Below are 42,120 nucleotides of genomic sequence, written 5' to 3'. Positions count from 1 at the left end.
GGCTACCTCATCCTCGTCGCCTTCGCCGTCATGGCCGCGAAGGCCAAAGTCGCCGACGCCGACGCGGTGGCCGCGCCCGCGGGGCACTGACGGCGCCCTTTTCCCGCCGCGGGGATCGGGGCAGGGTGGAGGCCATGACCGCCCCGCGCCTGAAGACCCTGCTCGCCGTCGTCCTGCTGTGGCTGGTCGCGGGCCCCGCCGCGGCGGCCGTGACCGTCACCTTCTTCGGCCACGAGGGCGCGCAGGTCCGCGGCGGCTGGCTGTACTTCCCCCACGCCTACGTCCGCCTGCACGGCACGCTCGAAACCGGCGAGACGGTCGAGCGCTCCGTCGGCTTCACCGCCCGCAGCCCCGGCCCGCAGCTGCTTCTGTTCTCGGGCCCCGGCATTCTGAAGGAGCCGGACGCCGTCTACGTGGCCGAGGGCGTGCCCTACGTCAGCGTCGAAATCTCCGACGAGGTGTTCCACCAGCTCAGCGCCCGCATCGACTGGTGGGGCACGCCCGAGGGTTCGCGCTACAATCTGAACAAGCGCAACTGCATCGCCTTCGTCGCCGACGTGGCCCAGCGTCTGGGCCTGCGCACGCCCTCGCACGAGACCCTCAGTCCCAACGGCTTCCTCAAGGACATGGTGGCGATGAACCCGCAGGGCAGCGTCCCGGGTCTGCTGGAGGCGCCCGTCCCGGCACCCGCCGTTTCGGTCTAGAGCCGGCCGCGCGCCCGCGCAGCTTCCTCCACGGCGCCGACGATGTGGTACAGGCTGCTGGCCGGCGCCGCCTCCTCGACGATCGTCCGGTCCGACCCCATCCGGTCGCGCCAGGCCCCCGGCGGCGGCCCCTGCAGGAACAGCTCCAGCGCCGCCGCGGCCGCCTCCATCCGTTCGAGCGCCAAGGCCCGTCGCGCCGGCTCCGGCGCGCGCATGGCCGCCTGCGCCCAGGCCTTGATCCGCTCGCCCTGCGCCCACAGCCGGGCGTGGAACGGGCGCGGCCGCAGAGCCCCGTCCAGCTCCCCCACGGTCACGCCGGTCTTCGCGTCCAGCCCCTGCGCCTCGCCCAGCGCGATCAGCCGCTCACCGACATCCACCGCGTCCGCGCGCCCGCGCGCCATGCCCCATCGCGTCAGCAACCAGCCCCATTCGAACTGATGCCCCGGCTCGACGATCTCGCGCTCTCCCGTCATCCGGGTCCAGTCGCCGTCGTAGAATTCGTGCACCGCCCCTGTGGCCGGATCGACGAACCGCTTGAGCGCCAGCTCCGCCAACCCGTCCGCGAACGCGTCCCACGCCGCGCCGTCCGGCAGGCCCTCGACCTCGCTCCAGGCCAGCCCGGCCTCGAACAGGTGCATGTGCGGATTGGCCTTCAGCGGCAGGGTGCGCGGCACCGCCTCCTCGAACCCGCCGCCGGGATGCGAGTGGACCTTCAGCGCCTCGCGCATCCGCCGCGCCGTCGCCGCCACCTCCGCCGCGTCGTCCGCGAAGGGCAGGGCGTGGGCCAGGCCGAACAGGACGAAGGCCTGATCGTAAAGATCGATCGGTTCCTGAATCGGGGTTCCGTCGTCGTCGACGCGCGCATGGGCCAGACCGTCCGGCCGGAGGAACCGGGGCAGGGCGGCCAGACCGTGGCGGACCACGGCGGCCGCGTCGCCTGTCCAGCCCAGAGCGGGGGCCCGGGCGAAGCTGTACATCTGGCGTCCCAGGACCCGCGCCCGTCGCGGGCCGCGAACCGGGCACCCGGAGCCGTCGATGCGCTCGAAGAAGCCGCCGTCGGCGTCGACCCCGGCGGTCGCCCACAGGGGATAGGCCGAACGGGTCAGCCACTCCTCCAGACGGCGCGAGGCAGGCGGAAATTCGGAGCTCAAACGGGCCTCCCGCCGGACGCGGACTGGAGCCGCATGTAACCGGGCGCTGCACGACCGCGCAACGCGCACGGTCACGGGACTTCTTCGTCGCTCTAACCATTGGAGGGCACTGCCTAGCGACACCCCCTCGCGGACGAGTCACCCCGCCTATCGACATGCCCGAGCTTCTGCTGGCGCTGATCGAATCGGGGTGCGGCGTCAGGTTGCACCGGGGCGAGGGCTATTGGGTCGATGTCGGCCGCATGGCCGATTTCGCCCGCGCCAACGAGGACTACGGTGCCGTCTTCCAAGGCGGATGACCTCGCGATCTCAACGACGAAAAGCCGGCGAGCACAAGGCTCGCCGGCTTGAAGCTCGTCATCCGCGGCCGGAGCCGCGACCGCTCCGGACTTAGTTGCTGTCCGGGTCGTCGTCCGTGGCGACCACGATGGCGGTGGCCAGAACGGCGCCGCCGATCAGCAGGACGGCGATCGGGATGCCGGCGAACTCGTTCGAGGCGTCGGCCGACGCGCCGACGCGGTCACCCACGCGAGCGGCGGCGGTGTTGGAGCCGGCGGCGGCGGCTTGGCCCGCGACCAGCAGCAGACCGACCGAAACGGCGGCGATCGTCTTACGCATCTGATTCCCCTTCAAAAATTTAGGCAAGCGCAGTGTGTCCGCGCATTTCCAAGAATGTATCTACAGCTCTCGGGTTGCGCACTGCAAGTGTTTTTCGGACGTCGCGACGTCTAGTGGGCGGCACCTGTGACCTTGAAGCCCCGGTTGTGGGGAACCGCGATCGATCCTTCACCGTCCCGTCTCCACACCTGAAGCTTGGATCTCGGCCACAACCGCGTCCAGTTGCGCGGCGCGCACGGCCGCCGACGGATGGCCCCACTGAGCCCAGCGCACGCGCCAGTTCGCCTCGCCGAAGCGCCGCCAGAAACCCGGCGCCACCTCATAGGCAAATCCCGCCCGCGCCATCAGTTGCAGCCCGGTCCGGTCGGCGTCGCGCTCCGCCCGCTCCAGCTTGCCCGGCGCCACCGCCAGATTGCCGAAGACCCGCCGCGCCGGCGCCTCACGGTCCAGAATTTCCCGGTGCTCCAGCAAGTTGTGCGCCAGTTCGTGACCCAGGATCACCGCCAGTTCGTCGTCGGTCGTCGCGAATCGGACGAGGGCGCTGGACACGTGCACCGACGATCCGTCGGCGCGGGCGTTCAGCTCGTCCGACACGTCCAGATGCACGTCATAGTCGCACGCCGCCTCCGGCGTCAGCCGGACTTCGCGCTCGGCGCCCTCCCGCCGCACCCTCAGCACCACCGGCGCCGCGTCTTCCAGAGCCTCGTCGATCCGGCCGAGATTCGCCTCCACGCCCTCGTAGCGGGCACGGCCGGCCGTCTCGCCGGCCTGCAGGACCACCCGGTCGATTCCCAGGATCACGTCGCCGCGTGACAGCCCGGCCTTGGCCGCGGGCCCGTCCGGCGCGACCGCCGACACCGCCGGCAGGTCGCCCTGGAGGCCCTCGACGACCAGAACGTCGCGCAGGGGTCCGTCGTACTGGTTGGCGGCGTGCAGGCTCCATCCGGCGGTCCAGCCCCGGTCGGGACAGACCTCGACGTTCGCGGTGATCAGCCGGTGGAAGACGCTCAACACGCGACGGTCCATGTCGGCGATCGCGGCCAGCCGGTCGCCCGGCGCGTCGCTCGACGAGACGCTGGCCGCGCTTCCTCCGTCGGCCGCGCAAGCGGTCAGGACGGCGAGCGAGGCGACCGACGCGAACGCTCCGGGCCTCATCGATCAGAAGTAGGCGAACGCGGCGATGGCCGGCACGGCCTGGATCGCGTCGCGCAGCAGGGCGCTGAGCCGCGAGGTGTCCACCACGACGATGTCGTCGCCGAGAATGACCGGATCCTCGGCCTGGCCGTTGCGGATCGCGGCGAGGTCGAACACCGCGACCATGCGCTGGCCGCCGACCTCGCGGAACACGGCCACGCTCCGCACGTCCGCCTCCCGCAGGGGGCCTCTGGCCATGGCCACCGCCTGCATCAGGGTCGTCCGGCCGCGCATCTCGTAAACGCCCGGCTGCGTCACGGCGCCGTCGATGGTGACCTTCTGGCTGGCCGCCTCCTTCACCGTGACCGTCACCTGCGGGTTGCGCAGGTAGCGTTCGGACAGACGCCGGGCGATGTCGTTGGACAGTTCGTTCGGCGTCAGACCCGCCGCCGGGACCGAGCCGATCATGGGCATCTGAAGGTTGCCCGAGGCGTCGACGCGGATTTCCTCGAAGGACAAGTCCGGCACCTGGAACACCGAGACCGTCAGGAGATCGGTCGCGCCGATGCGGTAGTCGCCGGCCGCCTCGTCCCGGGCGGACTCCATCAGCACGACGGGGTCGGTCGGAGCTGCGGCGGTCACGAGACCGGCGTCACGCGTGCCACCGCCGCCGCCGCAGGCGGCGACGAGAAGAGCGGCGCAGACGATGAAAAAGGCGCGCATGTCCAGAATACCTTCCACGTTGGGGCGCCCGCCGCCGCACGCGCGCCGACGATGCCGGTGAGGCCTAACAGGGCGGCCCACGGCCGTCCAGAGCGGCCTCAGACGCCATAGAATTCGCGATACCAGTCGACGAAACGACCGACGCCCTCGTCGATCGAGGTTTTCGGCTCATAACCCAGCAGCGCCCGGGTTCGCGCCACGTCCGCCTCGGTGCGGACCATCTCGCCGGGCTGAACGGGCAGTCGGTTCACGGTCGCCCGCCGGCCGAGCTTGCGTTCGAGCACCTCGAGGTACTTCGCCAGCGGTTCGCGGCGACCTGCCCCCAGATTCAGGATCCGCCAAGGCGCCACGCCGCTGGTCGCCGGGTCCGGGGCGGCGGAGTCCCAGTCGGGATCCGGCGCGGGCGGCAGGTCCAGCGCGGCCAGCACCCCGTCGACGACGTCGTCGACATATGTGAAATCCCGCTCCATGACGCCGTCGCCGTAGAGGTCGATGGGCGTCCCCCCCAGGATCGCCCGCGTGAACTTGAACAGCGCCATGTCCGGTCGACCCCATGGGCCGTAGACCGTGAAGAACCGCAGGCCTGTGCATGGGAGTCCGTGCACATAGGCGAAGGCGTGCGCCATCGCCTCGTTCGCCAGCTTGGTGGCCGAGTAGAGGTTCAGGGGATGAGACACGGGCTGTTCTACGGAATAGGGCAGGGCCCCGTTCGCGCCGAACACCGAACTGGTGGAGGCGTAGACCAGATGCTCGACCTCCACGTCCCGGCAGCCCTGAAGGACGCTCAGAAATCCCACGACGTTGGAGTCGACGTAGGTCTCCGGGTTCTCCACGCTGTACCGGATCCCCGCCTGCGCGCCGACATGCACGACTCGGCTTGGCCGGTGGCGCCGAAACAGGTCAGCCACGGCCGGACGATCCGCGAGATCCATGACGTGGTCGACGTAGCCGGGGTCTGCCGCGAGCAGGGCGCGACGGGCCTCCTTCAGTCTGGGGTCGTAATAAGGATTGAGGTTGTCCAGTCCGATCACGCGCTGGCCCTGCGCCAGCAGACGCCGCGCCGTATGGAATCCGATGAAGCCGGCTGAGCCTGTGACGAGAACGGGACGGTCGTCGGTCAAGCGATCCGCCTCGCACGGCGTCGACCGACCTCGGGCGCGTCGCGCGCACCCAGTTCCAGGACCGCGGCCAGAACGGCGAAAACGGCCATGAGCGCCACCGTCCGGAACGGATACTCCGCGACGCTGTGCACCAGCATCAGGAGCATGCCCGCAGACGCGGCTCTCGCCAAGTCTGCCGCCGTGCCCGGGGGCGCGCGCCACGCGGCCCAGGAGCGCCGACCGAACCAGATCAGAAATGCGATCAGGACCCCGACGCTTATCCAGCCGCCTTCCAGCCAGATTTCCAGATACTCGTTGTGCGCCCGGTTGAACGAGGTCGCGTCCAGCTCTTCCAGCGTCTCGACCGATCGGTAGACGCGCTCGAAAGAACCGAACCCTGCGCCGGTCGGCAGGTAGGCCTGGGCCGCCTCCGCCACCGTCGGCCAGCGCTCGAACCGGGCTTCGGGCGGCGCGGAAGCGTCGAACCGGTCAAGGATGGGGCCGAGGCCGACGGCGGCGACGAGAGCCAAGGCCGCGCCCGCGGCGCCCGTGAGGCCGAGCGCGGCCGGACCGGGACGGGCGCGACCGGCCGCGGCCCAGATGATGAGCCCGGAGAACACCAGCGCGGGGCCGAGCAGCGCCACCCCAGCGCGCGAACGGGTGGCCGCGATCGTCACGACGGCGATCGCGATGACGGCCACGCCCGTCCAGAAGGCCGTTCGCTTCTCCGGCCGCCGGCGGGAGGCCGTGCCGATGACGGCCGCGGCCAGCGGCATGGCGACGACGCACAGCGTGGCGAGGTGATTTCGGTTGGCGAACAAGCCGGTGATGGTGCCCCGCGTCGTGCTGGGCCAGAGGTAGGCGGGGTCGCCCGCCAAGGCCTGAGCCAAACTAAGCAGAAAGCTGAGCAACAGGCCGAGGAAAATGACCCGGACGTAAACCTGATGCGCCGTCGATCCAGTCAGCAGAACGCCCAAAAACACCGCCGCCGCGGGCGCGAATGCGAGGAACGATCTCCAAGTCATGTCAGGAGCCACGGACATGGGCGCCCATCCTGGCGACAAACCCGCAATCTCAAGCGCCAAGATTCCCCCCTCCCTGCCCGGCAAGGCACCCCAAAAGGCTGGGGGAAGGGGGACCAGCTGCACGAGGGGGATCGAGGCCGCCGCCAGGAGGATGCTCATCGCGAACCGGTGACGGGTCCACGCGGACAAGTCCCAAGCTCGCAGCGCACCCAATCCGATCAGGGGCAGCGCCGCAAGTTCGACGGCAGTGAGTCGGAGCGCATGCCTCTGGCTGGCGCCGCCGATCAAGAGGCAGACGACAATGAGGGACGCCGTGGCCACCGCCACCTTGTCCCAACGACGGAACTGCCTGATCCAGGAGTGCGACAAACTTGCGGCTTTCTGGCTCATTGAATCCGTACGTGTCAGAGCGCTGGATCGGTTGCGGCGCTCAATCGGCCCTCACCCGAGTGCCCGCGCTCGGCCAGACCGTGGTTGCAGCCCATATTGATCAATTCGTCATACCGGCCCTCGGCCGCATTGCAAGATTGCCAACATCGAGGCGGCCCAGAGCCTGGATTCAGGGGGCGACGTCAGTACGGACGGGGGCAATCGCAAACGTGTCGAACCATGCGACGATTGTGGTCCGACGGGGCCCGCGAACAGTCCTCAGTTCAAGCCACTGGGCGCTGCAGTCGCCGGGAACGTCGAACGTCACTTCGTGCGGCGCCCAGACCTCAGCGTCCCGAATCGCCGGCGGGGCCCAGGCGGCGATGACCGAATTCGTCTCAAGGCAGCGGATCGTCCACGCCAGACGGGGATCTTCGTCGCCCGCCTCGAACCGGTAACGGCCGGAGAACTTGTGGCGGCCGCGCTCAAGCAGCAGAAGTTGGCTTGCGACCGTCCGGGCGGAAAACCCGTCTGTCTGAACAAAAAGGGCCTTCCCTTGCGCGTCCGGGGTCGTTGACAGCTCAGCTTGGACACCCGGTCCGGCGTTGATCTGCCACCCGAATGGCTTGGGGCCGCCGGTTCCTTCAAAGTCGCCGTCCTGTAGAGGCGCGGGGAGGGGGCGGCCCAATCGTCGCTTCAATTCGCGGAGCCCCGGCACGCGTCCATCTTCGACCCACTCGCCGTAGATCGCCTCAAGCTCCGGATCCGTGAGGCGGCCACGGGTCCGTTGCAGGCCGAGGGCGACCAGTGCCTGAACTTGCGGTCCCCTCTCGGAAGCATGCAGCGCGTTCAGATAGTCGGACCGCCAGTTTGGATGCGGCGCAAGACGGGCGATCAGGAACGGCGCCGCGCGAGGATCCTCTGTGGCCGCGATCGTGAACATCCGAAAAATTCTTGGCCTTACGTCTTCCCGCCGCCTGGCCAAGGCGTCGGCGTGGCCGAAGGCGCCGGCGTAATCGCCTTGTTCAAGCCTCCGTTGAATGAGCCAAGCGTGGGAAGGGTCGTCTCTCAAACTCCAGTTGCCCGCCAGAGTGAGCAACTCGTCTGCCGTTTCCCGGTCCGTCGGTGCGACCGCCAGGCCCAAGACGCGCAAGGCCCTGACGTCAAACGGCGCTGCAGTGAGCGCCATCTCGGCCAGGTCGCGCGCGCTTTCGAGACGGCCCGCCACCAGTTCCGCTTCAGCGGCACGGCTCAGCACTTGTCCGGAGGAGGGCGCAACTCTGACGGCGGCTTCCACCGGTGCTCGCTGCACCAGAAGTCCGACGACCATCTGCCAGCCCAGCCAAATGAGCAGGATCGTCAGAACATGCGGAGCCAAGGCCCGCGCCTCCTTACCTCTGCCCATAGCTTCGCCTACGCCCCCTCCTCCTGCCCGTGGTCGCCGCATCAGGCCGCCTCATTGTCCGACCTTTGTTTCGCGGCTTCCCCGTAAGAGTAGTCATAGGCGTAATCGTAGCTGCCGTATTGTGTGACTTTGGTGTCAAACTTGGTCAGTACACCTCCCAAAAGGTGCCCATTGCCGATCAGCAGGCGACGCAGCGCGCCTCTGGCCTGAGCGCGGCGTGTTCGTCGCGATTCCAGGACGAAAATGGTGCCCCCAACCGCGGACGAGAGCAGGGGGGCGTCCGCGAAGCCGAGCACCGGCGGTCCGTCGATCACGACGTGGTCCACCTCATGGCGCATGTCAGCAAGTATCACGCGCAGGCGATCACTCCCCCAGAGTTCTGCCGGGTTCGGGGGCAGAGGGCCGGAAGGCACGATTCCCAAGTTCGGCTCGGAAGTCGCCTGCACCACTTGTGAGAGGCTTGATGCGCCCGCAAGCAGATTGCTCATGCCTGCTGTGTTCTCGACGCCAACGATGCGATGCATCGAGGGGTTTCGCAAATCCCCGTCGATCAGCACTACGCGCTTGCCGATCCGAGCCAAGTTCAGGGCGGTGGCGTAGGCCGTCGTGGATTTGCCCTCAGCCGGGCGCGAGCTGGTCACAAGGATGCTGGCCGGCACGCCGTCTGGGGTCGAGAACTGCAGGGCCGTGCGGAGAGAGTAGTACGCCTCAGAGAACGGTGACCGGATATCGTCAAGGGCTTCACGAGGCGTCTGCTCGCGGGACAGCAGGGGAATCACGCCCACGATGGGCAGCCCAAGCTTGCTTTCCGCGTCTTCCGGCGTCGCCAATGTCTCGTCGAGCGCCTCCAAGACGAAGGCCGCGAGCGCGCCCAAACCGAGGCCCAACAACGAGGCAAGGATCAGGTTTACCAGCAGGTTCGGCTTCGATGGGGCGGTAGGCACCTGAGCCTGATCGACGATAGAAATGTTATTCGAGGCGACGGTACCAGTGACGCCGACCTCTTTGTAGCGTTCCAGAAGCGCATCGTAGAGAGTTCTGGTCGTGTCCACCTCACGCTGGAGAATGTTGTACTCAACACTTCGATTGCGCAGATCCTGAACCTCGTCCGTGAGGCCGTCGACCTGAGCCTGGAGCGCTCGCTCATTGTTCGCCGCGACGACATATTGACCTTGGATGGAGGACAGGATTCCGCGGGCTATGTCGCTGATCTGGGCGTCAAGTTCCTCAATCTGGCTGCGCAACTGGACCTGGCTCGGCCAGTCTTCGCGGTAGACGCGGGATTGCTGCTGGTACTGGGCGTCCAGCAGCGCGCGCTGTTCGGTCAGGCGTTGAATGGCCTGGTTCTGAAGAACTTCAGGCTGGCTCAAAAGCGGCGCCGCGCGTGCTTGGCGCCATCGCTGCTCCGCCGCGATACGGGCCGCCCGCGCGCTCGCCAAAGAAGCGTTCAGCGCAGAGAGGTTCGTCCCGGCCAATGACTGCGTCTGGCCAGATCCATCAGGCCCCGGCTCGGACAGGTTAACGATGCCTTGCGCGGTGGCGTAGTCGACCAGGGCGCGTTCGGTTTCCTCAAGCTTCGCTTTGGTTTGCCCAATCTGCTCCTCAAGGAACTCTCGCGCGAACGAGGAGGACTCAAAGCGTCGGTCAAGGTTTGCTTGGATGAAGTTCTCAGCGTAGGCATTGACGACCCGGGCAGACAGGGCCGGGACCGGACTGTCAAAGGTTATCTGGACCAAGCGGGACCCCCTCACGGGCGAGACCGAGAAGTTCGTCATCACTACGCTGACCACCGCTTCCCGGCGGATCCGGGCGTACTCAGCAGCCGTTCGATCCCCCCGCACCGGCGGCGTCGCGCCCATCTGCTCCAGAAACGAGTTCGATGCGGCGAGTCCGAGGCTGTCGACGACGCGCTCGGCTAGGGAGCGGCTTCGCAGCAGACCATATTGAGTTTGGAAAAATTCCTCGCCGTAGCCTTGGGACTCACGCGGCTGCACATCGTCGACGTTCAGGACGCGCGCGGTCTCACGGTCGATTTGAAGCGTCGCGCTGGCACTGTATATCGGTGTCATCAGCAGCGTAATGGCCACTCCCGCAAGCAGCGCGAGCAAGAAAGAACCTGCGATTATCCACCGATACTTGACTGCGAGGCGCCAATAGTGAGCAATCTCAAATAGGTTGCCCTCTTGAGATCTGTCCGTTACCGGTGCGCCCCAAAAATCATCCTGATGCCTGTCGGGGGCATTGCGTTTCAACGGAATTTCGCCGTTCACGGACATCTCTCAACTCGCCTTGACCATCTGCTCCGGCGCTCGGACTAGCGGCGCAGACCTGCGCCTTAGCCCATCATAAGGGGAAGAGCGAGACCGCTTCGCTGGGGGTTGGCCTTTTGCATTCTGGTGGCCATCATCAAACTGTCGGGAAGAGCCGGCATATCGCGCGCCGAGCGCACACGAGCGACGGAACCCTTTATCCGTCCGCGTGATCGTAATCGTGGAGAACATGATGCTACTGCATGGGGCCGCGCCTTCCGGGGCTTTCGCTTGAGCGAGGCGGCGAACGCGCGCCTGCCTGTGACGCGTGCAGGCGGGAAAATCCCCTTGCTTGTCGCCTTTGGGCGTATCGGTCTTCTGACGGGTTTCGCCTTGGTCGCACTGCCTATCGGGTATGCTGCCACCTTCCATGGCGGGCCCTTGGGCGTGATGCTTGGCGTCGCTTGGCATCCCACTATCATGTTGCCAGCGTCTGCAAATGCGCTCGTGGTGATCAGCGCATTCAGATTACAGGGCCGCCTAGACCGAAAAATCGCAATCGGCCTTACAAGGGTCCTGCTCGTGCATGGTGCTCTGTCATTCCTGATCCTTGCATTGCGACTGCCTTATTCGAACCAGGTGATGCTAACGGCGGCGCTCGTCTCCTGCGTGTTGGCGCCGCTTGTCGTGTGGCTGGCGAACGACGGGGTCAAGGCGCGCATTGCCGCCGTCGGTCCATGGCATCCGCTGATGGACCGGTTGGAAGGCCGCTTCGATTGGATAGAAGAGCCCCGCTCGAACCTGCTGGACTACGATCTCATCCTGACGCCCGATATGGGATTGTTGCCCGTCGGCTGGTCGAAAGTTCTTTCGAACACCATGCTGATGGGGCGTCCCGTGCGCCATCTGGCCGAATTCATCGAGGAGGTTGAGGGCCGGACGTGCTTGGAGCATTTTGACCCCCAGCATGTGCAGAACCGTGGGCTGACGTCATATCGGACCCGGAAGCGCATCATGGACGTCGCCCTGGTGGTGATCGCCCTTCCTGTCGCGGTTCCTCTCCTGGCTGCGGCATGCGTCGTCATTGCAGTGACCATGGGGCGCCCGGTGCTGTTCGTTCAGGAACGGGTTGGCTTGGGCGGTCGAGTATTCCGTATGTACAAGCTCCGGACGATGAGGCCGGCGCTTCCCAACGAGACGGCCGCTGCCACGAACTCGTCTAATGCGGATCGTGTTACTCCCGCTGGCCGCCTTTTTCGGAAATATCGAATTGACGAACTGCCGCAGCTCTGGAACGTGCTGGCCGGCGACATGAGTATCATAGGCCCCAGGCCCGAATGGCGATTGCTGAGCGAGGCGTATAGCGCGGAGCTGCCGACCTATTCATACCGGTACCTCGTTCGCCCCGGGATTACAGGCTGGGCACAGGTGCGCGGTGGGTACGCGTCGGACTTGGCCGAAACGAGAGCGAAGGTTGAGCTTGATCTGTTTTACATTAAGAATTTCTCGTTCGCCTTGGATGTCCAGATACTGATACGAACCATCTGGACGCTAGCGTCGGGTTTTGGCGCGAGGTAGCGCGCCAGCATCCTGATCAAAATACAACAGTAGCCTCCAGTCATTTCGACTGGTGGCCTCAGAACATTCCGACCGGATGCCCGTTTCCCGAGTTCTCAACAGACAATGACTTCATGAGCACCTTCGCCGCCCAACTCCTTGGTCGTCTTCGCGACCGCACCGCCGTCATAGGCATCGTCGGACTGGGCTACGTGGGCCTGCCTCTTGCCATCCGCTTCTCACAGATGGGGTACCGCGTCCTCGGTCTTGATATTGCGCCGGAAAAGGTCGACTCGCTCAATCGAGGAGAGAGCTATATTGAGCATATAGCCGCGTCAGATGTCGCCGCGATGCGCGAGGTCGGTTTCCAGGCCACGACCGACTTCTCGCGGACGCCGGAGGCCGACGCCCTCATTCTCTCCGTCCCCACGCCGCTGAACAAGTACCGGGAGCCGGACCTCAGCTTCGTGCTGGACACAGTGGACAGCCTGACGCCGTACATGCGTGAGGGGCAGGTGATGTCCCTAGAGAGCACCACCTACCCCGGCACGACCGACGAGGAACTTCTGCCTCGCCTCGAGGCCGTCGGCCTGAGGGTCGGAGAGACGACCTTTTTGGTCTACTCGCCGGAGCGCGAGGATCCGGGCAATCCGAATTTCACCACCAACACCATTCCCAAGGTCTGCGGCGGCGTCACGCCCGTCTGCCTCGAGGTCGGCCTTGCCCTGTACGGCCAGGTGATCGATCGCGTCGTGCCGGTCAGTTCCACCCGCGCGGCGGAGCTGACCAAGCTGCTGGAGAACATCCACAGAGCGGTCAACATCGGCCTCGTCAATGAGATGAAGATCGTCGCCGACCGGATGGGCATCGACATCCACGAGGTTATCGGCGCGGCGGCCACCAAACCTTTCGGCTTCGTGCCCTACTGGCCGGGACCGGGTCTGGGCGGCCACTGCATCCCCATCGACCCCTTCTACCTGACCTGGAAGGCGCGCGAGTACGGGCTGCACACCCGCTTCATTGAGCTGGCGGGCGAGGTCAACTCGGCCATGCCCGACTACGTCGTGGCCAAACTCACCCATGCGCTGAACGAGCGGCTCAAGTCCGTGCGCGGCAGCAGGGTGCTGGTCCTGGGCATCGCGTACAAGAAGAACGTCGACGACATGCGCGAGAGCCCGTCGGTCATCCTGATGGAAAAGCTGCGCGACCTCGGCGCCCACGTCGACTACAGCGACCCCCATATTGCCAGCTTCCCCAAGATGCGTGAGCACAAGTTCGAGCTCGACAGCAAGACGCTGACGCCGGATGTGCTCGCCGCATACGACTGCGTGCTGCTGGCGACAGACCATGACCGGTTCGACTACGATTTGATCGGTCGTCACGCTGCCTTGATCGTCGACGCGCGCGGGCGCTTTCGCCGCGGCGAAGACAACATCATTAAGGCCTGACGGGCCGGGGCGGGGAGGACGCATGGCGATCAAGGTTCATCCGACCGCATTCGTCGATGAAGGCGCGAGCGTCGGCGACTTCACGGCGATCTGGCATTTCTGTCACGTCGAGTCCGGCGCCGTGATTGGCGAGAACAACAACCTTGGACAGAACTGCTACGTCGGCCGCACGGGTGTGGTCGGGAACGGCTGCCGGCTTGGCAACTCGGTTTCGGTGTGGTCGCACGTCGAGCTTGAGGATTTCGTCTTCTGCGCCCCGTTTATGGTGTTCACCCACATCGCTTTCCCCCGCGCCGCGGTCAGCCGTCGCCAGGTGTTCGTCAAGACGCGGGTCGGCACGGGCGCGACGCTGGGCGCGAATTGCACGGTCGTCCCGGGCGTCGCCGTCGGTCGCGGCGCCTTCGTGGGTGCCGGCGCCACGCTGACGCGGGATTGCCCGGACTGGGCGCTGCTGATCGGGTCGCCAGCGCGCCAGGTGGGCTGGGTCTCGGCCTATGGGGACAAGATTCCGCTCCCGCTGTCCGGGTCCGGCGAGTGGGTCTGTCCGGTCACAGAGGATCGTTACGTGCTGGCGGACGATCAGCTGACGCGCATCCCCGGCCCAGAAGACATCCTGGCCTATGTGCCGGGCCGCGAACTGCAACGCGTCACCGCGCGCGCGTGAGGAACCAACGAGACGACATGAACATCAAGGGCAAGAAAATCCTGCTCACGGGGGCCGACGGCTTCATCGGGTCACACCTGGCCGAGCACTTGGTCGCCCAAGGCTGCGACGTGCGGGCCTTCGTCTACTACAACAGCTTCAACAGCTGGGGCTGGCTGGATCAAGTCTCGCCGGACGTGAAGGGCGCGCTTGACGTCTTCGCAGGCGACGTCCGCGATCCGCACGGCGTGCGCGCGGCCATGCGCGGATGCGACGTCGTCCTGCACCTGGCCGCCCTGATCGCCATTCCGTACAGCTATCACTCGCCCGACACCTATGTGGACACCAACGTCAAGGGGACGCTGAACGTCGTCCAGGCGGCGCGGGATCTGGGCGTCGAACGGGTGGTCCACACATCCACCAGCGAGGTCTACGGCACCGCACGCTTCGTGCCGATCACCGAGGGCCATCCGCTTCAGGGCCAATCGCCCTATTCGGCATCCAAGATCGGTGCCGACCAGATGGCGCTCAGCTATCATGCCTCGTTCGAAACGCCGGTATCGGTAATCCGCCCGTTCAACACCTATGGCCCGCGCCAATCGGCCCGCGCGGTGATCCCGACCATCATCACCCAGATCGCTGCGGGCGCGACCTCCATCAAGCTCGGCGCCATCCATCCGACGCGCGACTTCAACTATGTGCACGACACAGTGCGCGGATTCGTCGCCGTCGCAGAATGCGACGCCGCCCTAGGCCAGGTAGTCAATGTCGCCAGCGACTACGAGATCTCGATCGGCGACACCGCACGCCTGATCGCCGAGCTGATGGGCCGCGAGGTCGAGTTCGTCACCGACGAGCAGCGTATGCGGCCCGCCGGCAGCGAGGTCGAGCGTCTGTGGGGCTCCAACGCCCGGGTCACCGAACTGACCGGCTGGCGGCCCGAGTTCCCGGGCGTAGAGGGCTTGCGCCGAGGTCTGAGCCAGACGATCGACTGGTTCAGCGACCCCCGCAACCTCGCCCGCTTCAAGGCGGACGTCTACAACATCTGACCATGACCCAGTCCAGCGCCGCCGCCGTCCAGACCTCCGCTCTCGCCGACCGCATCCTGGCGGCGGTCCGCGAGGTGCTGGGCCCGACTGACGGCGTCATGCCCCTGCATGAGCCGGAGTTCCGCGGGCGCGAGTGGGACTATGTCAAGGACTGTCTGGACACCGGTTGGGTGTCCTCGGTGGGGGGCTACGTCGATCGCATCGAGGCCGATCTGGCGCGCATCGCCGGGGTCGAGCGGGCGGTCGCGGTGGCCAATGGCACCGCGGCTCTGCACATCTGCCTGGATCTGGTCGGGGTCAAACCGGGCGACGAGGTGCTGATACCCGACCTCACATTCATCGCCACCGCCAACGCCGTGTCATATGCCGGCGCCCGGCCCCATTTCGTGGACTCCGAGCCAGTTTCCCTGGGCGTCGACGCCGGGCGGCTTGAGGCGCACCTGCAGGCGGTCGCCGAGCTGCGCGAAGGGGTCTGCCACAATCGCGCGACCGGCGCGCCGATCCGAGCCCTGGTGGTGATGCACGCCTTCGGCCACCCCTGCGACCTGGACGCGATCGAGGCGGTGACCGTGCGCTGGAACCTGGCGCTAGTGGAGGACGCCGCGGAATCGCTGGGTTCGTTGTACAAGGGCGCGCACACCGGCGGGCGGGGGCGGGTGGCGGCGCTCAGCTTCAACGGCAACAAGGTGGTCACCACCGGCGGCGGCGGGGCGATCCTGACCAACGACGCCGAACTGGGCCGGCGGGCCAAGCACCTGACCACCACCGCGCGCGTGCCCCACCGCTGGAGCTTCATCCACGACCAAATCGGTTACAACTACCGCATGCCCAATCTGAACGCGGCTTTGGGCTGCGCCCAGCTGGAGCGGCTGGACGACATGATCCGGCGCAAGCGCGACCTGGCCGCGCGCTACGCCGCCGCCTTCAAGGAGGTCCAGGGCGTGCGCTTCCTGGCCGAGCCCGAGGGCACGCACAGCAACTATTGGCTCAACGCCATCGTGCTGGACGACGCCGATTTGGAGAGTCGCGACCGCGTGTTGGAACGGCTGAACGACGCCGGCTACATGTCGCGACCAATCTGGACCCTGATGCACCGACTGCCGATGTACGCCGACTGCCCTCGCGCCGACCTTGTGGTGGCCGAGCGGCTGGAAGCCACCGTCATCAACCTGCCATCCAGCCCCAAGCTGGTCGACGCGTGACCTCGCCCCTGACAGTCTGCGTGGTGACGGGCAGCCGCGCCGAATACGGCTTGCTGCAATGGGTCATGCATGACCTGCGCGCCGATCCGGACGTGACGCTTCAGGTGATCGCCACGGGCATGCATCTGGAACCTCGATTCGGCATGACCGTCGATCGGATCGAGGCGGATGGATTCACCGTCGACGCCCGCGTGCCCTTGGGGCTGGACGGCGACGCGCCCGTCGACGTGGCGCGCGCCATGGGTCGCGGCGTGGAAGGCGTTTCGCGAGCGCTGGTCGACCTGCGCCCTGACGTCATGCTGATGCTGGGCGACAGGTTCGAAATCTTGGCGGCGGCCCAAGCGGCCTTGGTCCACAATGTGCCGATCGCCCACATCGCCGGCGGCGACGTGACCGAAGGCGCCTTCGACGAGGCCATCCGTCACGCCCTGACCAAGATGGCGCACCTGCACCTGACCACCAACGCCCAGTCGGCCGCCCGCGTGCGTCAGATGGGCGAGGATCCGGCACGGATTCTCGTCGTCGGCAGCCCCGGCCTGGACCACCTTTTGCGCTCCGAGCTGCTAACTGGAGAGGAGCTGGAGGCCGCGTTGGGTGCGCCGCTGGGACCGCGCAACATCCTGGTCACCTTCCATCCGGTGACGCTGGAGGCCGACCGCGGCGGGGGCGAACTGACCCAGCTCCTGGACGCCTTGAGCCGGCTGGCGGACGACGTGATGATCTGGATCACCCGGCCCAACGCCGACCCCGGCAACCACGCCGTAAACACCGCCTTGGACGCTTGGGCGGTCGGCCGGCCGCAGGTGCGCCTGCACACCTCCCTCGGCCAGGTGCGCTACCTATCCCTGATGGCCCAAGTCGACGCGGTGGTCGGCAATTCTTCCAGCGGCCTCTATGAGGCCCCGTCCCTGGGCGTGCCGACGGTCGACGTCGGCGACCGCCAGGCCGGCCGGCTGGTCGCGACCTCGGTCATCCGCACCCCCGCCCGAGCCGACTCCATCGCCGCCGCGATCGACCGGGCGCTGAGGACGGACGCGACCGGGACGGTCAACCCCTATGGCGACGGCCGCTCCGCCGGGCGGATCGTGGCGGCACTTAAGGCCGCGCCGCGCGGGTCCGCCCTTCTGCGCAAGACGTTCCACGAGGCGTCCCATGTCTGAGCCGGTGTTCGTCATCGCCGAAGCGGGGGTGAACCACAACGGCTCGCTGGACCTGGCGCGCCGGCTGGTCGGCGCGGCCGCCGACGCCGGCGCCGACGTGGTCAAGTTCCAGAGCTTCAAGGCCGAGCTTTTGGTCACCCGCCGCGCCGAGAAGGCCGCCTATCAGGTGACGAACACCGGCGAGGCCGGCGATCAGCTGGCCATGCTCAAGGGGCTGGAACTGTCGCTGGACGACACGCGGGCCCTGGTCGATCACTGCCGTGACTGCGGCATCCGCTTCATGTCCACCGCCTTCGACATGCCCAGCCTGCGGTTCTTGGCCGGGCTGGACATGCCGGCGGTCAAGATTCCGTCGGGCGACCTGACCTATGGCCCCATGCTGCTGGCGGCCGCGCGTCTGGGCCGGCCCCTGATCGTCTCGACCGGCATGGCCACCCTGGCCGAGGTGGACGAGGCCCTGTCGGTGATCGCCTTCGGACTGACGCGGGACGGCGATCCGCCCGACCGGACGGCGCTGGAAGCCGCCCGGTTCAGCGCCGAGGGTCAGGCCGCATTGGAGCGGGCGGTCACCCTTCTGCATTGCACGACCCAATATCCGGCCCCTCCAAAGGCGGTGAACCTGCGCGCCATGGACGCCATGGCCCAAGCTTTCGGCCTTCGCGTCGGATACTCCGACCACACCTCGGGCACGGCCGTGTCGGTCGCCGCCGTCGCTCGCGGGGCCACGGTGATCGAGAAGCATTTCACCTTGGACCGCACCCTGCCCGGGCCTGACCACGCCGCCTCGCTGGAGCCCGCCGAACTGGCCACCATGATCGCCGACGTCCGCACGGTCGAGGCCGCCTTGGGCTCGCCGCGCAAGGGGCCCGACCCGGTCGAGGTTCCCAACCGCCGCATCGCCCGCCGCAGTCTCGTCGCGGCCCGTCCCATCGCGGCGGGTGTGACGATCTCGGCCGACGACCTGACCGCCAAGCGCCCGGCCGACGGCCTGTCACCCATGCGCGCTTGGGAGGTGATCGGCCGGGTCGCGGCCCGCGACTATGGCCCCGACGACCCGGTGTTGCCGTGACGGGCCCGGTAGTGATCGTGGGCGCCGGGGGCCACGCCCGCGTCGTGGCCGATGCCCTGATGTGCCAGGGAGTCGAGGTGCGCGGCTTCGTGGATCCCGACGTGTCCCTGCACGGATCGCCCGTCTACGGCCGTCCTGTCCTGGGCGGCGACGCGGTGCTGGACGAGCCCGATCTGTTGGACTGCGACCTGGTCAACGGTCTGGGCGGGGTCGGGCTGGAAGGTGGCCCGCCGCTGCGTCGTCGGGTGCAGGAACGGCTTCAGGCCCGAGGCCGTCGCTTCGTCGGCGTGCGCCACCCGACCGCCCACGTCTCGCCCCGCGCCGACCTGGCCGCCGACGTCCAGGTGCTGGCCGGCGCGGTGATCCAACCGGGCGCGCGCATCGGCGCCGGCTCGGTGATCAACACGCGCGCGGTGATCGAGCACGACTGCCGCCTGGGCGGCTTCGTGCACTGCGCGCCGGGATCGGTGGTCTGCGGCGACGTCGATCTCGGCGACGACGTCCACGTCGGGGCCGGGTCGGTGATCCGACAGGGGCTGATCCTGGGGCGGGGCGTGGTCGTGGCCGCCGGCGCCGCCGTGGTGGCCGATCAGAACCTCGCCGCCGTCCTGATGGGCGTGCCGGCCAAGGTGCGGGGATAGAATGGACGACTGGCGCAAGGCTCTGATTCCCCCCGACGCCGATCTGCGCGAGACCCTCCGGGCGATCGACGGCACCGGCACGGGAATCTCCCTCGTCGTCGACGGCGACGGACGCCTGCTGGGCACGGTCAGCGACGGCGACGTGCGCCGAGCCCTGATCGCGGGCGCGGACCTGCACGCCCAGGCCCACACCGTGCTGAACCGCAACCCGAGGGTTGCGCGCCAGGGTCAGAGCCGCACCGCCATGCTGGAGATGCTGCGCGACCAAGGCCTGCACCAGCTGCCGATCGTCGACGAGGCGGGCCGGGCGGTGGGCCTGGTCACGCTGGACGGCCTGCTGCGCGCCCCGGAGCGGCCCCATGAGGTCGTGATCATGGCCGGGGGCCTGGGCCAGCGCCTGTCCGAGCTGACCCGCGACACTCCCAAGCCCATGCTGAAGGTCGGCTCGCGCCCGATCCTGGAGACCATCATCCTGAACTACGCCGGTCAGGGGTTCCGGCGCTTCTGGCTGTCGGTCAACTACAAGGCCGAGCAGATCGAGGATCATTTCGGCGACGGCTCGCACATGGGGCTGGACATCCGCTATCTGCGCGAGACGACCCGGTTGGGCACCGGCGGCGCTCTCAGCCTGCTGCCGCAGATGCCGACCGGGCCGATCGTGGTCTCCAACGGCGACGTTCTGTCCAAGGAGGACTACGGCGCGGTGCTCGACGCCCATCTGGCCGCCGACGCCCAAGCCACGGTCCTGGTCCGCGATTATGAAATCCAGGTGCCTTTCGGCGTCGTCAGCGCCGGAGCCGACGGGGTCACCGCCTTGCAGGAAAAGCCGACCCAGCGGTTCCTGATCAACGCCGGCGTCTACATCATCGCGCCGGAAGCCCTGTCGCTGGTACCGCGCGACACTTTCTTCGACCTGCCGACCCTTCTGGAGCGCATGCTGGAAGCGGGGATGAAGGTCCGCACCCATCGGGCCGAGGCCTATTGGATGGACATCGGCCGCCTGCCAGACTTCGAACGCGCCAACGCCGAGTTCAAGGCGGTGTTCGGGTGATCGGTGGGCTCTCGGTTCTGGCGGTGATCCCTGCGCGCGGCGGCTCCAAGGGCGTTCCGGGCAAGAACGTCCGTCCCGTCGGCGGTCGCCCCCTGATCGAATGGACCATCCGGGCCGCCCAAGGCTCGCGCTACGTCGACCGCACAGTGCTGTCGTCCGACGACGCCGGCATCATCGCCGTGGCGCAGGAGGCGGGGTGCGAGGTGCCGTTCGTCCGTGCCGCCGAACTGGCGACGGACGAGGCGGGATCGGTCGAGGTGGTGGTGGACGCGGTCGAACGCGTCGGGGCCCACGACCTGGTCGTCCTTCTGCAGCCCACGTCCCCCCTGCGGCGCGCCGAGGACGTCGACGCGGCCCTGCAGACCCTGATCGCCACCGGCGCCCCGTCCTGCGTCTCGGTTACCGAGGCGACCGATCATCCTTGGCTGATCTTCGGCGAGGACGCCGGGCGGCTGATCGCCTATTGCGCGCCACCGCCGGGCGCCAGCCTGCGGCGCCAAGACCTGCCCGCCGCCTGGGTGCTGAACGGCGCGGTCTATGCCGTGCGCACGGACGCCCTGATGGCCGATCGCGCGCTGTTTCATCCCGGCCGCTCGGCGCTGCATGTCATGCCCGCCGACCGGTCGGTGGACATCGACACCTTGGCGGACCTAGACCGCGCGGAGGCGCTGCTGGCCGAAATCCGGCCCGTCCCATGAGCTTCGCGCGCGCGGGAGCGGTCTATGCCGTGGCCAACGTCGCCTCGGCTTTCCTGCCCTTCCTTCTTCTGCCGCTGCTGACGCGAGTGCTGGATCCCGCCGAGTTCGCCCGGGTCGTCGCCTTCGCCCTCCTGGTCACGCTGTCCGGCACCGCGGCCGGGCTGAACGTCCACGGCGCCATGGGCATGATCTGGTTCCGCAAGCCGGCGGAGGAGGTGCCGTCCTATCTGGGCGCCGCCCTGGTCGTGATCACCCTGACCACGGCCGCCGTCGCCGGGCTGGTGGCCCTGATCCTAGCTTGGGCTCCGGCCTTGGGGGCCGGTCTGTCGCCCCATTGGGGGGCGGCCGCTGCGCTGACCGCCGGCGCCAACATCCTGGTCCAGACCCGGCTGGTGCTGTGGCAGAGCCAGAACCGGCCCCTGATCAGCGCCGCCGTCCAGTTCGGCGGCAGCGCTGTCAATTTCGCGCTGTCCCTGGTCGGGGTGCTCCTGCTAAGTCTGGAGGCAGCCGGCCGGAACGGCGGCATCGTCCTGGCCGGGGTTCTGACCGCGCTTTTGTGCGTGGCCACGTTCGTCGCCGGCCGCGGGCTGAACTTGGGCTTTCGGCGCGATCATGTGACGATCCTGATTGGCTTCGGCGCGCCCCTGGTCGTCCACACGATGGGCGCGGTCCTGTTGTCCACGGCCGACCGCTGGGCCGTGTCGATCCGGCTCGACGCGGCAGCCTTGGGCGTTTATGGAGCGGCGGCCCAGCTGGGCCTTCTGATGTCTCTGGTCGGTGACGCCTTCGTGAAGGCCTTCAGTCCGTGGCTCTATGGCAAGCTCAAGGGCGCGACGGACCAGGACCGGCTGTTCGCCGTCGGCGCTGTCTACGGCTCGATCCCCGCCTTTTTGATCATCGCCGTGATCGTCGGCCTCGGCCTTGTCGTGGCCAGCGGCTTCGTCTTGGGGCCCCAGTATCGCCAGGCCACCGGCATCCTGCCCTGGTTCACCGCCGGCGGGGCCATGACAGGCGTCTATCTCTGCACCTCGGGCCTTTATTTCTACCACGCGCGGACAGGCCTCCTGGCCTCGGTCAGCCTGAGCGCCGGCGTGCTGGGTGCGGCTTGCACATGGTGGCTGGTATCGCGCTTCGGCCTGGTCGGCGCGGCGGCGGGCTATGCCCTGACCCAGGCCTTTCTGGCCTGCGCCAGCACGGTCGTGGCCATGCGCACCTTCGACCTGCCTTGGTCGCGTCCCGCGGCCGCGCTTTCGACCTGGACCACCAGCCTCATCGCCCCCTTGCGGACCCACCTCTCCAAACAGCGGAACCCAATCCAATGACTGACAAACACCCCGCCTCGCCCGTCGGCGCGACCGTCGCGGTGATCGGACTTGGGCGCATGGGCGTGCGTCATGCCGAGGCCGCCGAGCGGGTCGGCATGAAGATCGTCGGCCTGATGGACGTGGCCGAGGCCGCGCTGCCGCCCGTGGCCGAGCGCTTCTCGGTTCCCGCCTCCGGCTGTTTCACCGATGCGGCGGCCATGCTGGAGGCGGTCAAGCCGGACGCGGTCGTGATCGCCACTACCGCGCCTAGCCATTGCAATCTGGTGCTGACGGCGGCCAAGGCGGGCATCCCCTATATCCTCTGCGAAAAGCCGATGGGCGCCTCCCTCGCCGAGGGCGACGCCATGATAGCGGCGACCCAGGCCAGCGGCAGCGTCTTGGGCATCAATCACCAGATGCGGTTCATGGAGCAGTACACCAAGGTCAAGGCCTTGCTGGACGGCGAGGCCATGGGTCCATTGGTGACCATCATCGTGGCCGCCTCGAATTTCGGCTTGGCCATGAACGCCAGCCACTATTTCGAGATGTTCCGCTACATCGTCGGCCAGCCGGTCGACACCGTCCAGGCTTGGCTGGAGCCGGACCGCCTGGCCAATCCGCGCGGGCCCCAGTTCGACGATCGGTCCGGCCGCATCCTGGCCCGCAGCGCCGCCGGCACGACCATGTTCATGGACCTGTCGGCGCGGGCCGGCTGGGGCATGCAGGTCATCTACACCTGCCGCAACGGCCAGATCGTGGTGGACGAGCTGAATGGCGTCATGCGCGTCGGCGTCCGCAAGGCCGAGCATCGCGACCTGCCGACCACGCGGTATGGGATGCCGGCCGACATCACGACCGAGGCGATCACCCCGGCGGATTCTGTCGGACCCACGGTCGACGTCTGGAACGCCATGTTCCGCGGCCAAGACTTCCCCGACGCCCAAGTGGGGATGCACGCCCTGTCGTGCTTGGTGGCCGCGCATGTCTCGGATCGGGCGGGCGGCCAGGCCGTGTCGCTGACCGCCGGCGACCTGCCGCGCGATGAAATCTTCAAATGGGCCTGAGGGGACACGGACCGATGTCAAAGTGGAAAATCGCCATCGTCGGCGCCGGATATATGGCCGCCGAACACGCCAAGGCTTTCGCGGCCCTGCCGGACGCGGAGATCGTTGGCGTCTGCGGCCGCAATCCCGACCGCGCTCGGGCGTTGGCCGAGGCGCACGGGGTCGCCGCCTATGACACGGTGGGTGCCCTGTTCGAGGCGACCCGTGCGGACGCCGTCATCGTCACCGTCAACGAGCTGTCGATGGGCGACGTCTGCCGTCAGGTCTTCAAACATCCTTGGGCCGCCCTGTTGGAAAAGCCAGTCGGCCTGAACTTGGCCGAGGCCCGGCGGATCCTGTCGGAAAGCCGTGACGCCCAAGGCCCTGCCTGGGTTGCGCTGAACCGCAGGTCCCACGGCTCGACTCTGGCGTCGCTGCACGAACTGACCCAGGACCAAGGCCCGCGCCTGGTCAGCGTGCTGGACCAGCAGGACATGAACGTCGCCCGCTCGATCGGCCAGCCCGAGCCGGTCGTGCTGAACTGGATGTACGCCAACTCCATCCATCTGGTGGACTATTTCGCCATCTTCTGTCGCGGCGAGCTGGTCGGCGTCGACGTGACCCTGCCGTGGGACGCCGCGCGGCCGGGCATGGTGTGCGCCACCTTGCGCTATGATTCCGGCGACGCGGGCCTCTATCAGGCGGTGTGGGACGGCCCGGGACCCTGGGCGGTGGCGGTGACCAACGCCTCGGTCCGCCTGGAGATGCGTCCGTTGGAATCGCTGACGGTCCAGCGCCGCGGCGAGCGCCGCGCCGCGCCGGTCGAGCTCGGTACGAACGACGCGGACTTCAAGCCCGGCCTGCGCGTCCAGGCCCAAGAGTTGATCCGGTCCCTGAACGGCGAGACGCCGCGCCTGGCGACTCTGGAAGACGCCACGAAGTCGATGGAGGTCGTGGCCAAGATCTACGGCCTGGCCTGAGTCCGGCGATGTCGCGTTTCGATCGAAACCAGCGTCTGGCCGCCTTCAAGACGCTGGAGACGCGATGCCGCCTCTTCGCCGTCCGCGTCGACGGCTGGTCGGCGTGGCGGGTCATGCGCAACTTCGCCTACTATTCGGCCGCCGCCCTGCCTCTGGTCTCGCCCGCCCGGTCCCAAGCGTCGCGGGTTCGGGCAGCCCTGGTCGGCAGCCTGCGCCTGGCGGGCCATCTGCTGCGGGGCCGCCGCGTCGACGTCCTGGTCAAGACCGCCCGATCCGCGCTGAGGATGGAGACCCCGGCGGGCGCGCGCGACGTCTATTTCGACGGCTTCTTGGGCGAGTACCGGCATTTCAAGCTGGAGGAGGTCAACAGCGCCCAGTACGACGACCAGGCCCGACGCGCCAGGCATCCGGCCCATCTGGACGCGGTGGTCTTCACCTTCTGGGGCAAGGTGCTGAGCAAGCTGAAGCCAGCTCCCGCGCCCGCCGCCGTTTTCGCCCGCACGGTCTCGGCAGAGCTGGCGCGCGAAGTGGACGTGCACATTCCTGTCGCCGCTCTGCTGGAGCGCATCTCGACGGCCTATTGGCAGGGACGTCTTTATGGCCTGCTGCTTGCGCGCCTGCGGCCGCGGGTCGTTCTGGGCTCCGACACCGGCGACTATGGGCTGATGATCGCCTGCGCCAAGGCCGGGATCCCCTTCATCGAACTGCAACACGGCATCTTCGACGCCAAGCACCCCGACGCGGTGCCGACCGACGCCGAAGGGACCGACCGTGAACTGCTGATCCCCGACGCCTTGGCCTCTCGCGGGGCTCACTGGGTCAATGCGCTCGCCGGAACCCGGCACGCGGCGGCGGCGCGGCTGATGGGCAATGAACTGATCGACCAAGCGCTGGACGCCAGGGCCGCCGACGCCGGCGGGGCCGATCGGCCCCACACCCTAGTGGTGACCAGCCAAGGCCTGGACGTCGAGAGCTTGGCTCAATGGCTGTCGGACATGGTCGCCGCCGCCCCGCAGGGCCTGGATTGGCGGCTGCGGATAAAGCTGCATCCCGTCTACGACCTCGGCGCGACGGCCTTCGACGCCTTGGAGGCCGACGATCGCGTGGAGGTCGTCCCGGGCGCCGCCGCCCCGAACGTGTTCCAGCTGCTCTCCCAGGCGGACCTGCATCTCAGCATCGCCTCAGCCTGTCATTTCGACGCGCTGGCGATCGGCGTGCCGTCCGTGGTCGTGCCCCTGAGCGGACACGAGATCATGCTGGACGCGATCGACGGCCGCAGCCTGGTGCTGGCGACCGACCCGGCCCAGGTCTGGACTTCGCCGCCCGCGCCGCCGTCGCAGTCGGACCGGACGGCCTATTCCCAGCCGGGCTTCCTGGACAACATGCGTGCCCTGATCGCGGCGTTCGGCGGGCGGTGAGGCCCGCCGACCGTCCGTCCTTGGTCAGGCCCGGACCAGGTTGCGCATGATGGTCAGGCCCACCGGACCGCTCTTTTCCGGATGGAACTGGAAGCCCGACACATTGCCGCGTCGCACCGCGGCGCTGACCCTGAACCCCAGATAGTCGACGTCGCACAGGCGGTCGGCATCGTCGGCCGCCACGCAGCTGTAAGAGTGCACGAAATAGGCCGACGACCGGTCCGGCGTCAGGCCCTCCAGCAGGGTGCCCGACCAGTCTTTCACCTGGGCGGCCCTGGCAAGCGGCCGCCAGCCGATGTGCGGCACTTTGCGGGCACCGGCGGCATCTTCGGACGGGATCTGGGCCACTTGGCCGCCGATCAGCCCCAGACCCTCATGGCGCCCAAACTCCAGGCTCTCGTCGAACAGCAACTGCATGCCGACGCAGACGCCGACGAAGGGGCGGCCGGTCTGGGCATAGGCCTTGACAGCGTCCCACATGCCCGAGGCCCTGAGCTGACGGGCGCAGGGTTCGAAGGCCCCCACACCGGGCAGGATCAGCTTCTCGGCCTGGAGCACCGCATCGGCGTCGGTGACCAGGACCGGCGATCCGCCGCTGGCCTCCACCGCCCGCACCATGCTGTGAAGATTGCCGACGCCATAGTCGACGATGTGCACGTTCATGCCGAAACCTCGCCCACGTCGCGGCGCACTTGATAGCCGGCGTCGGCGGCGGCCTGGCGCACCTCTGCCAGATCCAGGCGGTCGTAGTGCAGCACGTCGGCCATGGCGATCGCGTCGACCGCGCTGCCGTTCAGGGCCTCCACCATGTGCTCGATCGCGCCCATGCCTCCGCTGGCGATGATCGGCACCGCGGTCACCTCCGACACGGCGTTCAACAGATCGACGTCAAACCCGCGCCGGGTGCCTTCCTGGTCCACCGAGGTCAGCAGCACCTCGCCCGCGCCCAGCTCGGCCCCGCGCCGCACCCAGTCGATCACGTCCAGCCCGGTCCGCTCGCGGCCGTTGTCGGTATAGGCCTCCCAGCCGCCGGCGTCGGTGCGCTTGGCCTCCACGCCCAGGACCATGCATTGGGACCCGAACCGCTCCGCCACCTCGGTGATCAGCTCGGGCCGGTTCACCGCGGCGGTGTTGATGGCCACCTTGTCGGCCCCGGCCCGCAGCAGGGCCCGCACATCCTCGCAGCTGCGGATGCCGCCGCCGACCGTGATCGGCACGAACACGTCCGAGGCCGTACGGCTCAACAGGTCGCCCAGGCTGTTGCGGCCGTACAGGCTGGCGACGATATCCATATAGATGATCTCGTCGATGCCCTGTTCATAGTAGCGGAGGGCGAACGTCTTGGGATCGCCCATCACGCGCAGGCCCTCCAGCCGCACGCCCTTGATGAGGTTGGGCGCCTTGATGTCGAGGCGCGCGATCAGGCGGATGTTTCTCAAGCGTCGGCCCGCCGTCAGGCCACCGGCTGGGGCGCTTCGTCGAACACGTTGTGGCGCAGTTGCCACTCGTTTCCGACCTTGGTCCACAGGTGGGGCGAGCGGAACCGGTCGGCCAGTTCCATGAAGAACTCACGATCCATGATGGGCTGCTCGAACGCGCCGTGGGCGACTGGATATTCGTTCTCCGGAACGCTCAGATAGCGGAAGATTTCCTCGGCGAAGCGCTCGGGGAACTCGCTGTCGAACCGCTTGACCAAGGCGACGCCCTCTTCGCGGGTGATGTCGCCGGAACGGATTTCTTGGGACGCGTCATAGGTGGCCCGGCCGATGCCGAACTTCACCCGCGTTGTATAGTAGTGGAAGTCGTCGATCCGGTCGTCGATCGAGTTGTATTTGCTGTAGGTGCCCGGCGTGCGCTCGGGCGACGCCTCGAAGCCGCCGTGCTCGACCGAGTAGTAGTAGGCGCTCTGGGGATGCCACTTCAGATAGTAGCCCAGATAGTGGACCTCGACCTTCTTCTTCTCGATCTGGTCGGGATCGGCGGGCAGGTAGGGGTTCAGCTCATACTCCTCGACGCCATAGGTCTCTGTCAGCTCCCTCAGCGAGGCGCCGCCCAAATAGACTTCGTCCTTGTTCTGAGCGGTGAAGTACTGCCAGTCCCGGCGCGCGCTATGGGTGTCCTCGATCGGGTTGCCGTACTCGGCTTCGTTCTCGCCGTAGAACACCAGCGGGATGTCATGGAGGATGGCCATTTTGGGGGCCAGGGACTTCTGGCCGAACATGAAGGCCTGGAAGGGGTGGAACAGACGCTCGACCGCCAGACGGGTCAGGAGGCGGTGCGTGCGGCCGTTGGGGGTGCACAGGAAATTGTCGAACCCGGCGTGGATCCACGACTGGAAATTGCGCCAACCCCACGGCGTGTAGATGTGCGGCGCCCAGGTGACGGTCAGAGGGTGCATGCCGTATTTGGTGCGCAAGATGTGCGAGGCGTAGAAGCTGTCCTTGCCGCCCGATCCGGGCACGACGCAGTCATAGCGGCCGTCGGTGCGGCGGTGCCTGTCGCACAGTTCGCGCAGCTCGGCGTCGCGCTCGGCCCAGTCGATGGTGGTCGCCTTGCGCTCGGCGACGCGGCAGGCGTCGCAGACCCCGTTCTCGTCGAAGGCGATGGTCGACTTTTTCGACGCGGCGGTGTGTGAGTACTCGACCGCGGAGTTTGGACGCTGGTTCGAGATGACGCACCGGCGGCAGAACTTGACCTCACGCGGCAGGCCGTACTTGACTTCAAGTTGATCCGATCCGAGATTAAACTCAGTCACAGCCTTCCCCGCTCTGCAAAAGTTCGGGCGGCGTTTGCCGGCCCCGGACGGCTATAAGGCGACAGCGCGTTCTGCGCAAACCGGAATCTAAGGCGGATTGGGCTTTCGAAGCCACCTTGCTTGCGAAGGCCATCCGCCCGTCGTAGAGCCCCGCTGGGCAGCGACGGACGCTCTGGTTACGAGCAGCCCAAGCGTTCTGTGGTTTAAGTGGCAATGCCCCTCTTCGCCGTTTCCGGCATCGTATGAATCAACCTGTGGACCCGAATTCCTGCCGTCCCGGGCGAGTAGAGTTCGGCGTGGGGCTTTGATTGGGTGGAGCAGCTTGTGAGATCCGTTTCTGCTACTCTTGAGGGGTGCCAAGGCGTACCTTCGCTCCCGATGAAAGCGCGCAGCTGGGCGTTTCTGGCGTACATTGGACTGGCGCTCGGCGTCACGATGTCCCTAGGTCAGTACCACCAGGAGCAAGGTGGCCTGACCTACTGGCTCCTCATACTCCCTCTGGCGTTGTTGCCGCTAACGCGTCCGTCGGCGATGATCTCCGCAGCCCTCGATTCTGCAATGCCGGCGGTAATCTTCGCAATAGTGGCGGCCTGCTGGCAGATGGCGCGCGGCGATTCCCAGGCGGCCCTTCAAGCTGTCTTACTCGGCTGGGGTTTGATCTGGGCTGCGAGTCGCGCCGCCCGGCTGAAGATCGACGATCTCTACACCATTTATCTCCTCTCGGTCCTCGCAGGAGGCGCCGTCTGGCTTTTCACTGACCTGAATGAATGGGGAATCCTGCCCGGCACGACGACCGCCGCGGGCGAATCAGTTTGGCGCGTGTCCTTTTTCCCGAATATCGCCTACACTGGATTCTTTTCATTGATCGTCACGATGGTCGCACTTGCCGATCGCCGCCCAGCGCACCGGCTCAGAAAAATCGTACTTGCAGTCGCGCTATATTTTGTCATTTTCTCTTTTGTTAGAACCGCTCTCCTCGGACTTGTTACGTTTTTGTTTCTCAGATTTCTGTTCAGTGGGAAGTCAAGCCCCCGTCGCTTGTTTTGGTATTCTTTGATTTTCGGCATTTTTGTAAATATTGCGATCGCTTACTCGGCAGCGATATTTGCTGCAATACAGGAAAATCCCTTGGTGTCGAGACTCTTCCTGAGAGGCGAGTCTGGTCTCTCCGAATATGAAATCTGGCAACAGCTGTATCGCCCATATGTGTGGGGCCAACATTTTAATCAGTTTTTCACAAGTCCGTTCCTCATGGGCTGGGGATCTACCGACTTTAACCTCCTTAAGACGGAAGATATCGTCCAAGGCCTCGACGATAGCTCAAGCGGCGATATATCGTTACCTACCAAGTTGCTCGCTAAGTATGGTCTTGTTGGCGCCTTTCTGATCGGTTGGTGGGTACGGTTGCTTGCCGAGGCCGCCAAGAAGAGAGACGCGTTCATTTGCGCCTCCTTCCCAACTCTTATGCTTGCGATGCTTCACTGGGGGACTATGTTCCACCCGACAGACGCCATATTCGGCATCGTCATGATGCTGATGTTGCGCGGGTCGGTCTCATTGTCACGACCACAGCCTTCAAGTAACGAGATTTTCCCCGAACGCGAGCTGCGATCAAGTCATGTCATCGCCAATTAGGGTTTTATATATAGACGGCGTCGGGCCCTTTGGGGGGGCATCCCGCAGTCTTTTTGAAGTCATGAGGGCGATGTCGGACGTGTCCGTCGAGCGCTATTTTCTGATACAGAAGGGTTCAATCGGTGCGTTTTACGGACAGCTGGCGCGAGGGGTTGTTGCTGTCCGAGGCTTAAGTCGCTTTGATAATACGCGGGCATCCTATTATCGGGGCAAGCGATGGATCGTCGTGCTCCGTGAGTTGTTTCATTTTCCATTCACGGTTCTTGGCCTTTTGGCTGCACGTCGTAAGTTCCCTAAAATCGATGTGATCCATGCCAATGAGATCACTGAGATCATACCTGGACTTCTGGCGAAATGGCTATTCAAGGTGCCGCTCGTCATCCACGCGAGATCATTGCAGCGAACCGACAAGTTGTCTCGTCGAGTCCGATGGTACCACCGGGTTCTCCAAGAACATGTGGACGCGGTCGTGGCGATTGATGAGAATGTTCGCCAGACTTTGCCTGCAGAACTAAATGTCGATGTGATCCATAATTCGTTCACGCCGAAGTACTCAGCGGAGTTGGATGAGGCTTATCTTAAGCCTCTAAGCCGCTTGCGCAAGTCGGCCTTGGTAGTCGGCTTTGTGGGTAACTTGCACAAACACAAGGGGTTACTTGAGCTGTGTCAAGCCGCTCGCTTGGTGAAGGACATGGGAGGAGACGTTCAGTACCTCGTGGTTGGTGGTGGAACAATGGCGACGGGCGGCGTGGTGCACCGTGTCCTTCAGCTTCTCGGGCTCGCGGAAAACGTTGGAGACGATTTGGCAATCCTTGTGGCAAGCATGGGTCTCGCTGATGACTTCCTTCTGCTCGGCCACACAGCCGACATTCAGCGCGTGTATGAGAGGATGGATGTCTTGGCGTTCCCCTCGCATTTCGACGCGGCGGGGCGTCCGGTCTTTGAGGCGGCTTTTTCCGGTGTTCCCAGCATAGTTGCGGTCGCCGATCCCAGACCGGACACCGTTCGGCACGGCGTCGCCGCCATAGCGATACCGTCGCCGACGCCGGTGGCGATTGCGGACGCGATAATGACTTTTGAACGTGATCGGGAGCGAACGAGGCGGATGGGCCGTGCCGCGTTGGCGCTCGCGCAGGAAAATTTTGTTCCAGCTGTGAACGCCGCCAAGCTCCTTATGGTCTATAATCGGGTCTTGGGGGCCGCGCGGACGATCGAAGGCAAGTGACGCCTCGGTGGCGGTCGCGTATGACAGCGCCCCTGCCTTGAGTTCGGAAAACGATCGATGACGGACCTCAATCCTGATGTTGCCCAGCGGCGGCTTTCCGCCGACCAGGTGGAGGCCTTTTATCACGACGAGTTTGTGTCTGATCAGGTCGCGGACTTCACCGCACTTATGCCCGCCGGGCGTCCCGGCGGGGTCGTGGCGGACGTGGGCGGCGGTTGCGGCTTCTTCGCCCGCGCACTCAGCGACGCCGAAGGCCACCGCACCCGGGTGATCGACATGGATCCCGGCTCCGTCAAGGCCGCCCGGAGCCTCGGTGTGGACGCGGTGATCGGGGACGCTCTGGGCCCTGAGTTCAAGGGCGACGAGTGTATTGCCTGTTTCAACTTGATCCTTCACCACCTCGTCGGTGCCGACGAGAGCAAGACCCGCGCGCTTCAGGTCAAGGCGCTCGCCGCCTGGCGGGACCAGGCGGATGCCGTCTTCGTCAACGAGTACATCTACGAGTCCTTCGTCGGGACAGTCTCGGGGCGGATCATCTATGAGATCACCGTCAATCCAGTCCTGTCCTTCATCGGCCGCCAAGCGGCGCGCGTCGTTCCGGCACTGAAAGCCAACACCTTCGGAGTCGGGGTTCGGTTCCGGTCGCATGACGAGTGGCTGAAGTTGTTCGGCGAGGCCGGCTGGCGGGCTACGGCAGTCAGGCTCGGCAAGCCCGAGCCCATCGCCAAGCCCTTGCGAGGCATGCTGATCAAGGTCATTCGCCGCGACAGCTTCCGTCTCGAACCTGTCGCCGGCGTCCCATAGACGTTAGCACCTGCAATACGACGCTGGCCTTGATGGCCCAAGCGGCTAACTGCTCCCACCCTGCCCACGGACGATCGCACAACCATGACGAACCAAATCCGCGCGGATCGGCCGTATCAGATCTGCAACAACTGCATCATGGACACCTCGGACTCGAAGATCGTCTTCGACGCGTCCGGCCGGTGCGAGTACTGCGACAACTATTACAAGAACATCCTGCCCAACTGGCACACCGATGAGCGCGGCGAGCGCGAGATCATGGCCATGGTCGAAAAGATCAAGGCCGACGGCAAGGGCAAGGACCACGACTGCCTGATCGGCCTGTCCGGCGGCGTCGACAGCTCCTACGTTGTATATCTGGCCAAGGAGAAGTTCGGCCTGCGACCGCTGCTCTATCACGTTGACGCCGGCTGGAATTCGCAGCAGGCAGTCAACAACATCGAGAAGCTGGTCGACGGCCTCGAGTTAGACCTGTTCACCGAGGTCATCAACTGGCCGGAGATCCGCGACCTACAGCTGGCCTATTTCAAGTCCGGCGTGGCTCATCTCGACACCCCGCAGGACCACGCCTTCTTCGCGGGCCTGTACAACTATGCGGCCCGCACGGGCTCGAAATACATTCTCACCGGCGCCAACTACTCCACAGAGTGCGTCCGTGAGCCGCTGGAGTGGCATTACCACGCTTCCGACCTCATGAATTTGAGGGACATTCACAAGAGCTACGGCACGATCCCGCTCAAGAGCTACCCGACGTCCGACATCTTCACCTTCAAGCTATACTACCGCTATGTGAAGGGCATTCAGGTCGTGAAGCCGCTGAACCATGTGCCCTACATCAAGGAAGAGGCGATGGACGAGCTGGTCGAGCGCTTCGGCTGGCAGAAGTACGCCCACAAGCATCACGAGTCGCGGTTCACCCGCTTCTATGAGGGATACTGGCTGCCGACCAAGTTCGGCTTCGACAAGCGCCGCGCCCACTTTTCCAGCCTGATCCTCACCGGGCAGCTCAGCCGCGAGGATGCCCTGCACAAGATCCAGCAGCCGGCCTATCCGCGCGACGAGATGGCCCAGGACATGGAATACATCGCCAACAAGCTGGGGATCACCGTGGCCGAGCTCGAAGTCTACCGGGATGGTCCGAACCGCAGCTACCGCGACTTCGCCAACGCCATGGGCCTGATCGACCTGGGCACCCGGGCGATGCGGGCGCTGGGTCTGCAGAGGTCGATCATCCGGTGATCACGATCGTCGACTACGGTCTGGGCAACATCGGCGCCTTCGCCAACCTCTACAAGCGCGTGAACGTCGCGGCCAAGGTCGCGCGCACCGCCGGGGAGCTGGCCGACGCCGAGCGCATCATCCTGCCGGGAGTCGGCAGCTTCGATCACGCCATGGACCTGCTGGACGCCTCCGGCATGCGGCCGACGCTCGAGGACCTCGTGGTCAACGGCAAGCGCCCCGTGGTGGGCGTCTGCGTCGGCATGCAGATCCTGGCCGAAGGCAGCGACGAAGGCACGCGACAGGGGCTCGGCTGGATTCCGGGTCGGGTCCGCCATTTTTCGCACGCGCCGTCGAACGCCGACCTGCCCATGCCGCACATGGGCTGGAACGATGTGCGACCCCGGGCGGGCGAGCAGCTGTTCCAGGGGCTGGAGACCGACGCCCGCTTCTACTTCCTGCACTCCTACTATTTCGAATGCGCCGAGGCCGACCACGTGGCCGCCCACACGAGCTACGGGCTGGAGTTCGGTTGCGCCGTGCGAAGCGGCCATGTTCACGGGGTCCAGTTTCACCCCGAGAAGAGCCACCACTACGGTGCCCGGCTCCTCAAGAATTTCGCGGAGGCCTGACATGCTGCGCCCCCGCATCATTCCCTGCCTGCTGGTCCACCAGGGCGGCCTGGTGAAGACGATCGGATTCAAGGACCCGAAATACGTCGGCGATCCCATCAACGCCGTGAAGATCTTCAACGAGAAAGAGGCCGACGAGCTTTGCGTCGTCGACATGGACGCCTCGGTGAACGGCGTCGAACCCGACTACAAGGCGATCGAACACATGGCGCTCGAGTGCCGCATGCCGCTCTGCTACGGCGGCGGCGTCCGGACCGCGGAGCAGGCGAAGCGCATCATCGGCCTGGGCGTCGAGAAGGTCTCCCTCAGCGCCGCCGCCGTCGAGCGTCCCGAACTGGTCGCCGAGATCGCCGAAGAGGTGGGCCGGCAGTCCGTCGTCGTGGTCATCGACGCGAAGAGGAAGATGTTGGGCCGCGGCTGGGACGTCGTCACCCACAACGCCAGACGCCCGGCGAAGTTGGACGCGCTCGATTTCGCCGCCCGCGTGGCGGATCTGGGCGCCGGCGAGATCGTCATGAACTCCGTCGATCTCGACGGGAAGATGACCGGCTACGACCTCGAGCTGGCCCGCAGACTGCGCGAGCGGGTCAAGATCCCCATGACCATGCTGGGCGGCGCCGGAAAGCTGGAGCACCTGTCCGACCTGTTCGCCGCCTGCGGCGTGGTCGGCGCCGCGGCCGGCAGCCTGTTCGTTTTCAAGGGTCAGTACAGGGCCGTGCTGATCAACTATCCGCAACCCGCCGAGAAGGAGCCCCTGTTCGCCGCCGCCCGACGGGCCTGAGCGAAGACGGGGAAGAGGGGCCATGTTCAAGGACAAGACGCTTCTGATCACAGGCGGAACCGGCTCGTTCGGCAACGCCGTGCTGCGCCGGTTCCTGGCCTCCGACATGGCGGAAATCCGCATCTTCTCGCGCGACGAGAAGAAGCAGGACGACATGCGCAAGGCCTATGCGCATCCGAAGCTGAAGTTCCATCTTGGCGACGTGCGCGACAGGACCAGCGTCCAGGCCGCCATGCACGGCGTCGACTACGTCTTCCACGCCGCGGCCCTGAAACAGGTGCCCAGCTGCGAATTCTACCCGATGCAGGCGGTCCAGACCAACGTGGTCGGCACCGAGAACGTCCTCAACGCCGCCCGCGCGGCCGAGGTGTCGCGCGTCATCTGTCTGTCCACCGACAAGGCCGTCTATCCCATCAACGCCATGGGCATCTCCAAGGCCATGATGGAGAAGGTCATGGTCGCCACCTCGCGCACCTTCGACGGGACGGGCACGGTCGCCTGCGGCACCCGCTACGGAAACGTCATGGCCAGCCGCGGCTCGGTCATCCCCTTGTTCGTGGGCCAGGTGCTGGCCGGCAAGCCGATCACCGTCACCGATCCGCAGATGACGCGGTTCATGATGACCCTCGACGACGCCGTCGAACTGGTCCTGTTCGCCTTCGCCCACGGCAACAACGGCGACATCTTCGTGCAGAAGTCGCCGGCCGCCACGATCGAGGTGCTGATCCGGGCGATCCTCGAGCTGATGGGCCGCCCCGACCATCCGGTGAAGGCCATCGGCACGCGCCACGGCGAGAAGCTGTTCGAATCCCTGCTGGGCCGAGAGGAGCGTGCCCAGGCCGAGGATCTCGGCGACTATTTCCGCGTCCCGCCCGACGCCCGTGACCTGAACTACGACAAGTTCGTCGACGAGGGCGATCCGGGCGCCGCCGGCGGCGAGGAGTACAACAGCCACAACACCGAGCGCCTCGACGTCGAGGGCATGAAGACCCTGCTGATGAAGCTGGCCTTCATGCGTCGCATCGTGGCCGGCGAACCCGCCGTGCTGGAGGACTGACCATGGCGGTGGTGGTCACCGGCGCGAACGGCTTCGTCGGCAAGAACCTGATGATCCGCCTCGCCGAGCGCGGCGTCGAAGCCCGGGGATTCGGCCGCGGCGACGACGACGCCATGCTCGCCGCGGTCGCGAGGGCCGACTTCGTCTTCCACCTCGCCGGCGTGAACCGCCCGGAGACGGAGGACCAGTTCGTCACCGGCAACGCCGATCTGACCGCCCGGGTCTGCGCCGCCCTCGCCGGTGCCGGGAACGCCGCGCCGCTGGTCGTCTCGTCGTCCACCCAGGCGGAGCGCGACAACCCCTACGGCCGCTCCAAGCGCGCGGCCGAGGACGCGGCCCTCGCCCATGCCGCCGCGACCGGCGCGCCGGTCCACGTCTTCCGCCTGACCAACGTCTTCGGCAAGTGGGCGCGACCCAACTACAACTCCGCCGTCGCCACCTTCTGCCACAACGTGGCGAACGGCCTGCCGATCTCGATCAACGACCCGGCCGCCTCACTGAAGCTGGTCTATGTCGACGACGTCTGCGACGCCTTCCTGCGCGTGCTGGAGGACCCGACCGGCGCCCACGGGGACCGTCAAGGCTTCGCCCACGCCGGTCCGGAATACGACACCACGGTCGGCGCCGTGGCAAACACGATCCGAGGCTTCCCCGAAAGTCGGTCGACCCTGATCACCGACCGCGTCGGCACGGGCCTGACCCGCGCCCTGCACGCCACCTATCTCAGCTATCTGAAGCCGGAACAGTTCGCCTACGACGTCCCGCGCCACGGCGACCCGCGCGGCGTCTTCGTGGAAATGCTGAAGACGCCCGACTGCGGCCAGTTCAGCTATTTCACCGCCGGCCCCGGCATCACGCGCGGCCAGCACTATCACCACACCAAGACCGAGAAATTCCTCGTCCTGACCGGTCGCGCCCGCTTCGGCTTCCGGCATGTCGTCACCGGCGAGACCTTCCATCTGGAAACCGAGGGCGGGCAGGGGCGGATCGTCGAGACGATCCCGGGCTGGACCCACGACATCACCAACGTCGGCGACCAGGACATGGTCGTCATGCTGTGGGCCAACGAGATCTTCGACCGCGCCCGCCCCGACACCGTCGCGATGAAGGTCTGACGATGAACAAGCTCAAGGTCATGACCGTGGTCGGCACGCGGCCCGAGATCATCCGCCTGTCGCGCGTGCTGGCCCGGCTGGACGAGACCGTCGACCACGTCCTGGTCCACACCGGCCAGAACTACGACTACGAACTGAACCAGGTCTTCTTCGACGACCTGGGTCTGCGCAAGCCCGACCACTTCCTGAACGCGGCCCAGGGCGGCGCGGCCCAGACCATCGGCGCCATAATCGGCGCGATGGACGGCGTGCTGGAGGCCGAAAAGCCCGACGCCCTGCTGGTGCTGGGCGACACCAACTCCTGCCTGTCGGTGATCCCGGCCAAGCGCCGCCGCGTGCCGATCTTCCACATGGAGGCGGGCAACCGCTGCTTCGACCAGCGCGTGCCGGAGGAGACCAACCGACGCATCGTCGATCACGTCGCCGACGTGAACCTGACCTACAGCGACATCGCCCGCGAATACCTGCTGGCCGAGAACCTGCCGCCCGACCGGGTCATCAAGACCGGCAGCCCGATGTTCGAGGTGCTGACCCACTACGCCGACCGCATCGACGGCTCGGACGTGCTCGCGCGGCTGGACCTCACGGAGCACGACTACTTCGTCGTCAGCGCCCACCGCGAGGAGAACATCGAGGACGAGCGCGCCTTCCCGCGTCTGGTCGAGATTCTGAACCGCGTGGCCGAGACCTACGACCGCCCCGTCATCGTCTCCACCCACCCGCGCACGCAGAAGCGCATCGACGCCGCCGGCGCCGCCTTTCACGGCCAGGTGCGGCTGCTGAAGCCGCTGGGCTTCCATGACTACGTCCGCCTGCAGAAGTCGGCCCGCGCCGTCCTGTCGGACTCCGGCACCATCACCGAGGAAAGCTCGATCCTGAACTTCCCGGCCCTGAACATCCGCGAGGCGCACGAGCGGCCCGAGGGCATGGAGGAGGCGTCGGTGATGATGACCGGACTGAACCCCGATCGCGTCATGCAGGGCCTCGCCCTGATCGCCGACCAGCCCCGCGGCGGCGACCGCGCCTTCCGCCGCGTCGCCGACTATTCGATGCCGAACGTCTCGGACAAGGTCGTGCGGATCATCCACTCCTACGTGGACTACGTGCAGCGCGTCGTCTGGCGCCGCTACGACTGATGCGCCTGCTGGTCGTCAGCCAGTATTTCTGGCCCGAGGATTTCCGCGTGAACGACTTCGTCGTCGGCATGCGCGAGCGGGGCCACGAGGTCACCGTCCTGACCGGCCTGCCCAACTATCCGGGCGGCAAGGTCTATGATGCCTACCGCGTAGATCCTGCCGCTCATGGCCGGTTCCACGACGTGGAGGTGTTCCGCGTGCCGCTGGTCCCGCGCGGGTCGAACGCGGTCATGCTGGCGCTGAACTATCTCAGCTTCGCGCTCAGCGGCGCGATCCTGGGGCCGTGGAAACTGCGCGGCCGGGCCTTCGACGCCATCTTCGTGTTCCAGACTTCGCCGATCACCGCAGCGCTGCCGGCCCTGGTGCTGCGCCGCCTGAAGCGCGCCCCGGTGCTGATGTGGATTCTCGACCTCTGGCCCGAGACCCTGGCCGCCGTTGGCGTCATCCGGAACCGGCGCCTGCTCGGCCTCGTCAGCCTGATGGTCAGCTTCATCTACCGCCGCTGCGACCGCATCCTGATCCAGTCGCAGGCTTTTCGCGACAGCCTGCGGGTCCACGGTGCCCGGCCCGAGCGGATCCGCTACTTCCCCAACTGGATCGAGCCGACCTTCGAAGGGGGCGTGGGCGACGCGGCACCGGCGCCGGAATTGGCCCCCCATACGGGCGACTTCAATGTCATGTTCGCCGGCAACATCGGCGAGGCCCAGGACATGCCGGCGGTGATGGAGGCGGCGGCGCTCACCCGCGACATACCGGGCCTGCGCTGGCTGATCGTGGGCGACGGTCGCGCGGCCGATCTCCTGCGCGCCGAAATCGCGCGCCACGGGCTCCAGGAGCGCGTCGTCCTGCTCGGGCGTCACCCCATGGAGCGGATGCCCGCCTTCATGGCGGGCGCCCAGGCCCTCCTGGTCAGCTTGAGGGCCGAACCGGTCTTCGACATGACGGTGCCCGGCAAGGTCCAGAGCTATCTCGCCTCGGGCTTGCCCATCTTAGCGATGCTGGACGGGGAGGGGGCACGCGTGACGGCCGAATCGGGCGGCGGTCTGGCGTCCCCCGCCTCCGACGCCGCGGCGCTGGCCGCCAACGTCCGACGGCTGGTGGCCATGACGGCGACCGAGCGGGCCGCCATGGGCCGGGCCGCTCAGGCCTATGCGACCCAGCACTTCGGCCGGGCGACCCTGTTTGCCGCCTTCGTGGAGTGGGCCGGGGAGGCCCGGCGGGAGTTCTCATGACCGAGCCTCACCTGACGCCCGCTCGCCTCGACGCGCTGACCGATCAGGCACGGGCCCTGCCGCGCCGCCGCCTGCATCTGAACCTGCATGCGGGCCCGTACGAGCCGTGCCAGAGGCTCGTCAATGCGATGGAGCCCGACAGCTACATCCCGCCCCACAGGCATGTCGGCCATACGACCAATGAATGCCTCCTCGCCCTGAGGGGCGCCTTTGCGCTCATCATCTTCGACGAGGCGGGCACGCCGCTTCAGGCCCTGCAGTTCGGCGGCCCGGCCCCCGACCTTGAGGTGGTCGAACTGTCCCCCGCCGTGTGGCACACGGTGATCGCGCTCGAGACCGGCAGCGTCCTGTTCGAGACCAAGTCAGGACCCTACCGGGCGGAGAGCGCGAAGGTCGCCGCGCCTTGGGCACCGCCCGAATATGACCCCGCGGCCGACGCCTATCTGGCCGGGCTGACCGCTTGGGCCCGGCACCGTCTGGAAGATGGATGATCCGGCCCCGACCGCTGCCGGCCTAGCTCCGACCGATAGAGCTATAGCGGAACCCGCGCGCCCGCATCTCGTCGGGGCGATAGACGTTGCGCAGGTCAACCATGACCGGCTTCGCCATGGTCAGCTTGATCCGGTCCAGGTCCAGCGCGCGGAACTGGTCCCACTCCGTCACGATCACCGCCGCATGGGCGCCTGCCAAGGCTTCATAAGGTCCTTCGCAGAAGGTCAGCTCGCTCAGCAGCTTGCCGGCCTCATGCATGCCTTCCGGATCGAACGCCTGCACCGTCGCCCCCGCCGCCGTCAGCGCCGGAACCAGATCCAGCGCCGGGCTGTCGCGCATGTCGTCGGTGTTCGGCTTGAAGGTCAGGCCCAGCACGCCGATCGTCTTGCCCTTCAAGTCGCCGCCGACCGCCTTGCGCACGCGCTCGACCATGGACCTCTTGCGGGCGTCGTTGACCTCGACGGTTGTCTCCACGAGTCGCACGGGGGCTCCGGCCTCTCGCGCCATCTGCACCAGCGCCAGCGTGTCCTTGGGGAAGCAGCTGCCGCCATAGCCCGGCCCGGCGTGCAGGAACTTTGACCCGATCCGATTGTCGAGGCCGATGCCGCGCGCGACCTGCTGCACGTCCGCGCCGACCGCCTCGCAGAGGTCGGCCATCTCGTTGATGAAGGTGATCTTCATCGCCAGGAAGGCGTTGGCCGCATACTTGATCAGTTCCGAGGTGCGTCGCGCGGTGAACAGCAGCGGGCTCTCGTTCAGATTCAACGGGCGGTACAGTTCCGACATCACCGCCTTCGCCCGGGTTCCGGTCGCGCCGTCCACGTCGTCGATGCCGATGACCACCCGGTCAGGCCGCTTGAAGTCGCCGATCGCCGCGCCCTCGCGCAGAAACTCCGGGTTCGACACCACGGCGAAGTCGGCGTCGGGGTTGGCCTTGCGGATGATGGCCTCGACCTCGTCGCCGGTGCCGACCGGCACGGTGGATTTGGTGACGATGACGGTGAAGCCCTCGATCAGGCCGGCGATCTCCTCGGCCGCGGCGTGGACGTAGGACAGGTCGGCGTGGCCCCCGCCGCGGCGCGTCGGCGTGCCCACGGCGATGAAGACCGCGTCGGCGTTGCGGATCGCCTCGGCGCCGTCGACGGTGAAGAACAGCCGCCCGTCGCGGACGTTGGTCTCGACCAGATCGTCCAGGCCGGGCTCGTAGATCGGCATCTCGCCGGCCTCCAGCCGCGCGATCTTCGACGCGTCCTTGTCGATGCAGGTGACCACGTGGCCGAAATCGGCGAAACAGGCCCCCGAGACCAGGCCGACGTAGCCCGTTCCGATCATCGCCACGCGCATGCGTTCATCCTTGAAGTGGAGACGCCTCGGTAGCGGCCGGCAGACTCAAACGCCAGACGCCGCGACGAGGCACCATCTCTTTTCGCCCCAAGCCGGCACAGCCTGGCTGCCCGCTTTCGATCGGCCCTCATTGCGGTTGATCCAGGCCTACGGTCACATGCTGCGAGGAAATACATTCCTGATCTACGCTCTCAGATCGCAGCACCCACCTGCGCCTCGCTTGGCCGATCAGGCCACGGACCAGTTAGGCGCGCCCTGGCACGGAACCGCGGCAACTGGATCTCCTTCCGGGTCAGCGCACAGCCGTTACTATAAAAATCTCGGTACGATCTCAGTCCAGAGAATTGCGCCGGCGAGCCCTTTTCCAACGGAACTGGGCAAATCTGAAAGGCAGAAGCTCCTCCTTGAAGACGAGTTCCGCCCGATCCCGCATCGGGAAGCCCTCGACCGTAACGGGTGCAGCAAGAAAAGCGTCTTCGCCCTCGACGTTCAACAGCTCCACCACCGCTCCAGGAACAAAGCCGCCACATCTCCGGCCGATCGCATCGCAGTATTCAGAGAAGACGAACTGATCTCCAATCATAACGCCATCCTTGCATCAGTGATTTCGCCCACAAAATGAAGCCCATTGCGTCGAAGTCAATCCCTTATCGGCGATGGTTGAACACATGTAGTGCACTAGTAAACGAGCGTCGAGCGAACTATGTCGACACGGGGATATCATTCGTGAGCTCGACTATCGCAAGCCTGCCGCTTCAGGCCAGCGCGAAGTGCAACCCGTTGCAGCGGGCGCGATGACCAAGCAGATGCGGCTGCCGCAGTCAGCTCGCTGGGCTATAGGTCATGCCATTTGGGCAATGCGACAGGAGGAAGCCCTTGGGCGACAGGCGATATTTCGGCACCGACGGCATCCGCGGCCGGGCCAACAGCCATCCGATGACGCCGGAGGTGGC

The 42,120-nt window shown here is 66.4% G+C and carries 40 protein-coding genes; 27 read left to right on the top strand and 13 right to left on the bottom strand.

The window, feature by feature from the left end; translation table 11 throughout:
- Nucleotides 1-134: 134 nt before the first annotated feature.
- Nucleotides 135-704, top strand: coding sequence for a hypothetical protein (locus EFJ44_RS13710; protein ID WP_125257798.1), 570 nt, complete (start codon nt 135-137; stop codon nt 702-704).
- On the opposite strand, the gene EFJ44_RS13705 is transcribed toward EFJ44_RS13710, so the two are convergent.
- Nucleotides 701-1,855: an AGE family epimerase/isomerase gene (locus EFJ44_RS13705; protein ID WP_125257797.1), complete on the bottom strand. Its 1,155-nt coding sequence runs from the start codon at nt 1,853-1,855 to the stop codon at nt 701-703. The two genes, EFJ44_RS13710 and EFJ44_RS13705, sit on opposite strands and share 4 nt — an antisense overlap.
- Nucleotides 1,856-2,010: 155 nt before the next feature.
- On the opposite strand from EFJ44_RS13705, the gene EFJ44_RS13905 reads away from it, so the two are divergent.
- Nucleotides 2,011-2,154: a hypothetical protein gene (locus EFJ44_RS13905; protein WP_164511932.1), complete on the top strand. Its 144-nt coding sequence runs from the start codon at nt 2,011-2,013 to the stop codon at nt 2,152-2,154.
- A gap of 91 nt (nt 2,155-2,245) precedes the next feature.
- On the opposite strand, the gene EFJ44_RS13700 is transcribed toward EFJ44_RS13905, so the two are convergent.
- The 7 genes from EFJ44_RS13700 to EFJ44_RS13670 form a co-directional block, all read right to left on the bottom strand.
- Nucleotides 2,246-2,473: a hypothetical protein gene (locus EFJ44_RS13700; RefSeq protein ID WP_125257796.1), complete on the bottom strand. Its 228-nt coding sequence runs from the start codon at nt 2,471-2,473 to the stop codon at nt 2,246-2,248.
- Between the two features lie 168 nt (nt 2,474-2,641).
- The gene (locus EFJ44_RS13695) at nt 2,642-3,628 is read right to left on the bottom strand and encodes a M48 family metalloprotease (RefSeq protein WP_125257795.1); all 987 of its coding nucleotides are present in this window, start codon (nt 3,626-3,628) and stop codon (nt 2,642-2,644) included.
- A 3-nt stretch (nt 3,629-3,631) separates the two neighbouring features.
- A complete protein-coding gene (locus tag EFJ44_RS13690) occupies nt 3,632-4,330 on the bottom strand; it encodes a polysaccharide biosynthesis/export family protein (RefSeq protein ID WP_125257794.1) in 699 nt (232 codons plus the stop codon).
- A 98-nt stretch (nt 4,331-4,428) separates the two neighbouring features.
- Nucleotides 4,429-5,451, bottom strand: a complete 1,023-nt coding sequence (locus EFJ44_RS13685) for an NAD-dependent epimerase/dehydratase family protein (RefSeq protein ID WP_125257793.1) — start codon at nt 5,449-5,451, stop codon at nt 4,429-4,431.
- On the bottom strand, nt 5,448-6,845 hold the full coding sequence (locus tag EFJ44_RS13680) for an O-antigen ligase family protein (protein ID WP_125257792.1): 1,398 nt from the start codon (nt 6,843-6,845) through the stop codon (nt 5,448-5,450). Before EFJ44_RS13680 ends, EFJ44_RS13685 begins: the two co-directional genes overlap by 4 nt.
- A gap of 169 nt (nt 6,846-7,014) precedes the next feature.
- A complete protein-coding gene (locus EFJ44_RS13675; RefSeq protein WP_125257791.1) occupies nt 7,015-8,202 on the bottom strand; it encodes a hypothetical protein in 1,188 nt (395 codons plus the stop codon).
- A gap of 68 nt (nt 8,203-8,270) precedes the next feature.
- Entirely contained in the window at nt 8,271-10,505 is a 2,235-nt protein-coding gene (locus tag EFJ44_RS13670) for a GumC family protein (RefSeq protein WP_125257790.1), read from the bottom strand.
- 120 nt (nt 10,506-10,625) lie between these two features.
- Between EFJ44_RS13670 and EFJ44_RS13665 the strand changes: the two genes are divergently transcribed.
- The 14 genes from EFJ44_RS13665 to EFJ44_RS13600 all read left to right on the top strand — a co-directional run bounded on the left by EFJ44_RS13665 (nt 10,626) and on the right by EFJ44_RS13600 (nt 25,741).
- Entirely contained in the window at nt 10,626-12,056 is a 1,431-nt protein-coding gene (locus EFJ44_RS13665; RefSeq protein WP_125257789.1) for a sugar transferase, read from the top strand.
- A gap of 113 nt (nt 12,057-12,169) precedes the next feature.
- Nucleotides 12,170-13,483 carry a nucleotide sugar dehydrogenase gene (locus EFJ44_RS13660; protein ID WP_125257788.1) on the top strand — a complete coding sequence of 438 codons (1,314 nt, stop codon included), beginning with the start codon at nt 12,170-12,172 and terminating at the stop codon, nt 13,481-13,483.
- A 22-nt stretch (nt 13,484-13,505) separates the two neighbouring features.
- Nucleotides 13,506-14,147 carry an acyltransferase gene (locus tag EFJ44_RS13655; protein WP_125257787.1) on the top strand — a complete coding sequence of 214 codons (642 nt, stop codon included), beginning with the start codon at nt 13,506-13,508 and terminating at the stop codon, nt 14,145-14,147.
- Nucleotides 14,144-15,175, top strand: coding sequence for an NAD-dependent 4,6-dehydratase LegB (locus EFJ44_RS13650; RefSeq protein ID WP_277596110.1), 1,032 nt, complete (start codon nt 14,144-14,146; stop codon nt 15,173-15,175). The genes EFJ44_RS13655 and EFJ44_RS13650 overlap by 4 nt, the downstream gene beginning before the upstream one ends.
- Before the next feature lie 2 nt (nt 15,176-15,177).
- Entirely contained in the window at nt 15,178-16,377 is a 1,200-nt protein-coding gene (locus EFJ44_RS13645) for a LegC family aminotransferase (RefSeq protein WP_125257786.1), read from the top strand.
- A complete protein-coding gene (gene neuC / locus EFJ44_RS13640; RefSeq protein WP_206426926.1) occupies nt 16,374-17,537 on the top strand; it encodes a UDP-N-acetylglucosamine 2-epimerase in 1,164 nt (387 codons plus the stop codon). Before EFJ44_RS13645 ends, neuC begins: the two co-directional genes overlap by 4 nt.
- The gene (gene neuB, locus EFJ44_RS13635; protein ID WP_125257785.1) at nt 17,530-18,606 is read left to right on the top strand and encodes an N-acetylneuraminate synthase; all 1,077 of its coding nucleotides are present in this window, start codon (nt 17,530-17,532) and stop codon (nt 18,604-18,606) included. The genes neuC and neuB overlap by 8 nt, the downstream gene beginning before the upstream one ends.
- Nucleotides 18,603-19,247 (top strand): NeuD/PglB/VioB family sugar acetyltransferase, encoded by a 645-nt coding sequence (locus tag EFJ44_RS13630; RefSeq protein WP_164511931.1) that lies wholly within the window; start codon nt 18,603-18,605, stop codon nt 19,245-19,247. The genes neuB and EFJ44_RS13630 overlap by 4 nt, the downstream gene beginning before the upstream one ends.
- 1 nt (nt 19,248) lies before the next feature.
- Nucleotides 19,249-20,298: a nucleotidyltransferase family protein gene (locus tag EFJ44_RS13625; RefSeq protein ID WP_125257783.1), complete on the top strand. Its 1,050-nt coding sequence runs from the start codon at nt 19,249-19,251 to the stop codon at nt 20,296-20,298.
- Entirely contained in the window at nt 20,295-20,996 is a 702-nt protein-coding gene (locus EFJ44_RS13620; RefSeq protein ID WP_125257782.1) for an acylneuraminate cytidylyltransferase family protein, read from the top strand. The genes EFJ44_RS13625 and EFJ44_RS13620 overlap by 4 nt, the downstream gene beginning before the upstream one ends.
- The gene (locus EFJ44_RS13615; RefSeq protein WP_125257781.1) at nt 20,993-22,318 is read left to right on the top strand and encodes a lipopolysaccharide biosynthesis protein; all 1,326 of its coding nucleotides are present in this window, start codon (nt 20,993-20,995) and stop codon (nt 22,316-22,318) included. The genes EFJ44_RS13620 and EFJ44_RS13615 overlap by 4 nt, the downstream gene beginning before the upstream one ends.
- Nucleotides 22,315-23,364 carry a Gfo/Idh/MocA family protein gene (locus EFJ44_RS13610; protein ID WP_164511930.1) on the top strand — a complete coding sequence of 350 codons (1,050 nt, stop codon included), beginning with the start codon at nt 22,315-22,317 and terminating at the stop codon, nt 23,362-23,364. The genes EFJ44_RS13615 and EFJ44_RS13610 overlap by 4 nt, the downstream gene beginning before the upstream one ends.
- Before the next feature lie 14 nt (nt 23,365-23,378).
- A complete protein-coding gene (locus EFJ44_RS13605) occupies nt 23,379-24,323 on the top strand; it encodes a Gfo/Idh/MocA family protein (RefSeq protein WP_164511929.1) in 945 nt (314 codons plus the stop codon).
- An 8-nt stretch (nt 24,324-24,331) separates the two neighbouring features.
- Nucleotides 24,332-25,741, top strand: coding sequence for a glycosyltransferase family 28 protein (locus EFJ44_RS13600; RefSeq protein WP_125257778.1), 1,410 nt, complete (start codon nt 24,332-24,334; stop codon nt 25,739-25,741).
- Between the two features lie 24 nt (nt 25,742-25,765).
- Here EFJ44_RS13600 and hisH (EFJ44_RS13595) read toward each other — a convergent pair whose 3' ends face one another.
- From hisH (EFJ44_RS13595) to EFJ44_RS13585, 3 genes are read right to left on the bottom strand one after another with little or no spacing between them, the layout of a single operon-like run.
- A complete protein-coding gene (gene hisH, locus EFJ44_RS13595) occupies nt 25,766-26,404 on the bottom strand; it encodes an imidazole glycerol phosphate synthase subunit HisH (protein WP_125257777.1) in 639 nt (212 codons plus the stop codon).
- Nucleotides 26,401-27,180: an imidazole glycerol phosphate synthase subunit HisF gene (gene hisF / locus EFJ44_RS13590; RefSeq protein ID WP_125257776.1), complete on the bottom strand. Its 780-nt coding sequence runs from the start codon at nt 27,178-27,180 to the stop codon at nt 26,401-26,403. Before hisF ends, hisH (EFJ44_RS13595) begins: the two co-directional genes overlap by 4 nt.
- Nucleotides 27,181-27,194: 14 nt before the next feature.
- The gene (locus EFJ44_RS13585) at nt 27,195-28,496 is read right to left on the bottom strand and encodes an N-acetyl sugar amidotransferase (protein ID WP_125257775.1); all 1,302 of its coding nucleotides are present in this window, start codon (nt 28,494-28,496) and stop codon (nt 27,195-27,197) included.
- 378 nt (nt 28,497-28,874) lie between these two features.
- Between EFJ44_RS13585 and EFJ44_RS13580 the strand changes: the two genes are divergently transcribed.
- The 11 genes from EFJ44_RS13580 to EFJ44_RS13530 all read left to right on the top strand — a co-directional run bounded on the left by EFJ44_RS13580 (nt 28,875) and on the right by EFJ44_RS13530 (nt 39,822).
- Nucleotides 28,875-30,131, top strand: coding sequence for a hypothetical protein (locus EFJ44_RS13580; protein ID WP_125257774.1), 1,257 nt, complete (start codon nt 28,875-28,877; stop codon nt 30,129-30,131).
- Nucleotides 30,115-31,356, top strand: coding sequence for a glycosyltransferase family 4 protein (locus EFJ44_RS13575; RefSeq protein ID WP_277596108.1), 1,242 nt, complete (start codon nt 30,115-30,117; stop codon nt 31,354-31,356). Before EFJ44_RS13580 ends, EFJ44_RS13575 begins: the two co-directional genes overlap by 17 nt.
- A gap of 57 nt (nt 31,357-31,413) precedes the next feature.
- On the top strand, nt 31,414-32,160 hold the full coding sequence (locus tag EFJ44_RS13570) for a hypothetical protein (protein WP_125257773.1): 747 nt from the start codon (nt 31,414-31,416) through the stop codon (nt 32,158-32,160).
- 84 nt (nt 32,161-32,244) lie between these two features.
- Nucleotides 32,245-33,399, top strand: a complete 1,155-nt coding sequence (locus tag EFJ44_RS13565) for an N-acetyl sugar amidotransferase (protein WP_125257772.1) — start codon at nt 32,245-32,247, stop codon at nt 33,397-33,399.
- The gene (gene hisH / locus EFJ44_RS13560) at nt 33,396-34,010 is read left to right on the top strand and encodes an imidazole glycerol phosphate synthase subunit HisH (RefSeq protein ID WP_125257771.1); all 615 of its coding nucleotides are present in this window, start codon (nt 33,396-33,398) and stop codon (nt 34,008-34,010) included. Before EFJ44_RS13565 ends, hisH (EFJ44_RS13560) begins: the two co-directional genes overlap by 4 nt.
- Nucleotide 34,011: 1 nt before the next feature.
- Nucleotides 34,012-34,791 (top strand): AglZ/HisF2 family acetamidino modification protein, encoded by a 780-nt coding sequence (locus tag EFJ44_RS13555; RefSeq protein ID WP_125257770.1) that lies wholly within the window; start codon nt 34,012-34,014, stop codon nt 34,789-34,791.
- Nucleotides 34,792-34,813: 22 nt separating this feature from the next.
- Nucleotides 34,814-35,848 (top strand): polysaccharide biosynthesis protein, encoded by a 1,035-nt coding sequence (locus EFJ44_RS13550; RefSeq protein WP_125257769.1) that lies wholly within the window; start codon nt 34,814-34,816, stop codon nt 35,846-35,848.
- Nucleotides 35,849-35,850: 2 nt separating this feature from the next.
- Nucleotides 35,851-36,963 (top strand): UDP-2-acetamido-2,6-beta-L-arabino-hexul-4-ose reductase, encoded by a 1,113-nt coding sequence (wbjC, locus tag EFJ44_RS13545; RefSeq protein ID WP_125257768.1) that lies wholly within the window; start codon nt 35,851-35,853, stop codon nt 36,961-36,963.
- A gap of 2 nt (nt 36,964-36,965) precedes the next feature.
- Nucleotides 36,966-38,099, top strand: coding sequence for a non-hydrolyzing UDP-N-acetylglucosamine 2-epimerase (wecB, locus tag EFJ44_RS13540; protein ID WP_125257767.1), 1,134 nt, complete (start codon nt 36,966-36,968; stop codon nt 38,097-38,099).
- A complete protein-coding gene (locus EFJ44_RS13535; RefSeq protein ID WP_125257766.1) occupies nt 38,099-39,331 on the top strand; it encodes a glycosyltransferase family 4 protein in 1,233 nt (410 codons plus the stop codon). The genes wecB and EFJ44_RS13535 overlap by 1 nt, the downstream gene beginning before the upstream one ends.
- Entirely contained in the window at nt 39,328-39,822 is a 495-nt protein-coding gene (locus tag EFJ44_RS13530) for a WbuC family cupin fold metalloprotein (protein ID WP_125257765.1), read from the top strand. The genes EFJ44_RS13535 and EFJ44_RS13530 overlap by 4 nt, the downstream gene beginning before the upstream one ends.
- A 22-nt stretch (nt 39,823-39,844) precedes the next feature.
- Here EFJ44_RS13530 and EFJ44_RS13525 read toward each other — a convergent pair whose 3' ends face one another.
- Both EFJ44_RS13525 and EFJ44_RS13520 read right to left on the bottom strand, forming a co-directional pair.
- Complete coding sequence (locus EFJ44_RS13525; protein ID WP_125257764.1) at nt 39,845-41,167, bottom strand: UDP-glucose dehydrogenase family protein; 1,323 nt, start codon at nt 41,165-41,167, stop codon at nt 39,845-39,847.
- A 331-nt stretch (nt 41,168-41,498) separates the two neighbouring features.
- Entirely contained in the window at nt 41,499-41,750 is a 252-nt protein-coding gene (locus EFJ44_RS13520) for a hypothetical protein (protein WP_125257763.1), read from the bottom strand.
- Nucleotides 41,751-42,120 lie beyond the last annotated feature (370 nt).

The sequence above is a fragment of the Brevundimonas fluminis genome, assembly GCF_003934285.1.
GTDB lineage: Bacteria > Pseudomonadota > Alphaproteobacteria > Caulobacterales > Caulobacteraceae > Brevundimonas > Brevundimonas fluminis.
Note: the sequence above shows the minus strand (reverse complement) of the source record. Positions and strands in the feature narration are given on the sequence as shown.

Bases quoted from the DNA above. Each gene is read 5' to 3' on its own strand.
- EFJ44_RS13535 (WP_125257766.1), top strand. From the start codon at position 38,099: ATGCGCCTGCTGGTCGTCAGCCAGTATTTCTGGCCCGAGGATTTCCGC.
- EFJ44_RS13525 (WP_125257764.1), bottom strand. From the start codon at position 41,167: ATGCGCGTGGCGATGATCGGAACGGGCTACGTCGGCCTGGTCTCGGGG.
- EFJ44_RS13605 (WP_164511929.1), top strand. From the start codon at position 23,379: ATGTCAAAGTGGAAAATCGCCATCGTCGGCGCCGGATATATGGCCGCC.
- EFJ44_RS13615 (WP_125257781.1), top strand. From the start codon at position 20,993: ATGAGCTTCGCGCGCGCGGGAGCGGTCTATGCCGTGGCCAACGTCGCC.
- EFJ44_RS13690 (WP_125257794.1), bottom strand. From the start codon at position 4,330: ATGCGCGCCTTTTTCATCGTCTGCGCCGCTCTTCTCGTCGCCGCCTGC.
- wecB (WP_125257767.1), top strand. From the start codon at position 36,966: ATGAACAAGCTCAAGGTCATGACCGTGGTCGGCACGCGGCCCGAGATC.
- EFJ44_RS13625 (WP_125257783.1), top strand. From the start codon at position 19,249: ATGGACGACTGGCGCAAGGCTCTGATTCCCCCCGACGCCGATCTGCGC.
- EFJ44_RS13710 (WP_125257798.1), top strand. From the start codon at position 135: ATGACCGCCCCGCGCCTGAAGACCCTGCTCGCCGTCGTCCTGCTGTGG.
- EFJ44_RS13600 (WP_125257778.1), top strand. From the start codon at position 24,332: ATGTCGCGTTTCGATCGAAACCAGCGTCTGGCCGCCTTCAAGACGCTG.
- EFJ44_RS13530 (WP_125257765.1), top strand. From the start codon at position 39,328: ATGACCGAGCCTCACCTGACGCCCGCTCGCCTCGACGCGCTGACCGAT.
- EFJ44_RS13580 (WP_125257774.1), top strand. From the start codon at position 28,875: ATGAAAGCGCGCAGCTGGGCGTTTCTGGCGTACATTGGACTGGCGCTC.
- EFJ44_RS13570 (WP_125257773.1), top strand. From the start codon at position 31,414: ATGACGGACCTCAATCCTGATGTTGCCCAGCGGCGGCTTTCCGCCGAC.
- EFJ44_RS13555 (WP_125257770.1), top strand. From the start codon at position 34,012: ATGCTGCGCCCCCGCATCATTCCCTGCCTGCTGGTCCACCAGGGCGGC.
- neuB (WP_125257785.1), top strand. From the start codon at position 17,530: ATGTCTGAGCCGGTGTTCGTCATCGCCGAAGCGGGGGTGAACCACAAC.
- EFJ44_RS13575 (WP_277596108.1), top strand. From the start codon at position 30,115: ATGTCATCGCCAATTAGGGTTTTATATATAGACGGCGTCGGGCCCTTT.
- EFJ44_RS13655 (WP_125257787.1), top strand. From the start codon at position 13,506: ATGGCGATCAAGGTTCATCCGACCGCATTCGTCGATGAAGGCGCGAGC.
- EFJ44_RS13695 (WP_125257795.1), bottom strand. From the start codon at position 3,628: ATGAGGCCCGGAGCGTTCGCGTCGGTCGCCTCGCTCGCCGTCCTGACC.
- EFJ44_RS13680 (WP_125257792.1), bottom strand. From the start codon at position 6,845: ATGAGCCAGAAAGCCGCAAGTTTGTCGCACTCCTGGATCAGGCAGTTC.
- EFJ44_RS13610 (WP_164511930.1), top strand. From the start codon at position 22,315: ATGACTGACAAACACCCCGCCTCGCCCGTCGGCGCGACCGTCGCGGTG.
- EFJ44_RS13670 (WP_125257790.1), bottom strand. From the start codon at position 10,505: ATGTCCGTGAACGGCGAAATTCCGTTGAAACGCAATGCCCCCGACAGG.
- EFJ44_RS13565 (WP_125257772.1), top strand. From the start codon at position 32,245: ATGACGAACCAAATCCGCGCGGATCGGCCGTATCAGATCTGCAACAAC.
- EFJ44_RS13660 (WP_125257788.1), top strand. From the start codon at position 12,170: ATGAGCACCTTCGCCGCCCAACTCCTTGGTCGTCTTCGCGACCGCACC.
- EFJ44_RS13550 (WP_125257769.1), top strand. From the start codon at position 34,814: ATGTTCAAGGACAAGACGCTTCTGATCACAGGCGGAACCGGCTCGTTC.
- EFJ44_RS13905 (WP_164511932.1), top strand. From the start codon at position 2,011: ATGCCCGAGCTTCTGCTGGCGCTGATCGAATCGGGGTGCGGCGTCAGG.
- hisH (WP_125257777.1), bottom strand. From the start codon at position 26,404: ATGAACGTGCACATCGTCGACTATGGCGTCGGCAATCTTCACAGCATG.
- EFJ44_RS13520 (WP_125257763.1), bottom strand. From the start codon at position 41,750: ATGATTGGAGATCAGTTCGTCTTCTCTGAATACTGCGATGCGATCGGC.
- EFJ44_RS13700 (WP_125257796.1), bottom strand. From the start codon at position 2,473: ATGCGTAAGACGATCGCCGCCGTTTCGGTCGGTCTGCTGCTGGTCGCG.
- EFJ44_RS13645 (WP_125257786.1), top strand. From the start codon at position 15,178: ATGACCCAGTCCAGCGCCGCCGCCGTCCAGACCTCCGCTCTCGCCGAC.
- wbjC (WP_125257768.1), top strand. From the start codon at position 35,851: ATGGCGGTGGTGGTCACCGGCGCGAACGGCTTCGTCGGCAAGAACCTG.